Raw genomic sequence first — 57,671 nt, forward strand, 5'->3', positions numbered from 1 at the left:
AGAAATACGCGAAACGGGGTTGTTCTATCTTTAAATTTAATTACGCAACAAAGCCCTCTTACTACGCTTCCTCTCCCTTCTCTCATCCATGGGATTAATACCGTTCACTAACGATGCTCTTGCTTCCGCTGCTAATTTCCGGGCTTCTTTGAGGGGGACGGAGGGGTACTTTCCTAGCGCCATCTCTTGGTACTTCGATGAGTACCTAAAACGAAAGCGCCAGAGTTTTGAACCGTTCTTTTTTATAAATAAAAACAATCCATTACCATCAGATCTCTTTACCTGAGACTGACCTTCAGGACACGATAAGCTATCTATTTCCTTTACTGTTAGTGGCATTCACAGCTCCCATGAGGGGTATTAAATGAGGGGTATTACCAAAATATACCACCAAATTTGAGAGTTAGGAAACATACGATACCCCGCATTACCCTCACGATTTTCATAGAACCAGCTATACACCCTTGGACTTTACTAGACGATAAATATTAAAAAAGCCCGTAAACACTGGGCTTACGAGCTCTTAATGGACTTTACTGGATTAAGTCAGGTCGTTTACATCATACCGCCCATGCCACCCATACCGCCCATGCCACCCATATCAGGCATTGCAGGAGCTGAATCTTGAGGCTTGTCTGTCACCATCGCTTCTGTTGTGATCATAAGACCAGCAACTGATGCTGCGAATTGTAATGCAGAACGAGTTACCTTAGTTGGATCTAGGATACCCATTGCAATCATGTCGCCGTATTCGCCAGTTGCCGCGTTGTAACCGTAGTTACCTTCGCCAGCACGAACATTGTTAGCAACCACTGATTCTTCATCGCCTGCGTTCTTAGTGATTTGACGGATAGGCGCTTCCATCGCACGTAGTGCAACACGGATACCTACGTTTTGCTCCTCGTTGTCACCTTCAAGGTTAGCCACTTTAGATGCAGCGCGGATAAGTGCAACACCACCACCAGCCACCACACCTTCTTCAACTGCAGCGCGAGTTGCGTGAAGTGCATCTTCTACGCGGTCTTTCTTCTCTTTCATCTCAACTTCAGTCGCAGCGCCAACTTTGATTACTGCAACACCGCCAGCTAGCTTAGCTACACGCTCTTGTAGTTTCTCTTTGTCGTAGTCTGACGTTGCGTCTTCGATCTGTTGACGGATTTGAGAAACGCGACCTTGGATCATCGACTCTTCACCCGCACCATCGATGATGGTTGAGTTTTCTTTAGTGATAGTAATACGCTTAGCTTGACCTAGATCTTCTAGCGTTACTTTCTCAAGGTCTAGACCGATCTCTTCAGAGATAACCGTACCGCCTGTTAGGATAGCGATATCTTGAAGCATAGCTTTACGACGGTCACCGAAACCAGGTGCTTTAACCGCAGCCACTTTCACGATGCCACGCATGTTGTTCACAACGAGAGTTGCTAGCGCTTCGCCTTCTACATCTTCAGCGATGATAAGAAGTGGACGAGATGCCTTAGCAACTGCTTCTAGAGTCGGAAGAAGTTCACGGATGTTCGAAACTTTCTTGTCGATTAGAAGAATGAATGGGCTTTCAAGATCAACAGAACCGGCTTCTTGGTTGTTGATGAAGTAAGGAGATAGGTAACCGCGGTCGAACTGCATACCTTCAACTACGTCTAGCTCGTCTTGCAGAGCCTGACCTTCTTCAACCGTGATAACGCCATCACGACCTACTTTTTCCATCGCTTCAGCAATGATATTACCTACTGTCGAATCAGAGTTCGCAGAGATAGTACCTACTTGAGCGATAGCTTTCGTGTCTGAACAAGGAACAGAAAGGTTCTTCAGCTCTTCAACAGCTGCGATAACCGCTTTGTCGATGCCGCGCTTAAGATCCATTGGGTTCATGCCAGCAGCAACCGCTTTTAGGCCTTCAGCGATAATAGACTGAGCCAACACTGTAGCTGTAGTTGTTCCGTCGCCCGCCGCGTCATTCGCTTGCGAAGCCACTTCTTTAACCATTTGTGCGCCCATGTTTTGGAACTTGTCTTCAAGTTCGACTTCACGTGCAACAGAAACACCATCTTTAGTGATCGTTGGTGCGCCAAATGATTTGTCTAGAACAACGTTACGACCTTTAGGACCTAGCGTTACTTTTACTGCGTCAGCCAGAACGTTTACACCTTCTAGCATTTTAATACGTGCGTCGTTACCAAATTTAACGTCTTTAGCAGCCATCTTAATTTCCTTTAAAATTCTTTATTCAGTCAGTTCAGTTTTATGGGTCGGATTACTCAACGATCGCCATGATGTCGTTTTCAGACATAATCAGAACTTCTTTGCCGTCGATTTTTTCAGTTTTAGTGCCGTAGCCTTCAGAGAAGATAACGGTATCGCCAACTTTAACGTCCAATGGTTGTACTGAACCATTTTCTAGAATGCGACCTTTGCCAACAGCTAGAATTGTACCGCGCGTTGATTTTTCAGCAGCAGAACCAGTTAGAACGATGCCACCAGCAGATTTAGATTCAACTTCTTGGCGCTCAACGATAACTCGGTCGTGTAGAGGACGGATATTCATCGGTCGTATCTCCTGATAATTTCCATTTAATATGATAGTTGCCACGATTGGCATGGGTTAATCAGTATGTTGGGGCGATGTGGAAGAACCCAAGGGGGGAGATGGACTTTTTTGTGAGGAAACTCAAACAACAATAAATAAGAAAAAAAATGGCTAGTGAAAAACACTAGCCATTTAAAATTTAATCTTCTTTTCCAAACGCAAAGCGTATTAGAACAATCGCAACCCCAAGCATACCACCTAACAAAGTACCAAGTACAACGATTAGAGCTCGCTTCGGCTTATCTTGAGTGGTTGGTTGTTCGACATTACTTAAATAGCGAAATGCTTGAAAATCAACGGTTCGATCGATTTTAATACTATCGAACATGTCTAACTGAGCCGTTATTTGTTGAAGGCGAGGCTCCAAAACAGTGAGATTTTTTACAGACTCCAAAATTTTGATTTTTTCTTGCAAAGCTTTTGAACCAAGTTCAATTGCATAAAAATCTCTTGCATTACCACTTAAAAGAGGGGTATCTACACCGGCTGCTTTGGCAATTTTCAAAGCAGACTGCGCGCGCTCGATTTCCGCGAGCAACCTGTTTTTAGCCTTACCTTCAAGAACCGTTTTTTGCTGGATCAACTCGTTACGCTCACCGAAAACGAGAGCTTCAAGATGCTCAAATGCATCCTCACGAACTTGAAGCTCAGTAAAAGAAATATAAGATCTTAATAAATCAAAACTACTTTCTTTGGTCATGGATTGGAAAGTCAGAACATATGGTGAATTTTTGTCCTTCTTATCTATCTGTGACGCAGAGATCTTTTCGAACCATGCAATGTACAACTTACGGGTAGCATCTTCAGTTATTTCAGAAGCACTCGAAAAGTGATTGTCTTTAATATCTTGAAATTCGGAGCTTTCATTTAAGAAAGCTTGCTTATTATTACTTGAATTAAATAGATCAACAAACCGTTGAAATATGACCTGAGAATCAACTAAAGAATCGAGCTCTTCACTACCTCTAGCTAAGCCATTTGATTGATAAATAGAGAAAATAGGTTGGAATTGTTTCACTTGTTGCTGATACATAACTCTGTCTTGAAGTTCAGCTTTTGTAATCTCGGCTTCAGAAGACCACCATTCTTGAGCCAGTAAAGCAAAACCAATAGCACTAGACGTAAATAAAGCCGTAACCAAAATAATTAAGAGCTTACCATCCCACAAAGCTTTAAAAATCTGTCTGAGGTCGATCTCATCATTTGGAATGTACATCGGCGGATTTTGTTGGGTATACGACTGTGGTTGTGTGTGCTGCTTCACTGTAAATCTCTCAAAATATCGAAATTGATAACGGCAGAATCCTATCACACCGTATACCGTTAGTAATGTGTGAATTGTAAACTTTATGAAAGCGATCTTCAGACTATTCACAATTCACTGTACTCTACTCATATTCTAGTTCAAACGGCGTTTTACATGCAAGATAAGCACGGGCTTTTAACGGCCCCAATAGCAGACACATTGCGCACCATGACCATACCGACCATTTTCGGTATGGTGGCGATCTTGATGTTTAACCTTGTCGATACCTTCTTTATCTCATTGCTCGGCACACAAGCACTCGCAGCGGTGAGCTTTACCTTCCCTGTCACCTTCGCCATAAACTGCATTACCATGGGTATAGGCATTGGCTTGTCGACATGTATTGGAAGATTACTTGGCCAAGGCTGCGCACAAAATGCAGCTCGTTTTACCTGCCACGGTTTATTGCTTGCTGTGCTGCTTGTTGGTTTTGCATCAACACTAGGGCTTTTCACGCTAGAGCCTATGTTTACTCTGTTAGGTGCTGAACCTGAGTTACTGCCACTGATATCCGAATACATGTCGGTCTGGTATTTAGCGATACCGCTGCTTGTTATTCCGATGGCAGGCAACAGTGCCATACGAGCAAGTGGCGATACAAAAACACCCGCCAAGATCATGATGCTAGCCGGCCTTATTAACGGTATTCTCGACCCACTGCTGATCTTCGGTTACGGGCCTTTCCCTGAGCTAGGGATTCAAGGCGCAGCCATTGCCAGCGGATTCAGTTGGTTTGGTGCGTTGTGTGGCTCACTGTATGTATTAACCATAAGAGAAAAGCTGCTTGCTCCGCCCAAACTAAAAAACCTCATCGATGACTGGAAACAGATCTTAACCATCGGCACACCCGCCGCTCTTTCCAATGCCCTGAATCCAATTTCTGGCGCCATTATCATGATGATGTTAGCCAAACAAGGAACCGAAGCTATAGCTGCTTATGGTGCTGCCCAGCGTATCGAGTCAATTTTGATCATCGTACTAATGTCTTTAACCTCCGCCCTCACGCCTTTTATGGCGCAAAACTTTGGCGCTAAAAACCCACAGCGTAGTTTCCAGGCTCTGTTCTTAAGCATGCGTTTTGCTGTGCTATTTCAAGGCTTGGTTTTCTTAATGATGGTGCCGTTAAGCATCCCTTTGGCCGCTCTATTCTCTCAAGAAGAATCCGTGCGAGGCATTTTGTGGCATTACCTGTTAGTTGTCCCGTTTAGCTATGGGTTCCAAGGTATTGTGATGATGCTGATTAGTGCGATGAATGCTATGCATCAACCGCTAAAAGCCTTTCAATGGAGCTTCATGCGCTTGTTTGTATTCACCCTGCCTTTCGCTTGGGTAGGAAGCAAAATTGATGGTGTCGAAGGACTGTTTATAGGCTTAGCTTTAGGGAACATTGTCGGCGGTGTTTCAGGGTATTGCTTTGCGCTTCGTGTTAGAAATAAAACAGATGCGCGGAATAAAGGTTCAAAAATCTAAAAGGCAGATACAAAAAAACGACCACACTCACGTGCAGTCGTCCTAGTATTCGATGAAACGTTATTACTTAACTAAAACATCACCTGACATTTCTGCCGGAATCTCCACACCAGCGAGAGAAAGCATCGTTGGTGCTAGGTCAGAAAGCTTACCGCCTTCTTTGAATTCAACGTCTTTGCTACCTACGTAGATAAGTGGAACTGGTAGGTTAGTGTGCGCAGTGTGGATGCCGCCCGTTTCTGGGTTTACCATCATTTCCGCGTTACCGTGGTCAGCAGTGATAAGAAGTTGACCATCGGCTTCTTTGATTGCTTCAACCACTTTACCAAGACATTCGTCTAGTGACTCTACGGCTTTAACCGCTGCATCGTAAACGCCCGTATGGCCAACCATGTCACAGTTAGGGAAGTTACAAACGATAGCGTCGTATTTACCGCCTTTGATTGCAGCAACTAACTTTTCAGTTAGCTCTGGTGCGCTCATTTCTGGTTGTAGGTCGTACGTTGCGACTTTTGGAGAAGCAACAAGCTGACGCTCTTCGCCTTCGAACTCGTCTTCTTTACCGCCGTTGAAGAAGAACGTCACGTGCGCGTATTTCTCTGTTTCAGAGATACGTAGCTGCGTTTTGCCTTCTTTCGATAGCCATTCGCCGTAGGTGTTCTCTAGAGAAGCCGGTGGGAATGCACATAGAAGTGGGATATCTGCTGCGTATTGAGTCAGCATCACGAAGTCGATCGCTGGGAATACGTTACGCTCAAAACCATCGAAATCAGCAACGAATGTGCGAGTGATTTGACGAGCACGATCAGCACGGTAGTTCATGAAGATAACCGCATCGCCATCTACGATAGCAGCTGATTCTTCGCCTTCCGCTTTAAGTTCAGTTGCTTTAACGAACTCATCGTTTTCGTCACGAGCATAAGCCGCTTCTAGGCCGGCAACCGCTGTGTCGAATGTGAACTCTGCTTTTGCTTCAGTTAGAAGATCGTATGCAGTTTGAACGCGATCCCAGTTGTTATCACGGTCCATTGCATAATAACGACCAACCAAAGAAGCCACGCGACCTTTACCTAGTTTCGCGAACAAGTCTTGGAAACGTTGCAAAGAGTTTTCTGCACTACGTGGTGGCGTATCACGGCCGTCTAGGAATGCGTGTAGGTAGATTTTCTCTGCACCACGCTCTGCAGCCATTTCAACGGCTGCATAAATGTGGTCTTCATGAGAGTGAACACCACCAGGAGACATAAGTCCCATGATGTGTACTGCTTTCTCGGCTTTCACTGCTTTATCGATAGCATTGACTAACACTTCAGTTTGAGCGAACTCACCATCTGAAATTGACTTAGTGATACGAGTAAGATCTTGGTATACCACACGACCTGCACCGATGTTGGTGTGACCCACTTCAGAGTTACCCATTTGGCCATCAGGTAGGCCTACATCTAAGCCAGAAGCTGAGATTAGCGTGTTAGGTTGGTTAGCAATAAGACCGTCTAATACAGGTGTATTAGCGTTCGCGATAGCGTTGTCTTGGTTGTCTTCACGGTAACCGTAACCGTCAAGGATCACTAGAGCCATTGGCTTCTTAGCTGACATAGGACTGACCTCGTTCAATTCAAAATAAATCGGTATAAAAACAAATTAACGTAATTTTACTACAGTTTACAGTCAAAACTGTAGCGGAAGATCAAGAAAGACACTTATCTATGTTAATAGACAACACATAATCAGGTCCCAAGCAAAGGACAGGCTTATACACATAGTTCATACATTGCTTCAGGATGCTTTTATATATAAGCCAAATATATTAGACTGCTGGTCAAACATACAACATATTCAGGCGAAATCGTGCTAATCCCACTCCTTGATCTATTTTTTCTATTTTTCTTTTCTCTTGCGACACTTTTCACCCTGCGTAAGTTTGCTAAAAAAGTAGGTTTAGTCGATAAACCCAATGCTCGTAAACTTCATAATGGTGCCATCCCCTTAATAGGCGGTATTTCTATATGTATCTCCTTACTCTACTTCCTGCTTAACAACCCTGGGGTTCTACCAAATACCGAACTTTATGCTGCATGTGTTGTCATACTTGTTGGTGTCGGCGCTCTAGATGATAAGTTCGACTTAAGCTTCAAGTTACGCTTCGCTATTCAAGCAGCTCTATCTGTCGCTATGATGGTCGTAGGGGGAATAGAACTAAATACGATTGGGGATATCTTAGGCTCAGGAGAAGTAGTAACGTTAGGCTGGTTTGGCTATTTGGTTACAATTCTGGCTGTTGTTGGTGCGATTAACGCCTTCAATATGGTCGATGGGATAGATGGGCTTTTAGGAGGGCTATCTATTGTAACGTTTGGTGGCTTAGGTGTAATGCTAAATTATGATGGACAACATAATTTAGCGTACATCTGCCTAGTTTTAGTAGTGATAATTACACCATACATTCTACTTAATCTAGGTGCTTTCGGAAAAAAAAGAAAAGTGTTTATGGGCGATGCCGGCAGCATGCTAATTGGGTTTACAGTTATTTGGTTACTATTACTTTCGAGTCAAAATGGAACTAAGCCACCGTTACGTCCGGTAACAGCACTTTGGTTAATCGCAGTACCATTAATGGATATGGCTGCAATAATGATTCGAAGAGTAAGAAGAGGTAGCTCTCCTTTTAAACCTGACCGAGAGCATTTGCATCATATATTCCAAAGATTGGGCCTATCATCAACACAAACACTTATAGTTATTTGTTTAATAGCAGCTCTATATGCTGGAATTGGAATATACGCAGAGATGGTGAACATTCCAGAATATATAATGCTGTATGCTTTCTTATTATGCTTTGTTATCTACTTAACCTTATTAAGCAACATTTGGAAGATCACTTCATATATTAGAAGGCTTTTCAATGTGGATTAGCTTTGATTGTATAGATTACCAATCAGGGCAAGACTATAAAGCTCCTTGCTCTGAAAGGACTTGCGAAAGGTAGCTATTGCTACGGTTCGTTTTTGCTTTATTTTGGTTCATCGCGGATTAGCGGGAACTCAAAACAAAACGGTAGTAACTGATATGGTTAGTCGCCAAAAAAAAATCATACACAAACTGCCGTTTCCATAGCGAATCATACTTTCCTATCTTCATTCTAGGAAGGCTTTCAAATAGTAAAGTCTCACCTGTAGTGGCATAGTTAATTTGGCCACCTGATTAAAGGTGTTAAAATGCACCTCGTACACAACAGGTAACGTGCTCAAAATGGAACATGAGTCATGCGGTAAGCCTTCTAATGAGTTATTCCACAGCGATCAAGGCTGTCATTGTACGAGTACGCAAGTACCGCCAAACGCTCTGGCAATATCAGATTAAACAGAGTCTATCTCGACGAGGAAATTGCTGGGATAACAGTCCAATGGAACACTTCTTTAGAAGCCTAAAAACTGAGTGGGTACCAGCTTCTGGCTTCAATAGTTTATCGGAGGCTTGGAAGAGCATTGTTGCTATATCATTAGGTATTACAGCCAAATCAGACCGCATCAGTACAAAGATGACCGAACACCGAATGAATCGGAGTGGCTGTACTGGGAAACTTATAAAGCGGTGGCCAATTTTAGTTGACCACTACAAGGCAAAACGGTGTGTGTTGAATCTATATAAAATAACTAGGCGACCTTAATCTGAACCAAATAGATCACGAGTGTACACTTTGTCTTTGACTGTTGCTAACTCTTGAGTCATTCGATTTGAGACAATAATATCGCAGCTTAAAATAAACTGCTCGAAATCGTTAAGTACTAATGAACGGAAAAACTCTTTTTCTTTAAGCTCCGGTTCAAACACCACCACTTCAATACCTTTCGCTTTCAAGCGTTTCATAATGCCTTGAATACTGGAAGCTCGGAAGTTATCAGAACCAGATTTCATTACTAAACGATAAATACCTACACGCTTTGGATTACGCTTAATAATAGAATTAGCGATAAAATCTTTACGGGTAGTATTAGAGTCGACAATCGCACCAATAATATTATTCGGTACATCAGAATAGTTAGCACGAAGTTGCTTGGTATCTTTTGGTAAGCAGTAGCCACCATAACCAAACGAAGGATTATTATAATGCGAGCCAATGCGAGGGTCTAAACACACCCCATCAATGATTTGGCGAGTATTTAAACCGTGTGATTCCGCGTAAGTGTCTAGCTCGTTAAAATAGGCGACGCGAAGCGCCAAATAAGTATTAGAAAACAATTTTACCGCTTCAGCTTCTGTCGAATCAGTGTAGAGAGTTTCAACGTCTTTTTTTAACGCCCCTTCTAATAGCAAGTTCGCAAAAACTTCACCTCGCTCAGAACGTTCACCAACTACAATACGTGATGGATGCAAGTTGTCGTACAACGCTTTTCCTTCACGTAAAAACTCTGGCGAAAATAATAAGTTTTCGCACGCGAGTTTTTGTTTAATCCTCATAGTATACCCTACTGGCACGGTAGATTTAATCACCATCACCGCGTTGGGATTAATCGCCATGACATCTTTAATAACCGCTTCGACCGAAGAGGTATTGAAGTAATTTGTTTCAACATCATAATCAGTAGGAGTAGCAATAATGACATAGTCCGCATTGGAATAAGCTAATTTCTTATCAAGAGTGGCGGTAAAATCTAGCTCTTTGTTGCTAAGAAAGTGGGTTATTTCATTATCTACAATGGGAGACTGTTTGTTATTTAGCATTTTGACCTTTTCAGCAATGATATCAACGGCCACGACTTGATGGTTCTGAGCTAATAACATAGCGTTAGATAGGCCAACATAGCCTGTTCCTGCAATTGCAATTTTCATATTACCTAACCAAATATTTATGTTCTAATTGTAAGCCCTAGCAACTCGCCCTTCACCTCGATAAGTATACTTCTGTGCAGAGTAGGGAATAAAGACTGACTCTCCAGGAGAGATACTTATTGATCTATCTTGGGACTCTACAACGATATTAGCATCAATACAGAATAAAATTTCCGCACTACGCACATATTGCTCTTGCTTCGCATTCGTTGCATGAAGGATATCAAAGCCAAAATCGTCAACAGGAATTGGGTATTGATGCTTGCCGTCTTTCAAAATTGGCAACATCTTAAGTTTTTCAAGTTTGAGTGGTGTAAACACTACATTATCGATCAACTCTAGAATATCAATATGCTTCGGTGTTAACCCTGCTCGAAGCACATTATCTGAACTTGCCATTATTTCAAGAGCTGTGCCTTGAACATAAGCGTGAGGAGTTCCGGAAAACAAGAACATAGCTTCCCCCGGTTCAAGTTCGACAATATTCAGAATAAATGGAGCCAATAAACCAATGTCACGTTCATAATATTTCTTGAACTCTTGACTATATTTGATTGCCTCGCGAGCCATACTAGACAAAACAGTTTTTTCATAAGCCGCTTCTAGTTGGGAAAGCACCTTATACTTTCGAGCCTCACTAAGAATCATAATCGAACTAAAGAACTCCCTTAGAGCTTTGTTGTTCGACTCTCGTTCGAGAATTGCGACCTCTCGCACAAGCTCATCAAGACAAAGTTCATTAAATAAAAGAACAATATGTTCGATTGGCCGGAAACCATTCATAGCCTTGTAGTGCGTTAAAGCATAAACAAATTCAGGCTTATGATTTGAATCTTTATAATTCCGAATAGAGTCCGTGAGAGCGATTCCTTCCGCATTCTCTCGAGCAAAACCCATTTCTGATTTATATTTGTTTGGGTGGACTTGAATAGACAGAGGTGTTTGAGCAGATAATACTTTAAACAAATAAGGCAATTCACCAAAGCGATTGGCCGTGTAACTACCTAAAAATCTATCTCTATTTTGAGCAATAGCATCAGACAGAAGTTGGCCAGTGTCATCAATGCGTGAGCAACCTCCAGAGTGCGTCCCCATCCATATTTCAGCTTGAGGTTCGTTATTAGGGTTTTCAATACCGAATAACTTTCTGATGGAAGTTTTGCTTCCCCAAGCGTAGTTTTGAACCTGATTCTTCAACTTAAACATAGCTTATATACTCAGCTCTCGAAATTTACTAATTGCAGCTAGGATATTATCAACCAACAATTTAGCTGTTTCGAAATCACTCGTTTCTGCATAACAGCGAAGCTCAGGTGCATTACCCGATGGCCTTAAATGAACAATAGTCGAATCTGAAAGTGACATACGCAGGCCATCAGTGTTGTCAATGTTAGAAACACTCACATTTTTAACACCTATACGCGAAAGCAACTCATCGGGGTTTTCTCGACCTTGTGCTAAGATTGCTAAACTTTTTTCTATCGCGAAGTCTTGAATACGATCGCTATGGTTAAATCGTTCAGGTAAAGCCATAACAAGTTCTTTAATACTTTTATTTTCCTGCTTAGCTAATAAAAGCAACATAAGTGCAGGTAAGACTGCATCTCGAGTTGGTAAAGATTTCAATAGCTTACCGTTCACTTCAACATCGCTCCCTAGTAAATAGCCACCATTAGCCTCAAAACCGGCGATGCTCTTGTATTGCTTAGCTAAGCGTTCTAATTCTGCGATCACATATGGAGAGCCAATTTTTGTCAACGATACACAGCTGAACTCCGAAGACTGAGAAATAATTGTGTTACAGCTAACAGGTATTGCCAACGCTTCAATTAGAAGAGCCTTTGAGCAAAGCAAACCTAAAATATCACCACGTAGCCACTCACCCTCTTCATCGGCAACTAATGGTCTATCACCATCGCCATCGGTCGAAAATATGAAATCCAAGTTATGCTCTTTCGACCAAGCTCTTGCTTTATCTTTGTCGGATTCAGCTACAGCTTCTGTGTCAATTGGTACGAACTCGTTTGTGCGCTCTAGTGAAAAAACCTCTGCACCCAGCGATTCAAATAAGCCTTGATAAATGTCTCGGCCTGCACTGGAATGCTCATAGATCCCAATTCTTTTCCCAACCAATAAGCTATTACCGAAAAGGCTTGTATAGCGTTCGACATAAAATTCACTCGCTTTATTATTCACAATTAACTCTGGAATAATAGTCAGTGGTGAAAAATCAACACTCGCGCTTAAAATTGCTTGTTCGTCAGTTTTTGTGATTTCACCATCAGGACGATAAAATTTAATGCCATTGCGATCAAAAGGAATATGGCTACCGGTGATCATAATACTAGGGATAGCATCTTGCTTAGCTGAAAATGCTAAAGCTGGTGTGGGAATTACACCATAAAAAATGGCAGTGAGTCCCATAGACTCAATTGCAGCAATAGTAGCCTGGGCCATTCTTGGACTACTTGGTCTATTGTCTATAGCAACAGCAACAGATTCGAATCTAAAATCTTTACTCGTATGGCAGATAAATGCACGCGTGAAAGCCTCACAAACTTGTGGTGTAAATTGCTCTACCAAACCTCGTGCACCACTTGTACCAAAATGGATGTTAGAGTTAGAAATTACTTCCAATGAATTTAGCACTATTTGCATCCTTTAACCTTATCAAAAAACAAGTCGTACAGAAATATAGGGGCTGAAATAAACGTACGTCGCCATAATCGTTTAGGTTCTCCTACTAAACGAACTAACCACTCTAGATGAAGGTTTAGCCAAAACTGATTCGGACGTTTAATCGTTCCCGAATAAAAATCAAATACAGCACCTATACCAGATATAATATGTCCATCTAAACTAGAATAAATATCAGCTATAAGCTTTTCCTGTTTAGGTGCCGTTAAACCAACAAAAATAACATCCGGTGAAAACTTGTTGATACCATCTACAAATGTTTGTTTGTCTTCGTCAGAAAAGCATTCCTTATAAGGGGGTGATAGGCAATCAACTTTGATGTTAGGGTAATCGACAGAAACGCGCTTGGTTATTGCGTCAAGAGTCGTTTTCGTACTTCCTAAGAAGAAAACTTTCCCCCTCTTTATATCTAAAGCTCTCATTACCTCTAACAGCAAATCATGCCCGGCAATTTTTTCGATCCGTACACCATGCAATTTCCGAGCTGCGTATACAATACCACTACCATCAGGTATGAGAACATGTGATTCTAGTAAAGCCCTTCGAAACTCAGCATCATATTTAGCAACGGAATACGAGTGCGGGTTAATAGTATTAATAACTGTCAGTTTATTGGAATCAAATGCTTCACTAACTATAGAAGTTACCGGTTTAGATGCAACCTGATATCCTAATATTTTAATATTTTTCCCCATTAATGGAACCTTTAATCAATAAAAAACAAATAACATACTGATCATGTCAACTTCTCTTTGTTATCAACATAATATTTTACCATGTACAATACAATTGGAAAAATCGCACCTTCAATCTGACATAGAATCGCCAATGCCATACTCCAAATCAATAAATATCTATATTTTTTAAAATCTCTCACCCAAAACAAGATAGAAAGAAATAAAAAACAAAAACCTACAATCCCTCGTTGAAAGACCTTTATCAAAAATGAAGTGGAATCACCCTCAAAGATGGCATCAGCTCCAAATCCAAACAGTAACTTTAAAAAGCCTCCATTAAAAAACTGCTCACTAAAATTGCTCCATGTGCCACTACGAGTATTGCCTACAAAGCCCCTTGAAGGGTCGTAGTCTAATCGATATAAGAATAAATCGTAAAACAAATTATAATTGATGAGGAGAATAGAAATAACCAAAACAGCCACAATCAACCTAAATAAAATCAATCTAAATGTTAGATTCTTACAATTTATAAACCAAATAACTGAAGCCAGAAATAAAAGTACAATAAACAATGCAGACAAAGATAACAGGCCAGCAAAAACATAAATCATAATCCTAGCTGCATGATACTTTGTCTTTTTAAATAGAAGAAGCTCAATAGATATTAAGAATATTACATATAAGCCCAAAGTTCCTGGTTCCCAAAATACAGAAGAGAACCTGGAAAAAACCATCCCATTAATAGTGATATTAATCCATGCAGGAGTATACGACAATCCATATATCGAATTATACCCCATTAAGTTTGCATGATCTGACGCATGAACAATAGAACTACTACTGACTAAACCAATTATCGATAGAGCATAAAGCACTATACCTAGAAGAATAACAACAGCCAATATTGCATTATAATAACGCAGTGTTAAATAGATTGTTTTACTTTCAATGAGCAAGGCCAAAATATAAAACATTAACATAATTGTTCCTATTGGGAACAATGCTTGTGAAAATGAATCTATCGTAGTAAACCGCGTGATATTAAATAAGAAGAAGGAAATAGTAAAACAAATCACTGCGAGAATGCGGGATAACTTAGGCTTTTCTATGTTACAGAAAAGTATTTTGTATATTACAAAATAAGAACCCAAAAGAAAAAGAAACAGGTTTGCGATTAGCCCATTTCCGTCTAACGAGTAAACCATAAACTTCGAGGATAATAATAACATTAATGTTATTATAAAGGCCTCATATTTGTATTTATTCATGATATGATAAATGATTTTATTTTTCTATAAGATGATTCTTTAGAATATAAACTAGAAATTGAAAGTAGCCTGGTTCTTTTTTTTAAAATGCTATTATGATCTATCTCTGATATGGTTTGAGATATTGATGCACTATCAAAAGAAGTTGACCAACCTATACCCTGCGTTATTACAAAATCTGAGGAATCCGAATGTCCAATAGCAAGAACAGGTAATCGCGCCCCTAAATAGTCGAATAGTTTATTTGGCATTTGAGCTGTATGTGATATAGGTAAAACTCCAACATCGCAAGTAACTAGTACTTCAACAACCTCTCTTGGTTTAAGCAATCCTGAAAATGAAACTCTGTCGGTTTTCGCTAGAGTTTCATACTCCACCTGTTTACTACCGTTACCGATTATGACGAGTTCAATATTACTATTTTTATTGACCTCTAAAATAATACCACTAAGATCAAACTGAGATTCTAAATAACCTACATATACTAGTTTTATTTTACTATCAGAGCCTTGTAAGCGCTTCAGTTGATATGAATCTCCCCATCGAGTTTCATCATAACCTAAAAACCCAAAACATTGGTCTTTATTACTAAGATCATATCGGCTTATCCAATTAGAAAAGGAAGGCGAAACGTAGATATATTTGTTTTCCTCTTGATTTATGAACAATGACACTTTATATAATATATTACAATAGCTACTAAAAATTTTTCCTGTCGTTCCTTTAATGGGAAATGCATCAGGCCATATATCTCGAACATCAACAATGCAATGAACCCCCTTTATTTTTGCGATTAATTTGGTTAAAAGCAATAATTCAGGAGGAATACTAGATACAAGTATCTTATCTTCTGACTTAACATTTAATACCAGATATATAAAGAAAGAAAAAGCAGTAAACCAATGAGCAATAAGTCTTCTTACCGAGAGATTGCTAGAGTAAGGAATTGTAGGCAACACTTTAATATTATACTGACTAGCTAGAAAGAACTGTTTTTTGTCCAGTAATTTCTTTTTCCCGTGACTGAACCTTGTCGTAACTAGCGTACATTGCTTACCAAAGCTGTTAGCTAAAAAAATATTTCTTGTTCCCCGACCTTCTGCTGGTGATTCGTAAGGCGACAGTATGTGTAAATGCATCAGTTTATACCTTTAATAAGAAATCTAACACGAGAAATAAAGCCCACTTCCTTATCACACCTAATGGACCATCGGATTAATAGAAAAAATCGCCAATAGAAAGGCAAATATTTTAGTAGCTGGCCTCTAGCTTTATAGTGTCCTTCAGAAATTTTTAAACGCTGATCCATTTTAGTTGTATGAAGAACAGCCACTATTTCACTGAAAAAAAATCTTGCCTTTCTCTTTAAAAGATCCAAAACAAAAATGTTTTCTTCTGTACAAGGAAACTGAGTCCCTAAACCTACATTCTCTTGAAACTTTATGCCATTTGTTGTTATATATTCTTTTGAAACAATCAACTCTATCGAACTTACTTTCATAGCCATGATTTGTGAATTTTTGTAGCCCGTCAAATTTTTTTGGTATTCTTTATAAAAATCTGTTGGTTTTTCTAAACTGCCTATACGAACTGTCATAGCGTCTGGAGATTCTTCTTCTAAAAATTCAAGTACTTCTTCAACACCACTCATAACCAGTTCTACATCGTCATCTAAAAACCATATGTAATCCGTATTAGATTTTTCTATAGCCCGATTTCTACTTCTACTTATGCCTTTTTCTTTATAAATATGTACTTCTCCACGGTTCAAATTCGGTAGTTTATGACCTTTATTTTGTAAATTTTGCACGATAACAACAATCGAAATTTTTGGCGATAATTCTATTCTATTTAAACGTTCAATTAATGAGGGGGCAGTGTGTAGTAAAGTAGAGAATGCTAAGGTCAACATATCAAAATATCCTATTTATACCAAAACAATTTATAAAGCTTAAACATCACTTTAAACCGATTAAAAGAATATCTTATTAAAAATAATAATTTCTTTTTATTGTATGACAAAAACCTATATGCGAGAATTATTTTTAAATGTTCGCTCTTGTCAATACTAGTCAAACGGTCTTCAATATTAAGATATTTTCTAATGTTTCCTTTAGTCACATTAGGAAACAATAATAATTCAATTTCTTCTTTACCTAGAATACTGCCAATTCTTTCAAAAAATATATACTCGGATATTTTTTGGTGATAGTAAAGCTGTCGGTTTTTATTTGAAGTTGATTCTTGATTGGGGTGCGTTCGATACATTGTTCCATAGAACGATATGTTAGTTAGTTTTCCTATCTTTGAAATCTGATAAAGATAATCGTAATCTTCAGCTGACTTTAGCTCAACGTTGAACCGTATTTGGGGTGTTACTCTTTGCATAAATGTTGGGAAGCCAATTGGACTTCCGAATAAGAGCTGCTTATCTACGACATCGCTACATCGAAACTTTCTAACTTTTCTTTTTTGACTCCCGAAGACTTTGTACCAAGTCCCACAGCCTATAATTTTTGAGTTTAAATCAAGAAATCTTACCTGCTCTTTTATTTTATCATAATGATAGAGGTCATCTGAATCACACCAAGCAATATATTTCGCATCATGTGGCACGTTACGCAATAGTTCGTTTCTAGTTGCAATAACGCCTTTATTTTCTGTTCTATTGATGTATAGGATCTTTTCATTTGTTGATGCGAAGCCAGATATCAAATCATGCGTGTTATCAGTTGAACCATCGTTTATAATAATAATATCTACATTTCTATATGATTGATTTAATATAGTTCGAATTGTATCAGCAATATATTTTCCACAATTATAGGCCGGAATCAAAACAACCACTTTACAGCTCATAGATTTATCCATTCTTTTGATTTAATATAGCTAGCTCGTTGTTGTAATTCCTTTTTTTTGAACCATTCCTGAGGACAAATTACTTCTTTTTTTCTACTAAGTAATGCAGCCCAGAAGCTAAAGGTACTGTTTGCAATAATTCCTTTCTCATGTTTTGACATAAGATATAATTCCAATATGTCTAAGTATTGAAAATTCGTCTCAAATTCTGATATTTTTATCGATGAGCTTCCAAAACTGTATATGTTTTTTTTTACCCATTCGATATCGTTCGTAAATATTCGAAAATTATTACTATTAGAATGCTTCATCGCTTCAATATAGTAATCCATTGACGTAACACCATGATGTTTAATTGCATTCTCTGACATATAGTCACCACGTCGAACATGAACAAAAGTCTCAGAGTATTCATCAGTACAAAAGTCGAAATCTTTAGCTATTCTTTCTAGCGCATCTGAAAAAATTCTTTTATATTTATTTGCCAATGAATAGCTTTGGAAGTATCCCATGTAGTATTTAAATTCACTTTCGGGTAGCTCCCCCCATGTAGAGTTATTCTCTTGGTAAAAATGACCTCTAAATATTGTAGATAACAAGTTCGCTTCTTTACGCCTAACTCTATCTCTTGACAACACTCCGCCACAACGAAGACGTTCAAGATATGTACATTCGCCAAAGTCAAAATCACAATACTTAAGGAAAAAGCGAACTTTCTCGGCTTGATGTATAGATAGACCGCTGTAATCTAGCTTCACATCGACTAAGTATGTCTCTTTTAGCTGAAGGGCCATACTTAACTGAAATAGTACATTCCCTAACCCGCCATTTAAATTAACTATTTTCACTTTGACCCTTAAGATTGTAAAAAAATGAACAAACCAGACAAAGGAAGATTATAACGCACATTAATTGCGAAATATTCACCAATGTAAGACTAAAAGTAATCGATTTATATAACACAATAGCAAGAATTATAGACATCATCGAATTGACTATCAGCTGAACCTTATTTTTGTTTACCACAAGGTTATATTGAAAGACTGCATTCAGTAAGCAACGAAAATAGTCAAACATAGCACCGTAATAAAGATACAATAGACCATCAGCATAACTTTCTGATATAAACCCACTATATATATACTTACCAAAAATAAGCAAAAAAATCAAAAGTAACGTGTGAACACTTCCAATTTTTATAATATACTCGAGCCACTGCTGTTTTTTACTGTCTTTAGTCGGTGCGTTATACAAATCAGGCAAAAACACTGAAGAGAATACCTTTTCCGCAGCGTTTAAAAAACGACCACAAAAACTAAAACCCATAAAAAATAAGCCTAATTGCTCTAGGGCAATATAATTTTCCAACACAAGCCTATAACCTTGAGAGTTAAACCACTGAAAAGCTACAGCAAATGAAAGAGGAATGGAAAATTTTATCAAACCTCTAAAAGATAGCGAAAAAGAATCGACATTTATCTCTCTCTTTTCTCCATTGAATTCATTGTAGAGTAAAAAAACAATAAAAACTAAACCTTGAGCTAAGACTATACCTGCAATCCAAAATTCAAAAATTGGCTTGTAAATATTAGTAAGAAATATCGGAAGGCAAAAGTTAAATATACTAAATAGCAAAGATGCCAGTATAAATTGTTTGCGTCGCTCTATAATATTTAAGGCTGGTATCAAAGTTTGATACACTATTCCAAATCCAATAGAACATGTAAATATTAAGAAAAACAACGTGCTATCAATACTTTCAAGTGAATTTATTTTAGAGTTTAATAAAAAACAATAAGAAACCACACCTATAAGTAATGAATATGCCAACTCCCATTTTATTAGTTTGAAAAGTTTTTGGTTTTCGAAGGCATTTTTGCTATTAACTAAAAGGTAATTTTGAATAGGAGATATCAAAAACCAAGTTGCACCTTGTGTGATTGCTATAAACAGCCCCATTTTTGCGAATTCTTCAGGCGAAAGAATATCAGATGCTAATTTTATCAGAAGAAACGATAAAAAAACCTCTAGAGCTCGCGTTAATAATACTCCCAACTTCAAAATACTCATGCCTGCAATTCTATTCGCAATATTGGTTTTGTCTCTCGACTAATCATACTCGATGTCGAATCCTTCGTTTGAGCAAATTCACAGTGCATACTATTGGTGCCCACTTTCATATTCTTCAACACGAAGAATGTCATCCTCATCCAGATAACTGCCAGAACGAACCTCAATAAGATGTAGATCTACTTTACCTGGATTTTCAATTCTGTGCGATGACCCGAGAGGAATGTAAGTTGATTCGTTTTCGCTAAGTAAAAAACTCTTACCACCACAAGTTACATTAGCCGTTCCTTGAACGACAATCCAATGCTCTGCTCGGTGATAGTGGAGTTGTAATGCCGTCTTTTCACCAGGTTTAACTCGAAGGTGTTTAACATGATAGCGCTCGCCCTCTGCGATTTCGTCGTGAGATCCCCAAGGGCGATATACTTCTCTGTGTTGTTGCACTTCACGCCGGTTCATTTCTTTTAATTGGTTTACAATGCTTTTAACATTTTGAACATTATCTTTATCTGCCACCAACACCGCATCTTTAGTTTCAACTACCACCAAGTTATCGACACCAACAGTCGAAATCAGTTTGTCTTGTGAATACAAATAGCAATTTGAGGTATGTTCTGTCAAAATATCACCGATCGTCACATTACCAGCTTTATCTTTTTCGGTTACTTCCCACAAAGCGCTAAAAGAACCAACATCACTCCAACCTGCATCCATTGGAACAACTAAAGCGTCTTCAGTTTTTTCCATCACCGCATAATCAATAGAATCATCAGGACACGCTAAAAACGCCTTTTCATTTAACCGAATAAAGTCTAAATCAGGCGTTGAAGATGCGATCGCTAATTCACAAGCAGATAGAATACTTGGATGGAAGGCTTTCAATTCTTCTAAATAACGGGAAGCTTTAAAAAGGAACATACCGCTGTTCCAGTAATACTCTCCCGATTTAACATAACTTTGTGCAGTATCAAAGTCCGGCTTCTCAACAAATTGCTCGACATTAAATGCCGATTCAGTGAAGCCAGTTCCTTTTTTTATATACCCATATCCTGTTTCAGGCTTAGTCGGCACAATACCAAAGGTAATCAATTTACCGAGATTTGCTGCTGGCATTGCTCGCTCTACCGATTGAACAAATGCATTTTCATCTTTAATTACATGATCAGCAGCTAAAACTAGTAAGAGTGGATCATCTCCACTTTTAGTTGCTTGCAGCGCAGCTAGCGCAATAGCTGGAGCAGTATTGCGACCAACAGGTTCAAGAACGATCCCACCGTGCTCAAATTCACGCTGACGTAACTGCTCTGCAACAATAAAGCGATGCTCTTCATTGCAAATAAAAATAGGCTTGCCATGCTCAAGTTGCTCTAATCGAGCAACTGTCTCTTGGAGCATAGTTTTATCACTCGCAAGGCTAATGAACTGTTTGGGGTATAGGCTACGAGACAATGGCCACAAACGACTGCCTGAACCGCCAGCCATAATAATAGGTAATAACATACAACTACCTTAATGAAGTATTTTTGAAATAAGCTTTAGTATTTTCGTGCACCATGTCAGATGACAACAGTTCATCTACTGTCCACCATCGATACTCGCTGTGTTGCTCCATGGGGAGTAACTTAATTGCAACATCCAATGTAAACTGATAACCGAGAACTACATAATGAGTCGAAAAATCAGCACCTGAAAAATTGTCATCGTAATGATGCTCATATGCACCAATGAATGAAGCTGAATCAATTGAAATAGCTTCGCCAAGTTCAGCTTGAGTAAGGCGTCTAAAGGAATTTTCGAAATTTTCGTCTTTGCATATACGCCCACCAGGCACAAACCAATATCCTTGCGCAGGTCGATTATTTCGATAACCTAGCAATATATTGCCTTCCTCGTTAAAAACAACAAAGTCCATAGAGACTAGAGGCGTAGATGCAACGACTGTTTTAAATGTATCAATAGGAAGTCGTTGCTTCATAATATGAGTGCTATTTTCGGAACTGATTTTGATTTTCAGTGAACCACTGATAGGTTTTTTTTAAACCATCTTCCAAGCTTAGAGAATAGGTCCAGCCTAAACTTTCAAGACGAGAGACATCCATCAACTTTCTAGGAGTACCATCTGGCTTAGTTTTATCAAAAACAATTTGGCCCTCGAAACCTACAACGTTGGCCATGACTTCCGCCATTTCGCGAATAGTACAATCCACGCCAGTCCCAACATTTATATGAGAGAGCATTGATTGAGTATTAGACTGATAAATATCACTGTCTAACTCCATAACATATATACTAGCTGCTGCCATATCATCGACATACAAAAATTCGCGCATTGGCGTACCCGACCCCCACACAACAACTTCATCATCACAATTCAATTTAGCTTCATGGAAGCGACGCATCAGTGCGGGAATAACGTGTGAGTTCTCAGGATGGAAATTATCGTTCTCACCATAAAGATTTGTAGGCATAACACTGCGATAGTTACGACCATATTGACGATTATAAGATTCACATAACTTAATGCCTGCGATCTTTGCAATTGCGTAGGGCTCGTTGGTTTCTTCTAACGTTCCAGTTAACAGTGCATTTTCTGTAATTGGTTGTTCTGCTAATTTAGGGTAAATGCAAGAAGACCCTAAAAACAATAGCCTTTCTACATCATTTTGGTGAGCTGCATGAATGATGTTTGCCTCGATCATTAGGTTTTCGTAAATAAACTCAGCTGGGTAGGTGTTATTAGCATGAATCCCACCTACTTTTGCCGCAGCAAGATAAACCTCATCGATCTTTTGCATTTCAAAAAATTCATTCACAGCCAACTGATTTGTTAGGTCTAATTCATCAGAAGTGTACAATACCAGCTCAATATCATTACGTTCCCTAAGCTGGCGTACGATTGCTGAACCTACCATGCCACGATGACCTGCAACAAAAACACGTTTCATATATTAAGCCTTAATTTTTTTAGCCTTTGTAAAGGTCGTTGTGTTTTCTAATGAAATTGACACATCAAAACCATGTTGCTTTAGAAGAGCATGTTGCTTGGCTTTTTCCACATCTGCCTGAACCATCTCCACGCACATTTCTTCTACAGTGATCTCCGGAGTCCAGCCCAATTTTAGTTTAGCTTTGGTAGGATCACCAAGCAACGTTTCGACTTCTGCTGGGCGGAAAAATTTAGGATTGACTTGAACAATAATATCACCAACAGAAACAGCAGGTGCTTTTACAGCGTCCACAGCTACTACAGTAGCAATCTCGCTCACGCCTTCGCCTGAAAACTCAAGATCGATACCTGCTTCCTTAGCAGACATACGTACAAAATCACGTACGGAAATTTGTTTACCTGTCGCGATAACGAAGTCATCGGCAACATCTTGTTGAAGCATCATCCATTGCATACGAACATAATCTTTCGCATGACCCCAATCGCGCAGTGCATCCATATTTCCAAGCTCTAGATGTGACTCCAAACCTTGTGAAATATTAGCAATAGAACGAGTAATCTTGCGCGTAACGAAGGTCTCGCCACGGCGTGGGGATTCATGGTTAAACAAAATCCCGTTGCATGCGTACATCCCATAAGATTCGCGATAGTTTACTGTAATCCAGTATGCGTACATTTTAGCTACAGCATAAGGAGAACGTGGATAGAATGGTGTAGTTTCTTTTTGAGGAATTTCGCGAACTTCGCCATAGAGTTCTGACGTAGAAGCTTGGTAAAAACGTGTTTTCTTTTCCAATCCATTTATGCGAATAGCTTCTAAAAGGCGAATAGTACCCATTGCATCAACATCTGCAGCATATTCAGGAGACTCAAAAGAAACCGCAACATGAGACATTGCACCCAAGTTGTAGATTTCGTCTGGCTGAATTTCCTTAACCAAACGGATTAAATTCGATGTATCAGTCAGGTCACCATAATGGAGATGGATACCCTCACTGTTATTTACCGCTGAATCTATCCGCTCTGTATTAAATGATGAAGCACGTCTGATCAGTCCATGAACCTCGTAACCTTTTTCTAACAGCAACTCAGCTAAATAAGAACCATCTTGCCCCGTAATTCCAGTTATTAATGCAGTTTTCATACGACGAAACCCTAATTGTATTTCAATACACATCTCAGTTTATGTAGGTCCTGAGACACTTTTATTCCTAAACGAGACAGCGTATTACACGCCCTCCCCCCTCTTACAAACTAATTTTTTACTTACTTTTAACAAGAGCACCAATACACCACAAATTACACAAATTTCTAGTCACCTTGAATTGCTAATACTCACATTTGAGCACGCTACCGCCCTTAGGTTTGGCTCCTATAAGCAAGATTCATCATCAGTGAGAACTTTTCACCTTCGTGTAGGTAGATCCACTAAGTCAATAATAACAACTCAGGTGTATATTGTCGACTTGATATCCCTCCCAAAAAAACTAGCTCTTGACTTTTCGAACACTTATTCCTATTACTTCGTTACTGCTCTTTAGCATCTGATCCCATCTATTTTTTATCGCTAGAATACGCATAGTTGTAGTAACCGTATCCATAAGAGCTTGATGCTTTCTTCTCCATAGCGTTGAAGATAACGCCTTTCACTTCTATACCCGATTGTTCGAAACGGTTTCGAGCGACATCAATTTCTTTAATGGTATTTAGGCCAAAACGAGCCACCATTAAGGTAGTTCCAGCAAAAGCCCCGACAATGCTTGGGTCAGTCACCGCAAGTATTGGTGGTGTATCGACAATAACCAAGTCATACTCTTTTGAAGCCCACTCCATTAATTCTGCAAAGCGTGGGTGCATCAACAACTCAGATGGGTTGGGCGGCACCTGACCGCGAGTAATCACATCTAAATTAGCTACTGCCGCTGTTTTAGTAAACTGGGAGAACTCCTGTTTGCTACTTAACAGATCCGAAAGACCGTTGTCCCACTTAAAACCAAAACTTTGTTGTAAGTAACCTTTACGCATATCTGCATCAATCAACAGCACCTTTTGGCCTGTTTTTGCTGCAACCGCGGCAAAATTGGTTGAGATAAATGACTTTCCGATACCCGGTGCAGGACCTGAAATCATTAGAATGTTATTCTTTGCTTCTAGCATCGCAAAATGCAAACTAGTACGCAGGCCACGTAGTGCCTCGATGGACAGATCGGCAGGGTTAGATTCGGCGAGTAGTGCTTGAGTTCCCTTAGTTTTCTGTTTCTTCAACTTAAAACGATTGGTTAACTCTACTTGTAAATCTGATTTGGGTACGGCTGCATATACAGGAAGGCCAATTTGTTCAATTTGGTCTGGACTTTCAACACCGCGATGGAACGCTGCTTTCACTAGTACTAACGCAACACTTAGCATCCCACCCAGTAGCGTTGCTAATACAACAATCAGCGACTTCTTAGGTTTGACAGCGTGAGCATACGCTTGAGCGTCATCTAAGATACGAACGTTACCGACCGTACCAGCTTTAATAATGCTTAGCTCTTGAACCTTATTTAAAAGCTGGATGTAAATTTGTTGGTTTACTTCAACATCACGTGTCATACGCAGTACTTCACGTTGTGTTTTGGGTAGTTTTTGCACTTGCTTGTTTAGACGCTCTTTCTCGCCAAATAACGTCTTACGCTTATCAAGCAGGGCTTTGTATGCGGGGTGATCTTTAGTAAATCGCTGGCTTATTTCACTCTCTTTAAACGTCAGTTCATTCAACTGTGCTTCAAGCTCTACCATTACCTTCAAGGTTGATTGTGCCTCTAACCCCAAATCAATTGATTCATTCTTTTGGCGGTAATTGTTTAGTACGTCTTCATAGTCGGTTAACTCAGACTTAATGCCCGGCAGGTGACTTTCTAAGAACGATAAGCTCTTCTCTGCTTCAGCTGAATTACGTTTTACATTTTGCAAGAAGTAGATCTGGATAATATGATTAAGGATTTCAGAAATCTGCTGTTTATTTTCACCTTCAAAGCTCAACTTCAAAATACCAGTTTGCTTACCTTGCTCAGACAGAGACAAAGAAGACTTCAACCATCCGATCGCTTCTAATCGGCTACGCTTGCCAATTGAAAATTCAAAACCGGTATGTGACTCGAAACCTGCCACAAATAAGCTGTAGTCTTCAGCGGTTGCCAGCTCCCCCACTCTACCTTGCAAAATAATGCGCCCATCGTCACGTACCAATTGGTAAGTTCCTTGCTCGGCATCGAGGATTTGAATCGTGTGCGCGTAACTGCTCGCATAGGTTGGTAACGTAAAACGGCTAACCGCAATATGGTTGGTGTCACCTGTTAGACGAGCAAAGCCCTTGCCGACGATTGGTACATACTTCGGTGAGGTTACAGTAGTTAGGTTAAACTTATCGACCGTTTCACCCAAAATCATTCGAGATTGAATGATCTCCACTTCTGTAGTCGCAGAAGATTCCTGAGAGAACAGCTCACCCATATCACCAACCATCGATGAGATACCACCAGAGCTCTTCTCTTCAATTTGAATCAGAGCATCAGCTTTATATATCGGTGTAGAAAGCAGAGCAAACGCAATACCAAACACAGCAAAAGCGAATGTGGTCAGCATAATTAGCCATTTAGCGTCCAGTAAAGTGCCAAGCAGTTTTCCTAAATCTATCTCATCAGAGTTATCTGTTGGTGATTGCTGAGATGGTTGTGTTGTCATCAGATTACTACTTCCTAAGTTATTGCTATTTAAGAGACGTAAAATACGCTACGCATACTTCTCTCTTATATGATTCTGTTGGTGACTTAGCCACGCCGACGTTTAGAGCATGACATTTAAAAAGCTGTATATTTAAACCTACAGTTTTTTCGCCCAAGCATGCGCTGCTTCGTTAATCAGCTGATACGCGTGTTCAAACGCTTCACGGCTTTGACGATAAGGGTCAGGAATATCTTTTTGGCCAATCCATTGGCCAAACAACATGGTTTTACCGCGAGCCTCTGGTGAGATTTGAGTGAGCGCTTCTAAGTGGCCCTTCTCCATCACCAATATTAAATCATATTGAGCACAAAGTTGTGGCGTAACTTGTTGAGACTGATGGCTTTCAACATCCACCTCATTTTCTGCGGCAATTGCAATCGCAGTCTTGTCTGCTGGTTTACCGATTAAACGACTTTTTTCAGCAGCAATGCCGGCAGAGGCTACTTCTTTATTAGGCAACAACTTTTGAAGTACACGCTCTCCAGTCGGGGAGCGACAAATGTTACCCACGCAGACCACTAAAATTTTATTAAACATAACTGATTTCTAACTGTAATGAGCTTAATAAGCTACACATGCTTATAAACTAAATGAGCTTCTAAACATAAAAATCAGGCCACATATGAAATGTGACCTGATGACGACTCTATCCAAACCTAAGGCCAATTACGGATACGTAATACACCTTCAGACAAATTATTAATTCCGTTAATGGTTGGTAGTAACTGCCCGACAACACGGTTCCAGCGACTGATTGGTGCTGCCGTTACATAAACAATATCGTAAGGTTTTAAATCAAACTCGGTACCAATCACCAGTGCTGAGGCATCTTCTATATTGAGTTGGTAAATATCGGCCATGCGCTCTGATTTATCATCAGAAGTTCGAATCACAAACACACCCGTTGCATCGGCTGTAAGTTCATTTATGCCACCAACATTACTGAGGGCTTCAGTCAAGCTCATACCCACTCGATCAATCTTTAATAGTTTCGGTTCTTTAACCTCCCCCATCACGAAGACTTTCTGCTTGTCATTTCGAGGCACGTGAACAATATCACCCGCTTGCAGTAAACGGTTTTGTGTGAGGTCACCTCGCTGCATCAAGCCGTACAAAGACAGGCTTTCTTCAATGCCGTTACGCGTCAATGAAACATTTCGCCAATCAGCATTTTCGGATAACCCACCAGAACGGTTCACGGCATCCAATAACGTCAATGGGATATTGGTAATCGCTTGCTGCCCTGGTTTAGACACCTCACCTGTAATGTAGGTTTTCTTAGAACGGAATGCCGCCACGTTAACATCAACCTGTGGGCTTTCTATGTATTTCGCCAAACGTGCTGCTATGTCAGAACGAATTTCGCGAACGGTTTTTCCTGACACTTCTACTGTTCCAATATATGGATAGAAAATTGTTCCGTCAGCATGAACCCAGTTACCCGCTTCGGTACTACTACGGTAAGAACCCGCTGGAATCGTTAATTCAGGATGATCCCAAATGGTGATATTCAAAATATCACCGACACCCACTTGATATTCATATTTTGCGATATCAATATCAAGCTGAGGGTTGGCTTGTGAAACCGACAGAGTGTTTGTTTGGTAACTCGATACAGATTGAGCCGTCAGTGGATAAAGGTTAACCACATCAGAAATATCAGACTTATGCTGTTGCTCTGAAGGCTGAATCACATTCTTGTTGCCTGTCGAAAGGTGAGAGCCTGGAGTTGCACACCCTGCTAATAATGCAGGAATGAGCCCGACTAAGAGTAGATTTTTATTAATCTTCATGTTGACCAATTCATAGAAACGAAAAGTGGGCGATATCCCAAAAGATATCCGATAAAAAGAGAATTTAGCTATTGTTGCTCTCACACTATGTTATAAGCATTAAAGTAAAAGGGTTGATAGCTGATTGACTCATCGCACTTGAACTCAGGCTCAGGAACGCTACCGCCCCTTGATATTCCGCAAAATCACACTGCGTGTGTTAATTTTCCCCTAAAAATAAAATAGAAATTAGAACAGGGGTTTGTAGAGCTTTCCGCAAGGGTGCTGACTTTCATATGCTTACTTTTCTGCTCGTGCATTATCCATTATTCGTAATTATTATCAACCTCATTAACTGGGTTTAAAGTAAAACTATAGAGCCGAGTTCACATAAGATTAAGTATCAAAAAAAAACACCTAACTCCTCGAATGTCGAGGGTTAGGACGTACTCTGTCTCTTCACCCTATAATTCCCCTTTCACTCTATTTATTTCACACTACTTGGCCTTTGGAACCAAGGTGAGCGAGCATCGGTTTGATCGAACAATTTATATTGCTTGTTCAGTACTTGCCCGCCGTCTCGAGTGATAGGTAACCAGGTAAAGCCAGCACGACTTGAGCTTGGTTTCACGGTGACTAAATCAAATGGAATCGACACATAGAATCCTTTTGTGTAGCTGCCTTCACCGTACTCCTCGGTTGTCATGTCGGTTAAACTAACAAACGCACCAGCGATCACGCCACTCTTGAACTGCTTAGAGAAATCGACCCGAGTACCAATATCACCGGCAAGAAATTTACCGACACCAACTTTAAGTAAAGTACCGTTCAAGAAGTCCCATTGTGGTGTGTAGTAACCGGTGATAAACCCTGTAGTACCTTTATCGATGACTTTGTACGTTCGGGTTTTATCGTCGGGATTTACCTGGTTCTCATGCTCAAACGTACCGAACCAACTTTCGGGATCTCGCTGGCTGATTACGGTCATGTCTGCGCCAATTGCCCAGTTTCTGTTGAATGGTCGATAAAGAATTTCACCGCCCACGCCCGCAAACATGCTCTCAAGGTAACCACCGTAAGCTTGGGTGTAGATACCGCTGCCGTAATCTTCAAACCACGTCAGTTGTAAACGATCCAAGCGAACCGGATCGTCAACGTAAGAACGGAACAAGGTTCTTACTCTTGGCGTTTGGTCAGTGCCGTCTGATGGGATTTCGTAATTAAACTTGTCGTAGTTATCAATTAAGTTAACGTAAAGCGAGCCCGACAATTCAACATTGTTTAACGCCCAGAAAGAAGCATTGGTGTATAAGCCCAAACTGTACAAGTAGAAGTTTTCAGCCGAACCGAACGATTGAGCTAGGTTTGGTGAAATCGACACATCGAATCGCTCACGCCCATCATGATAGATAACGGATTTCTTGCGTTCTAGTTCGTGAGTGTTTGTTGCGTCACTGGTTTGAGCATTAAGGTAACGATTGTTCGCCGCCGCTTTGAATGCTTGTGCATCTACCGTTGTCTCGGTGAGTTCCGCCGATTTATCGTTTTCGATAATTTTATAGGTATCGATGTAACTCGGTACCGCATTTGCGATAACGGTCGCACCGCGTTCAAGGGCGATATCTCTGTCTCGGTATTTAACCTGAGTACCCTTTACCACAATACTATTATCGTCGACCAAGATTTGCGCTTGTTCATAGCCTGCGACGGTTTCAAGCTCTTTAGCAAGGGCCGCCATATCAATATCGTCAACCGTCTCGACACCACTTGGGCGCAATTCTGCTGTTTCGGTATCTCGCCACACCGAATACATTTCATTGAAGTTGGTAGAGAGGTCGAAACCAAGGGTTAAAGTATCACCTCGCTCGTAGCTCACTTTAGCCGCTCCCCAATCAGTGAAACGGTACACAGCACCGACGTTCCATGGCGTGTGTTGTGTCATGTCGACACCACCGCGCACAACCGGGAAGTCTTGAGAGTAATCATTGCCATCGTATTCAAGTTTCAAGGTTAGCGGCTTATGAGGGGTTTGGTATTCAAAGCCACCATAAATTGCTGCATCGCCTTTGAACCAACGTTCAAAATCGACACTGCCCCCATTGCCTTTAAAATCAGACGGGCGAGCACAATACTTATCACTGGCTTTACACAGTGGGTTGGTAAAGTTACCACTGGTACCCATGTAGCCCCAAGCCATGCCAACAGTAAAATCAATCGGACCCAAACGTTTGGTTGCCGCGAAAAATTCGCCATCAAATAAGCCAGTACCACCAAAGTCACGAACACCCACCGACACTTCCGGTAAGTAGTACCCTTCTTCGATTAGACGCAGCTTAAAGTCGATGCCTTTATCGGTATATTTAGTACAGCCACTGAATGAGTTTTGAGAGCAATCTTGATCCGCGCCTCCGCTATAAAGCAGATCCTGCACTTGTGTATAACGAATGGTGGTTTCTAGCCAAGGCATCACCTGCAGACTCACGTTATAAAAATGGTATTCATTATTAAACGAAGCACTAAAGTTGAACTCACCTTCTGGTGCCATTCGGCCTGTTGGCATTTGCATTAAGCCAACACCACCAAAGTTCATTTGCGACGTTCTATATTCGGTATCGTCGAATGATGATTTATCAGCTCGAATCGAAGACGAATCAATGGCAGTCTCTGCGTTAACCGACACACTACCAGTCATTAATAAAGCGCAGGTAACCGATGTGCACACTGCTGATAGAGGGAATGATTTCTGTTTCAGCATTACAGGCCAACCTTATGACGTAGCAAATCGACAATATCTTGGTTCAACGTTGAGTATTCCGATGGCAAAGAGTAAAACGCCATAAATACGATAGCACCTGGCGCTAAATAAACCGGCTGTTCGTTCCAGTACGCATATTGAATGGTTTGCACCATGCCATCTGGCTGAATAACATACGCCACGCTTTTATCTGCTGACTCACCAATAAAATCACTCGGTAATGCATAGAGATAATCGTTCAGCGTTCCATGTTCAATCAAATTCAATCTTACAGAATCTTTCATTACACCCATCACCTGAATGGACGTTGATCGTTGCGGTAAGTACAGGGAAAATACTTGAGTTTGACTGTTCGGCGCTTTTGTTATGGCAGCAGATGACTTGTTAGTATTAGAATTTGAAACAAGCAGTGGGTTCTTATCTGATTGAGATATAACGGCATTGCGGTCTAACTCAATAAAAACTCGATTGAGATATTGGAAAGAAGCTAATTGTTGCTTTACCAGTTTTGCTTCTGGTTCTTCTACTGCAAAAGCTTCAAGCTGGTTAAATACATTGCGCTTTTTGGCTTCGATAGCTTCAGTATTGGCTTTATCAAACAGTTGAGCTGAAAGGGGAAAGTAACCAATACTGCCGTTAGCATTTTCGTTAGAGCTAGCGTTCGCGTCGTCTAACACCTGAAGTAGTCGAACGTCAGCTTTATACTCAAGCGTTACACCTTGCAGGGGAAGCTCAACCGTTGTCTTAACCGAAGGCGTAACAACGTTAGATGCCGCAGAAGCGTAGCTAACAGTGCACAGAGAGAACAGCGCGCTCAAAGCTAACAAGTTTCTCATCATTAACAGAACTCTCACTACTGGCAACCGACGTCCCGTCATTTTTGATACATGACTAATATAATTCATCATTTTCGTTCATTACCCTGTTCGTTAATTGCTTTGATAATGCTTAAGGACGGTTAACTCAAGCCTTGTCATATCAGGGCCTAAATACTGTATGGTTTTGACCACTTTGCCTTTGCTGTCGACCCAATACTCGTTGGTGATCTCTTGCTCTAACATTGGGAAGTTAATTTTTTCTTGGAACTTCTTGGTACTGATAGACACCAACGGTGTTTCGACCGTTTCATTCCCCGCATACGTTCGGGTGATATTTGCTTTATAGCCGAATCGATAGTTAGGTTGCCAGTCGTACACCGCTTGCCACTTTTGAGCGCCGGGGTTAGCTGACAAATCAAACACAGAAGACGAGTCTGGCGACGAGCTGTTTGCAGACGAGAATGCACTCAACGGTTGGAATGCTAAACCAGAAAGGTTTTCGTAAGGAAGCAATAGCGTTTGTACAATACGTCCATTTTCAGTGACGATCATAGCTTTATCAGAAGACATCCATTTTAACTGCTCTGCGCCCGTTTGAGGGTTTTCACCGACGTACGCTAAAACCATGAAGATTTTGCCTTGGTCATTCACTTCCGCATAAATACTGGAATAAGGTAAGGTTTGAATGTATTCCTTTGATAACTCAACATCGGTTCTGCCAAAAAAGGCTTCATCAAAAGTGGAGTTAACGTCTTGAAACTGCTGAGAACAACCCGCAAGAAAAAGACCAAGAGATATGATTAGAAGTTTAAGCATGACGAGTTCTGCTTCCTAGCAATCTGGTTGCTGATATCCAATATGAAAATCTGATATAAAAAAACCACTTTATGCTTTCACACAAAATGGTTTTAGACACCAACTCAAAAATTATCGAGTTGTTGTTGTAGTCGTTGCACCGCTTTCGTTAGAAGCAACGGCTACTGCTGCTGCCGCTGCTACTGCTGCTGTCGTTACTGCAACAGTTGTAGCTGTACCTGCTGCAACTGCAGATGCGCCTGCACCGGCTGCCGCACCACTAGTACCAGCACCAGCGCCCGCTGCTGCAGTTTCTGTTGCTGCAAAAGCACCACCTGAGAAGCTAACTGCTAATGCAGCTGCTAGAGCCATCTTTTTCATAATGATTTCCAATAATATAAACGTTTATAATAGAGACTAATTACATAGACCCTACCAGTCACTCAGCTTAAGTAACTGTTTGTACATCATAATTAATAACTTCAATCAAGTAAATGGATAAATCATAAGCAATTAGTATATATCCCCCATTAATACATTAACTCACACACAACAATATGCTTCCTCTGTATTCTCCCCCCCTTTATAGCTATACTCCTACCCTATAATTTTTCGCCCAATAACGAATAAGAGTTCAAGATATGCAAGAGTTAGTTCCATTTGTTCAAGAGAATATGATTTTAGCCATCGTATGGATCGGCTTGGTTGTTGCCATCATTGCGAACGTTATCAAGACATCAAACGCAGCTTACAAAGAGATCACGGCAGCACAAACCACACACATGATTAACCGTGAAAACGGTGTTGTGGTTGATATTCGAACTAAAGATGAGTTCAAAAAGGGCCATATTACTGACGCAGTTCACATTTTGCCGTCAGATATCAAAGCAAATAGCTTTGGTAGCCTTGAAAGCCACAAAGCAGACCCAATCATCGTAGTATGTAAGACAGGTCAAACAGCTCAAGAAAGCGCTAACCTACTGGTTAAAGCTGGTTTCGTAAACGTAAGCGTGCTGAAAAGCGGCTTAGTGGCTTGGAGCGAAGCTAACCTACCTTTGGTGAAAGGTAAAAAGTAGTTAAAGGTAAGCTGACCTAACTAAACGAATATGACTTTAAGGTTTTGTTCAACAGAGATGGCGAACGAAACCTAATTATAAATTTTTAAGGACAAGAAAATGGCTGAAGCAGCACAACAAGACGCACAACAGAACTTCGCAATCCAACGTATCTTCCTAAAAGACGTATCTTTCGAAGCGCCAAACTCTCCAGACATGTTTCAAAAAGAGTGGAACCCAGATGTAAAACTGGACCTAGACACTCAAAGCCGTGAGCTTGGCGAAGGCGTGTACGAAGTAATTCTACGTCTAACGGTTACCGTTAAGAACGCAGAAGACACAGCATTCCTTTGTGAAGTTCAGCAAGGCGGTATCTTCTCTGCAAGCGAAATGGAAGCTGGTCAACTGGCTCATTGCCTAGGTGCATTCTGCCCGAACATCCTATTCCCGTACGCTCGTGAATCAATTTCTAGCCTAGTAGTTAAAGGTACGTTCCCACAACTGAACCTAGCACCAGTAAACTTTGATGCTTTGTTCATGAACTACCTACAGAACCAAGCACAGCAAGCTGAAGGCGAACAGGCTTAAGTCTCAAAGTAGAACTTAACTCTAACGATTCAAGCGCTAGTTAGCTTTTAAATGCACATCGCAACTTCTGCGATGTGCATTTTTTCTTTACACTGTACTAAGATTGAAAGCTCTGCTTATTTTAGTGGAAAGCTTTTTCAGAACTCTTCGATTTCCCTCATTATTTTTAGGTGGAAGCATGACAGAAACAACTCACCCGACAATCTCGACAAACGCTTACGGCAAAGAGATCGCCATGACAGTAATTGGCGCAGGTTCTTACGGAACATCTTTAGCTATCTCTCTAGCGCGTAACGGTGCAAACGTTGTTCTGTGGGGGCATGATCCTGTTCACATGGCTCGCCTCGAATCCGAGCGCGCAAATAATGAATTTCTACCAAATATAGACTTCCCAGAAAGCCTAATCATCGAGTCAGACCTTGAGAAGGCAGTAACAGCAAGTCGTGATCTTCTTGTTGTCGTTCCTAGCCATGTGTTTGGTATCGTTTTAAATAGCCTTAAGCCTCACTTAACAGAGCATTCGCGCATCTGCTGGGCAACCAAAGGCTTAGAGCCCGAGACAGGTCGCCTGCTAAAAGATGTCGCTCACGATGTGCTTGGTGATGGGTACTCGTTAGCAGTTCTATCAGGACCTACCTTCGCCAAAGAGCTAGCGATGGGTATGCCAACGGCAATCTCTGTGGCTTCCCCTGATGCAGAATTCCTTGAGCAACTTCAAGAAAAAATTCACTGTGGCAAAACGTTCCGTGTGTACGCAAATTCAGATTTTATTGGCATGCAACTTGGCGGTGCAGTGAAAAATGTCATCGCCATTGGTGCTGGCATGTCGGATGGTATTGGTTTTGGTGCCAATGCACGTACTGCACTTATCACTCGCGGTCTAGCTGAGATGAGTCGACTTGGCGCCGCTCTTGGTGCGCAACCAGAAACCTTCATGGGCATGGCTGGATTGGGTGACCTAGTGCTGACCTGTACCGATAATCAATCTCGTAACCGTCGTTTTGGTTTAGCTTTGGGTGCAGGTAAAGATGTAGATACCGCACAAGAAGAAATTGGCCAAGTGGTAGAAGGTTATCGCAACACCAAAGAAGTTTGGTTACTATCAGAACGTATGGGCGTTGAAATGCCTATTGTTGAACAGATTTATCAAGTGTTGTATCAAGGGAAAGATGCTCACTTAGCAGCACAAGATCTGCTTGCTCGAGACAAAAAGTCAGAAAGATAGAAACGCAGTAAAGAGGTTCGAGTTATCGAGATGCGATGCGGGTGATTAAGATGCGAATAGCATCAAGTAAATTATCCAAAGAAACTTCTCCAACTCGTTCGTTCCTCACCCTTGGAGTGACGTTAATATAATGTTCGTCATTCCAAGGGTGAGGAAGGAAGTATCTGGAATCTCACTTACGCTAATTGGCTTTTCTAAGCTCTTCGTATTTCTCATCTCGCTACGCGTATCTGGTTTAAAGGAATGGATGGATGAAAAAATGAAACACTGTGAACAACAAAAAGTTTGGCAATGCATTGTGAAAGAAGCTCGACAGCAGTCTGAGCAAGAGCCTATGCTTGCGAGTTTTTATCATGCCACGATCATCAACCATGAAAGTTTAGGCGCAGCCCTTAGCTACATCCTAGCCAACAAGTTAAAGACAGCTTCAATGCCAGCAATGGCAGTCCGTGAAGTGGTTGAACAAGCATTTAAGCAGGATCAATCGATTATTGATGCTGCTGCTTGTGATATTTGCGCAACGGTAAATCGAGATCCAGCGGTCGAGATGTACTCAATGCCTCTGCTGTACCTTAAAGGCTACCATGCGCTTCAAGGTTACCGAGTAGCTAACTGGTTGTGGAAACAAGGGCGTATCGCACTTGCTACTTACCTACAAAACCAAATTTCAGTCGCTTGCCAAGTTGACATTCACCCTGCCGCACTTATCGGTAAAGCAATCATGCTCGATCACGCCACTGGTATCGTGATTGGTGAAACTGCTGTCGTCGAAAATGATGTATCGATCCTTCAAGACGTTACCCTTGGTGGTACTGGTAAAGAAGGCGGCGACCGTCACCCCAAAATCCGCGAAGGCGTAATGATTGGGGCCGGTGCTAAAATACTCGGCAACATTGAAGTAGGTGAAGGCGCGAAGATTGGGTCTTGCTCTGTTGTACTACAAGCTGTACCTCCGCATACAACGGTCGCTGGTGTTCCGGCAAAAGTTGTCGGCAAACCAAAAACAGACAAACCATCTTTAGATATGGACCAAGGGTTTAATGGACGCTCGCAGAACTTCATCCATGGTGATGGAATATAAGAGCTGATTGTAGATTCGATAAATCGATATACGAAAAACTTAAGAGCAGATGCCAAGAACTAATAAGAGCAACATGACGACAATGATGAAACCTTTCCAAGTAATTAGCGCTGTTCTTTTGATATCTGCCAGCCTTTGCGCTGTGGTTTTCTCAGCACCGTCACTTGCCGCATCGAAAGGGGAGCTGAAAGGTGTGTCGAGTGAGATATCTCGTCAACAAAAAACACTATCCTCACAGCAAAAGAAGCTCGACAATTTACAAGCAAACCTTAAGCAACAAGAGCTCTCTATCTCCTTGCTTGAAAAAGCAATTCAAACAAGTAAAAAACAACTCAAAACCGCCAACACCAATGTTGCTAGCTTAGATAATAAGATTAAAGCGCTGACAGCACAGAAAAAAGTCCATACCGATAAGTTAGAGCAGCTGATTCAGACTTACTACATGACCAGCAGAGCCAAAGCCTCTTCTCACATCTTAAATACTGGCGTTGAAGAAGACCGCATCAGTCACTATTACCAACACCTTGCCAAAGCGCGATCTGCCACAATCAAAACGATCGAACAAACTCAACTTGAGTTAGAAGAAAGCCATAGGCAACGCCAACTTGAGCAAGAACAGATAGCGACCCTGTTAAGACAACAAACCACCAAACGCGATACGTTAGCCAAAACTCAAACACAGCGTAAGAAAACCGTCGGCAGTATTAAGAAAAACATCTCTGGCGACAAAAATTACTTAGCCGAACTTCAACGTAATGAAACTCGCCTAAAGGCCGAAATAGCGAAAGCAGAAAAAGCCGCTCGAGAGAGACGCAATGCTGTCCCTATGGATGGCTTAGCCAAACGTAAAGGCAAGCTACCTTGGCCAATCAAAGATAAAGTTCTGCATAACTACGGCTCACGCCAAACTGGCCAAGTAAATTGGAAAGGTATGGTGATCAAAGCGAAATACGGTCAGCAGGTAAAATCTGTTTACTCGGGAACGGTCGTGTTTGCCGAGTACTTGCGTGGTTATGGTTTAGTGGTACTGCTGGACCACGGTAAAGGCGACATGACGCTCTATGGCTTTAACCAAGCGCTTTTAAAGAAAGAAGGTGACAAGGTGAAAGCGGGTGAGGCTATTGCGCTTGCAGGTGACACTGGCGGACAAACCCGCCCATCGCTGTACTTTGAAATTCGTAGAAACAGCCAAGCTCAAAATCCAAAAAGATGGTTAATTAGGTAAAAACAGATACGAGATATAAGTAACCGAGATGCGAAGAGCAAGCCCAAAGAGCTGAAAATCTCTGAATTCACATTTATCAAACTCAGTCATTCCAGAATTGAGGGACGAAATATCTGGAATCTCTATCTCACATTGCCGTGAGTCACCTTTCGAACCCTGACATAAAAAGATTCCCTATCACGCTCGTTCCTCGCTGTAGGGAATGACGTCACGGTTTATATCCCACCACTCGAATCCCACTTACCGCTTACCCGCATCTTCGCTTTTATTTGCTGTTCAGCGCTCTTACACCATCTTCTAACAGTGTCAGTTGCTCAAAGCCTTGAGTCGTTGCAATCGGTTTAACGGTTGCGATCATCTGCAGCATTCCTTGATGCACAACTTGTTCAGTAATTTGAGCTTTTGGCGACATCGCGGACTGATACGCCAACCAACCTGATGCGATCAAGTGAAGAGATGTGACCATCGACTTCATTTCTGCATCTGTTGCTTTTAGCAAATTCAACTCAACAAATGCTCTCATAATATCCACAAGATTCGTTTGCAGCTTTTCTTGAACGGCCATGTAATCAAGGTGCAGCTTTTCATCACGTGACAATATTTCAGGCAAATTTGCATAGAAGAATCGATACTTCCACATCAGCGTGAAGATGGAATCTAAGTAGCTTTTTAGTAGCGTCAGGCTTTCTTGCTGCCCTTGAATCGGAGTAAATCTTTCAAGTAACTCTGTCGAGTAGAGAGTAAAGATATCACGTACAATTTCTTGTTTGTTGCGGAAGTGGTAATAGAGGTTTCCGGGGCTGATTTCGATGTGTTCAGCAATATGATTGGTCGTAATACTACGCTCGCCGTGCTCATTAAAAAGCTCTAGAGCTGCGTAAACAATCTTGTCACGTGTTTTCATTAGCATTAGTATCCCTATCCGTTTAGTGGTTCAGTATATCGCCACTAAACAGATAGATCGACCTGTTCACATCTGGTCGAATTAGCTGTAGCTATATGACAGACAGTTTATTTACTGTATTTCTTTACCATATTTACAACATTTACAACATCATGCCTTGTTATACCCATATGCATTGGCAATGAAATGATTTCATTACTCGCTTTCAAAGCTTTTGGGCAACGACCAGATTTTTCATACATTTTGTACTCTGAATTATCTGTATAATGTACACCTGGATAGATATCATTTTCATTTAGCTTAACGAGTAACTCATCTCGATTTGAAACTCGAATTTGAAGTAAATGCGTTGATGATTCACACCCTTGAGCAATCGGAACTATTTTCACATTCTCACATTCAGATAACTCTTCACGATACCACTTAGCTAACTGTCGGCGATAAGAATTATCATTATCTAAGTACTTAAGTGCAACTAAAGCCATGCCGGCCATAATTGAATTACCGTGATATTTGAAGCCTAAATCTTCAACATCATATTTCCACTTATAAGCACCTTGTGCTGCTGTACGCGCGTAAGTATCTTTATTAATACCCAACCAAGTTAGTTTACGTGCTAACGCATCATATTCTGGGTTCTGGAAACAAATCATTCCAGAGTCAGCTGTAGGCATATTTTTTACAGCTTGATAACTAAACACGGTGACATCAGCATTATAACCTACGTGCTTTCCATCAAACCTTGACCCGGCCATGTGCGCCGCATCTAATACTAGAGCCAACCCACGCTCTTTACACAGCTTTGCCACCGCTTCAAGTTGACCTGTATTTCCGCCAAGCCCCACAAAAACAACAGCTTTAGTCTTATCCGTTATCTTTTCTTCAATACTCTGAGGGTCTAAGCATAAGTACTCATCAACATCAGCAAAAATAGGCTCTAGACCAGCGTACTTAATAGCGTGGTTAGTAGAGACAAATGTTAAAGATGCAGATATAACTTCATCGCCATCACTCCAATTATGCGCACGCTTCAAAACTTCAAATGCGAGGTGAAGGCCCGCTGTAGCTGAACTCAAAAAGTGAGCATGAGGTAGACTGGTATACTTTTTCCATTCATCCTCAATTTCAACAGTTTTAAAGCCCATTCCTGTCCAGCCTTTTTCTAGGCACTCTCTTACATGCTCTAGACACTCATCAACACGAAACTTTGGAACAAATAATTGCGTTGTCATCTTATAAAACCTTATTTTTAGAAATGCTCTGCATCTTTAAGTAGCAGCCCATTCTTGTCTTTATCTGAAACGATCAAACTTTCTTCATCTAATTGCCAATCAATCTTTAATTCTGGGTCATTCCAGGCAATAGAACGCTCACTTTGTGGGGAGTAATAATCGGTTGTTTTATACAAAAACTCGACTTCATCTGTCAACGTCAGAAAACCATGAGCGAAGCCCTCGGGGATCCATAATTGCTTCTTATTTTCCTGACTCAGCTCAAACGATTGCCATTGTTTATAGGTTGGAGAGTCAGCTCGTAGATCGACCACGACATCTAAAACTTTTCCACGGACAACTCGAACAAGTTTGCCTTGCGGGTGCTGTATTTGATAATGCAGACCTCGAAGCACAGCCCTGCCTGATTTAGAGTGGTTATCTTGAACAAATTTAACGCTTCGGCCAATTAATTTTTCAAAGTTTGAATGATTAAAGCTTTCCATAAAAAAGCCTCTCTCATCTTCAAAAACTTTAGGTTCAATTATCAAAATATCTTTTAATTTTGTCTTAGTTGCTTTCACTGCTCACTAGCCTCTCTAGGTACTGTCCATACTCATTTTTCATCATTGGTTTAGCAAGCATTAACATTTGCTCATCAGTTAACCAACCATTACGCCAAGCTATCTCTTCTAAACAAGCAACCTTTAGCCCTTGTACATTTTCAATAGTTTGAACAAAAGATGAAGCCTCATGAAGACTTTCATGTGTACCAGTGTCTAACCAGGCAAAACCACGTCCTAATAGCTCCACATTCAACGAGCCATCATTTAGATACATTTCATTGAGAGTGGTAATTTCTAACTCACCTCGAAGAGACGGCTTCACTTGTTTTGCCATTTCTACAACTCGATTATCGTAGAAATACAAACCAGTTACCGCATAGTTAGATTTTGGTATTTCAGGCTTTTCTTCAATCGAAACGGCTTTCATTTTTGCGTCAAATTCAACGACGCCAAAACGCTCAGGGTCTTTGACTTGATAACCAAAAACAGTAGCACCAGACTCTTTTGAAGCGGCATTTTGTAGCGTTCGAGAAAAAGACTGTCCATAAAAGATATTATCTCCCAACACCAAACAAACACTATCATCACCAATAAACTCTTCACCAATGATAAAAGCTTGCGCTAAACCATCCGGACTTGGTTGAATTGCATATTCAAGGTTGATGCCAAAATCTGAGCCATCACCAAGTAGGCGTTGGAAACCAGCGTTATCTTCAGGTGTCGTAATAATCAAAATATCTTTGATACCAGCAAGCATTAACGTCGAAATTGGGTAAAAAACCATCGGCTTATCGTAAATGGGCAAAAGCTGTTTTGATACGCCGCGGGTGAGTGGATATAAACGCGTGCCTGAGCCTCCAGCAAGAACAATCCCTTTCATTACTTATCAACCTTACCACTTACAACTAAATCTGAAGAAACACCTAAGCGCTCACCAGCGTAAGAGCCATCTAATACGCGTGACCACCATTGTTTATTCTCTAAGTACCACTCAACTGTTTTACGAATACCTGATTCGAAAGTTTCTTCTGGCTTCCAACCCAATTCACGTTCAACCTTTGACGCATCGATTGCATAACGTACATCATGCCCAGGTCTATCAGTGACATAAGTAATTAAGTCAAGGTAGTTACTCACACCTTCTGGCTTATTTGGCACCAACTCTTCAAGTAATGAGCAGATCGTTTTTACAACATCAATGTTTGCTTTTTCGTTATGACCACCAATGTTGTAGGTTTCACCTACCTCACCTTCAGTAACCACCTTATACAACGCTCGTGCATGATCTTCGACAAACAACCAATCACGGATTTGCATACCATTGCCATAAACAGGCAAAGGCTTCCCATCAAGGGCATTCAAGATCATCAATGGAATTAGTTTTTCAGGAAAATGGTAAGGCCCGTAGTTATTTGAGCAATTAGTGACGACGGTTGGTAAACCATAAGTGCGTAGCCAAGCTCGGACGAGGTGATCAGAAGAAGCTTTCGATGCGGAGTATGGGCTTGATGGTTCATACGACGTTGTCTCGGTAAACAAGTCATCCGTACCTTCTAAATCGCCATAGACTTCGTCAGTGGAGATATGGTGGAAACGAAATTCTGCTTTTGCATCCCCTTCAAGTCTATTCCAATATTCGCGTGTCGCTTCTAGCAAGGTATATGTACCAACAATATTAGTTTCGATAAATGCAGCAGGGCCATCAATCGAACGGTCAACATGAGATTCAGCAGCCAAGTGCATTACTGCATCAGGCTTATACTGTTCAAAAATACGGTCTAGCTCAGTACGATTACAAATATCCACCGCTTCAAATACATAGCGTTCGTGCTCTCCCACATCAACAAGAGACTCTAAGTTACCCGCATAAGTCAACTTATCAACATTCACGACGCTGCTAGATGTATTATTTATAATGTGACGAATGACTGCTGAACCGATGAAGCCAGCGCCGCCTGTAACTAATATCTTCATAAGATTTCTAAAACCCTAAAATTCAAAGGAAAAGTTCTTCTAATTTTGCAAATCTATTTATTACTGTTCGAAGGATAGTTCGATACGTTAATACCAACTCAAATGCTCAAAAACTAAAATAGTTCAAAATCAATTACGGCCAAACAACGCTCATGTCGCGCGCAAGCCGGCCTTCAAACAAAAGTCGAAGGCGTAGAATCTTTCATACTAAGACCGATAAGATCGCATTTTTAGTAGGTAATAATGACTAGATTAACACAATCATATCACACTAGAATTAAAGAATTATTCCGCTAGCTCGCTTCGTTTGTTCCTTGCTATACTCGTGTGAGTTTGTATTCAAAAAAGTAGGAAGAAATATGATTATCGTAACTGGTGGTGCAGGCATGATTGGCAGCAATATTGTTAAGGCGCTCAATGAAGCTGGCCACAACGATATTCTAGTTGTCGACAACTTAAAAGATGGCAAAAAATTTAAGAACCTGGTTGACCTAGATATCACAGATTACATGGATCGTGATGACTTTCTAACTCAAGTTATGGCTGGTGATGATTTCGGTCATATTGAGGCTGTTTTCCATGAAGGTGCATGTTCTGCGACCACCGAGTGGGATGGCAAATACATGATGCTCAACAACTATGAATACTCTAAAGAGTTGCTGCATTACTGTATCGAGCGCGAGATTCCGTTCTTGTATGCTTCTTCTGCTGCCACTTATGGTGAAACCGATACCTTTATTGAAGAGCCGCAGTACGAAGGCGCGCTAAACGTATACGGCTATTCAAAACAGCAATTTGATAACTATGTGCGTCGCTTAACTGCAGATGCAACCGCACACAACGAAACGCTTTCTCAAATCACTGGGTTTCGATACTTCAATGTCTACGGTCCACGTGAACAGCACAAAGGCAGCATGGCTTCTGTCGCTTTCCACCTAAACAATCAAATGAACGCTGGTGAAAACCCGAAATTATTCGCAGGAAGCGAAACCTTCAAGCGTGATTTTGTGTATGTTGGTGATGTTGCGGCCGTAAACCTGTGGTTCTTAAAAAATGGCGTATCAGGTATATTCAACCTAGGTACAGGTAATGCCGAATCATTTGAAGAAGTCGCAAAAGCGGTGATTAAACATCACGGTAAGGGAGAGATTGAAACTATCCCATTCCCTGAGCATTTGAAAGGTGCTTACCAAGAGTTTACTCAAGCTGATTTAACTAAGTTGCGTAATGCCGGTTGCGATGTTCAATTTAAATCGGTTGCTGAAGGCGTCAGCGAGTACATGCAGTCAGTTAATCGCTAGATTACACTCTCCCGAAAACAAGCTAACGGTATACTGTTAGCTTGTTCAATATATATCGCCAGTTAAAGGTTTACAGTGACAACTCAACGCGACGACTACGATCCTAAAGCATACAACCCCAAATTCATCAGTGCGTTTTTATCACCAAAACACTGGGGAACTTGGCTCGGGCTATGCCTATGTCTACCCATTTCTTTGCTGCCAAACTCGATTCGAGTAGCCATAGCAAAATTCGTGGCGACAAAAATGGCGAAGAAGCAACGTGGCTCAGTACAAAAGGCACGTATAAACCTCGCGCTTTGTTTTCCAGAAAAGTCTGTTCAAGAGCGTGAAACCATTCTAACCAATTGCCTAACAACTGCTGGCGCCTTTTTACTTGGTTTTCCTGCCATATCATTACGCAGTAAACGTTGGCTTGAAAAACACTCAGAAATCATTGGATTAGAACACTTACAACAGCTACAAAAAGACAATCAAAGTGCTATTTTGCTCGTACCTCACTCTTGGTGCATCGACATTCCGGCTATCCTTTTAGCTTCAAGAGGCTTACCCGTTTCTGCGATGGCAAATAGCCAGAAAAACCCTCTGACCGATTGGCTCATGCACAAGCAAAGAGTTCAGTATGGCGGACGAGTTTATGATCGCAGTGGAGGCATTAAGCCATTTATCAAATCAGTCAAAGATGGCTACTTGGGATATTACCTGCCAGATCAAGACCATGGCCCAGAGCAAAGTGTATTCTCAGATTTCTTTGCGACTGAAAAAGCAACCTTGCCCGGACTTGGAAAACTAGCAAAAGTAAGCCGAGCGAAGATCGTTCCAACCTTTGCCAGCTATAATATTGAGACGGGTAAATACGAAATTGAAATCAAAGCACCCATTGAGTTATCCGGCGATGAACATCAAGACGCTAGGGCAATGAATGAAGTCGTTGAAGGTTTTGTTAATCCGAAACCTGAGCAGTACATGTGGATTTTAAAGTTGTTAAAAACACGTAGGAATGGACAAGACCCATATGTGGGTTATTAACACATATCTTCTAATTTATTAAAGATTATCCGCCTTCTTAGAAGGCGGATTTATTCGTCTCATTATTTTTGACTAAATAATAGGTTATGATAAAAACCATCAACTGTGTAATCTTCAAGCTTAATCAAAACTGATTCATCAAAGTCACCAGAGATAAATTCCTCAATATGATTTGCGAGTTCATTTAGAGAGTCAAATATAAGGAAATTATCTTTTGAGTATAAAGGGTGATTATAAAGACTCGTATTATTCGTGATAACTTTCTTTCTGGCGTATAACGCTTCTTTAACCCTCATAGTATCAGACGTCTGTCCATCAAGAACAATTTCCAGTACACATTTGGTATTGAGCATCACGGTTAGGTATTCAACATAGGAATAAGAAGGTTTTTTGTCAAACACAATAAAGTTGCACTTAAAATCACCCAATGCCTCTTCTATTTTTTGAACCTTTTCTTTCCTTCCTTTATCCACCCCCACAAAAGACACATCGTAATCAGAGGATTTTGCTATCTCATCAATAATTTTTAGTTGAGGCATCGGAGAATAAGCATGCTTAAAGTTGTATTTTTTTGCATCACCCTCATCAAACGTATATATTTCAAAATCATCTAAAAGATGGTTCAAGCTCCCATCTGTAATATTCCTAAAAAGAATAATCTTCCTCCCACTAACCTTTGATATTGACTTAATGTCTCTCAAAGAGTCGGTTGTGAATATGACATCAAAGCCATTTAGCGCCTTTATTTTTCGTCTTATGATCGCTCCATAAGCCTCATGATAGTGTTTTTTACTGTAGAAAAATAAAAAGGAAATTAATTTCACTAACCACTTGCTTAAGAAAATATGATGCTTTTCATAATCAGACGATAGCACATCAATTTCTAGTTTTTCATACTGTTGCTTGTAGCCTACAAAAACCAGTTTTGGCTTCAATTTATCGTTCATAAGGCAACCTTTTAAAAGACTCGACAATACTTCCTAATGCACTATTGGCTTTATTACCTTCAACTACCTTCTCGTAATAACTAACATACGCTGCAGCCATGACATTGGCATTGAATTGATCTCTCGCGTATTCATTACAACGAGCTGAATCATAGGTGTCAGAATTTAAGATCCCTTCTACGAGATCTTGTTCACAGCTCGATAAAAGACCTACCTCACTAGAAACTAATTCCGGCAGTGAGCCATAAGGTGTACCAAACACTGGGCAACCAAAATACAAACTCTCTGTAATCGCTAAGCCAAACGGTTCATGCCAAGTCACGGGGAATATCAGACCTTTTGACTGAGTCATGATCTGAGATTTCGTTGTATCGTCCACCATCCCTAAAAAACGAACATGACGATCTAACGTTAACCTGAAACCCATTTTTAGGTTCAATCGATGGCCGCCCAACACATCAAGCTGCTGGCCAGCTTTCTTGGTAATATCAATGGCACCTTGAACATTTTTAACTCGCCACGCCGCTTTCCCAAGAAAATGGAAACGTTCTCGTTGCAAGTTAAAGTTAGGCTTTTGGTAGTTATCCCAATTCAAGCCATTGTAAACATAAGCTTGTGCACCATGATTTTTTGCATGCTGAGATGAAACAAAGACGGTATTAGGGTCAATAGGGCCGTCTGAATTACCATGCTGCGTTAAAATGTAGGGATAAGAGATAGGCTCTAGATCAGAGTGGAAATGTACAACATCAATATCATTTGGAAGCTGACTTTGCAGTGGTACATTCGGTTGATACTCGATGACTCTCGCCCAATCACACTTTGTGCCTTTGCCAGCGAGCAGCGTCACTCGGTGCCCGGCAAGATGCAAAGCATAAACTAGGTCCCAAATGACTCGTTCGGTTCCACCATAATTCACCACAGGTAACGTAGCTCTTGTATACATTAAAATATTCATAATCACTTAATTTTTAAAAGCTTTTACTTTAGCGACAACAGCTTGATGAACACACCCTGGAACAAATTGCTCTATTTCTCCACCATGAATAGCGACTTCACGAACCAATGTTGATGATAAAAAAGCAAACTCTTCTGAAGGTGTCAAAAACAGGCTCTCTAGTTCTGGTTTTAATCGACGATACATTGTCGTCAAACCAAACTCATACTCAAAGTCCATTGTTGTTCTTAAGCCACGCACCAAAATTGAGGCATTTTGCTCGGTCGCAAAATCAACCAGCAAGCTGCTAAAACCCTCGACGGAGACATTAGGTAATTCATGGCAAGTTTCTCGCAATAAGGCCACACGCTCATCTAAGCTAAATAAGGTGGCTTTACTTGGGCTCTCTGCGACACCAATGACAAGCTTTTCAAACATACATGCAGCACGTTTAATTAAGTCATAGTGGCCGTTAGTCACTGGATCAAAAGTACCTGGGTATATTGCTATTTTCATGACATTCCTTTATTTACTGGATGTTTTCTTGTTTTTCAATCGGCCTAATACACGGTCTAGCTGCTCAATCACCGATTCTGTTGAAATAAGAGCCATAAGATCTTTTCCTTTTACTCGGGTTCCCCATGGAAGCTCGTCAACCGCTTTACCGTGTTGCTCTTCAGCAATCTGTTCATAGACAGAAACCACACTGTCTAAACTATGATAAGGCCCTGTTCGCATTGGGTTACTGTGCGCATACAAACCAATCACGGGGACACCTTGAGTCGTCGCAATGTGTGCAGGCCCTGAATCAGGAGCGATCACAACACTGGATTTACCAATCACTGCGGTAAGCTGCTTTAACGAAGTTGAGCCTACTAAGTTAATACAAGGTGATGTCATGTGCTGAGAGATATTGTCAGTTAAATTGCGCTCTCTATCCGTTGGAGCACCACAAAAAACCACTTTAAAGCCTAACTGATAAGCGTGATCGGCGACAGCGGCATAGCGCTCAACTAACCAGTTTCTCTCATCTTTACTCGCGGCAGGGCTAATAACAATATACGGCTCATGCGCAAGCTCCATCGATAGTCTTTGATCTTCATCAGACAAAGCAAGATCCCATGTCGGCACCTGTTTGGAACACCCCAAAAAGTAAGCAAATTCAGAGAAATTATCTAACACATGAGATGCGTCCGTTTTTGGCAGCTTGCGATTGGTAAAGAGCCACTGCCCCTCTTTGGCACGTGTCCAACTAAAGCCAAGTTTTACTTTTGCCTTTATCCCTATCGTTAACAGGCTGGCTCTTAGTGCAACTTGCATATGCAGTAAATAATCAAACCGAGTTTGTCGTAAGGATCGCCAGACTTCTTTCATTCCTTTTAAGCCGCGTTTTTTATCAAAGACCACCACTTGAATTCCCGGTATATCACCAAGCAATTGAGCTTCGATTTTACCCATCACCCAGGTGATCTGGCATTCGGGGTAGGTAGCTTGAATAAGTTGCACCACAGAAAGGGCATGACAAACATCACCAATGGCAGATAAGCGCAGAATACAAATAGATTTGGGAGCAGAAAGAAGATTATTCATTGATCGATTCCAATGGCATCATTTCTAGAACAGCAGAAACAACGTTATCTGGCTTGATATCTTGAAGGCATGGCGAGTAAACCTCATCGCTAATCTGACATTTGTTTTTGTAACAAGGGACGCAGTGACGTTCAGATTGCACAAGTCGAATATTAGCGACCCTTTGGGAGCTAACACCATTACGGTATAAATTGTTTGCTGCATCAATAGGCTCTTCATATGGCCAAGGTGACCACATACTTGCTGGTGCTACGCTAATGATGGAAACAATGGGAATAGAGTAACCGGATGCGAGATGCCCCGGACCACTATCAGGTCCAACAAAACCATCACTGTGTTTTATTAATACCGAAGTTTGAGCTAAGGATAATTCACCTAAAACACTGACCAGTTGGTCCGACTTAGGGACTTGGCTCATGATTTGTTCAACAATGGTCTCATCGCGTTCTAATTTAGCGCCAGATAAGACAATGTTATAGCCTGAAGATATCAGGCGATTGATGACTTCAACCCAATACGAAACTGGCCACTGCTTAATCTCATTAGAGGATGGCGCATGCACAACAATGTAGTTGGGTGGCAATCTATTTTGAACCGAAGAAGGTAATGACTCTTCAGGTGAAACCAACCGAGCCGTGCAATTAACACCAATAATATCCAGCATACGAGCAACACGACTCATTTTATGCTCAAATCGGTGCTGTTCTTTAATGTAATGAGTATAAATTAACTTTTTAACCCAAGCGCCAGAAAGCGATTCATCAATGGCACCGAGCCTTTGCTTGCCAAAAACAAAGCTATAGATGGCCGTCCTATCATTGAGCATTTCATTGACGACTAAATCATACCTGCCATGCGTTTTTAAAATCCGAAAATAATCCTTAAGTGAGGCTCTCGGCGGAATTTCAACCAAAGAATCAACATCAGGGTTGGTACCAAAAACCATCCCTCCTCTCGCATTCACTAAAACATCAATTGTGGCTGTCGGAAACGCTTTTCTCAGACTATGGGTAAAAGCGGAGATCAACAAACTGTCACCAATGCAATGGGTGGCAACAACTAACATTTTTTGGTAACTACATGAATCGTTCATTAATCTGTTCGGCGTTTGATATACTGTTTTACCAAGTATGCCATAAACTCCCCAATACGAGACAGTGATTCATGTTTACAACAAAGCAAATCGATAAAACAACGTACTGGTATGATTCTGAGTTACTCACCGAAGACGTTGAATTGGCTTTTTCTGTGGATTATTGGAAGGCAAATCAAGCCATATTAGGTCACGCTCAAGGTAGAGGAACAACATGGTTTGTTAAGGGCGAAAAAAGCGATTTTGCTCTTCGACATTATCACCGTGGCGGATTGTTTGGAAAGCTCGTCCGAGACAGCTATCTATTTTCTGGATTAGAAAATTCGCGCGCATACCAAGAATTGATGTTACTTGAGCTTTTGGCTAAACATAATGTCAATGTCCCAAAGCCCGTTGCCGCAAAGGTGTTGCGAGAAGGACTTGTTTACAAAGCAGATATATTAATCGAAAAGATTTCCGACGCCGAAGATTTAGTAGAGATATTGTCGAACCAAAAACTATCCAAAACTGATTTATACGATATTGGTCGTCAAATTAGAAAAATGCACGATGCAGGAGTTAATCATACCGACCTCAATATTCATAACATTCTCATTGATAAAGCAGGTAAAGTTTGGATTATCGATTTTGATAAATGCTTAACACAGACAGGCAGCAACTGGAAAGAGAGTAATTTAAAGCGACTCGAGCGCTCATTCGAAAAAGAAGTTCGCTTAGGAAAAATTGATGCTAATTACTTTGATTTTTCACAAATTGAACAAGGGTACACAAACTGAGTACCCTTGAACGGCCTGTGATTTATTCTTCTTTCAAACCAAAGAACTTACGAATTTTCTTTTTCTTTTTATAGATATGCCCTCGAATCACTTCAGCAAGAGGACGTTTGAAGGACACATCTTTAGCTAAGCGTATTTGCTCTTCAAACGGCTTATCTCCATGCGCTTCGAAGAACTGTTCCAACACCGTTCTTGCCCAGTCTTTTCGTCCACTCGTTGAATAGTGATTGAGCCAAGCTTTCGCTGGTTCTATCTTCACCTGTGTAGAGAGCGCTTCAGATAACGCAAACTGTTCTAAAGTATGTGCCTCACAGCCCTCTTGACGTAACGCTTGGATCAACACATCGGCCTCATCAAAAGCCGACACGTGCTTCCCTGAAATGCCAATGACTGCCGACGCCCACATAACTGAGTCTGGATTAGTGCGATAAACACTGCCATCCATGAGTTTTATATCTCTATCTCGGATATGTGCATACTCATTGGTGCTTGGTAAGGTATTGATATTCACTTCTGAGCAAAACAGTAACGCGTTTTTATCCGATATAGAGTCGAAATAAACGTTTGTTGGCACGTTAAAGTACGTATCTGTATCTAAAAAAAGCAGTTTATCTTCAGGGCTCAACTCTAAATTATCACAAAGATATTTTAAGCCGCGGTTCTTGATTCTGAAGTGATAAGTATTGTCTAGACTCCATTCAGCCTTTTGAGCTGGCGATATCGGAAACACTTTAATTGGCATATTAGCGAAGTGCTCAGGCTCTTCTGCTAGAACAGAAATTTCAGGCCTAGTTCCATTTGCCTCAACCCAATTGGCTAAAAAAGACAAAATGCAAAATCTTGCGCCTTGATAGTAAGTTCTATCATTGCCATAAATGACAAATGTTAAGTGTTTTTTAGCCAATTCTGATTTCATAATTTAGTACTTCGTAATATTTTTAAAAAGTGCTTTGTGCTTGCTGCTGACATGGCTTCGAACATGAGTTCGGTATCCCTCTTTAAACCAACTTCTAACCGTCGCATAAAGTCCTGAGGTTCTACCACTCAACTCACTATCAAATGCACCGGTTTTACTGCCCTGACGAACCAAAGGTGGGTGTGTCCAAAAAATATTGTACTCTAATGTCGTTCGCTCATTACCAATATAACCATCAATAGGTGCGTCAGTTATATTGCTTTCCATATGCTCTACCATTGCACGAGCAAAACTAAGATCATAAAGCAAACCACCAGTAAGCTTGTTCGTTTTACACAAGTACAGATGTTGATTTGGAACTCTTACTGATGCAGGTACTAAGCTCGATGCCTCTTCAATATTTACAAGATACTTTTCTTCACCACGAAGTTCATTTTGGAAAGCTTCTAGTTGCTCAATAAAATCGCTATTTAAAAAAGCATCATCTTCTAGCACTAATACTTGTGGAATTTGTTCTTCTACGACTTTTTTCATCACTAAGTAGTGCTTATAAAAGCAAGATTTCTCGGGAAGCCTCAGTGAGTCGTCAAAAAAACCATTTCTAACGTCATCAGATAGATCATCGATATCACCAGCTAACATATATTCGTAATCAGTGATGCCCACTTCTGGCAGGTGCTTATCTATATGTTTTCTACGTTCTTCGTAGCCTTTGCTTACATGAATAACAAAAGTTTTGATCATGGTGATGTCTCAATATTGGTTGACTGATTGTTGGTGGCTGAATGATGTATCAATTGGAGTGTTTGTTGTAACGCACCTTGATTCTGTTGAACTATACCATAGCCTATTCGCCCTTTTTCAATTAACTCTTTAGGCTTGGATAATGCACTGATCATTTGTAAAGCAAGCTCATTCTCATCGGCTACAACAGACAATGCGCTTGACTCGATCAATTGATTCGCTAGATCGGAAAAATTGAAGTAGCTCGGCCCTGTTAAGCAGTATTTTTGAAGCAGCGCCGGTTCGATGAAGTTATGCCCTCCTACTTTCTTTCCAAGTAGGCTTCCTCCCATAAAAACAAGATCACTCGCAGAAAGCATAACCATAAGCTCTCCCATCGTATCTCCTAGGTAGACATCAACATCAAGCGGTACGTCGTCAACAACTTCGGTTCGACGCACTAAAAGTAAATCTTGGTTTTTGGCCAATTCAGCAACCGAATCAAACCGTTCAGGATGACGAGGCACTATCACTAACAGCAATTCTGGCAGTTGGATTTTGGCTTGTTGGTAAGCTCTAAAAATTTGTTCATCTTCGCCCGCATGAGTGCTCGCGGCGACAACAATCTGCCTACCCTGTCCCAAAATATCTTTAAGATTCTCGCCTTGTGCGATTATATTATTATCAATCGACACATCGTACTTAATTGAGCCTGTGACAATGACTTTTTCGCTCGGCGCACCTAGCAACTCAAATCGAGATTTATCATCAGAGTGTACCGTCAACATTAAGCTTAACTTAGAGATTGTCGGATAAATTAACGAACTCATTTTTTGATAATTACTGACTGATTTTTCTGATAATCGTCCATTAACTAATATCATCGGAATATCATTTTTAGCAACGGTGTTAATGGTGTTTGGCCATAATTCCGTTTCAATAATGAGCATGTTATCTGGCTGAATGCGGTTGATAAAACCTTGAACACACCAACCAAAATCAATAGGCATATAGCGGTGGCTAATCGAACCACTCATCTTTTCTACCTGCTCAGCGCCTGTACTCGTTGTTGTAGTGATCAGTATTCTTTTATCTGGGTTTTGTATCGCCAGTTGTTCAACTAACTTTTTACTCGCCAGCACTTCCCCTACTGAAACGGCATGAATCCAAATCACACCCGACTGTCTATTCTTAATCGGCGGTGTAAATCCGAAATGCTCTTTCCAGCGATGACCAAAAGGCGGTTTGTTTGCTTTGGAGCGATATAAGCCCCAAAGCAGAATAGGGCTAACAAAGAAAAGTAGCGCGGTATAGGCCCAACGAACGACGATGCTCATATAACGACCTTATTTATATTTTGCCTTGGGAAATAACATCAAACTGCTCAATAGCACTAATTACTCTACTCGGCATTAACTCAGTTAGGCACTTTAGATGCTGCTTGGGACAAGTTCGTTCAAAGCAAGGTCGGCACTCAATATCAGTATTGATGATTGCCAGTTTGTTGGTTAGCGGAGGCGTATATTTAGGTGAGCTAGAGCCATAGACAGCCACGACATTACAGCCAACCGCCGCGGCCACATGCATCAACCCAGAATCATTGCTAACGACAGTACGACAAGCCCCGATCAAGTCTACGGCCTGAATTAAGCTCGTATCTCCAGCTAAATTGAAGCAATGCTGCTGCATATTAACAGGGACTTGTTCGATTATCTTTTGGGTTACTTCTCGATCTTTAGCTGAGCCAAACAACCACACTTGGTAACCTTGCTTTATCATCGCTGTCGCTGCTGTTGCAAAGTGATTATCAGGCCAACGTTTCGCCGGGCCAAACTCAGCACCAGGACATAAACCAAGGACCGGTCTTTGATTATTTAAACCAAATTGCTCCATAGCTGATTGTTGGCTGGAATCGACAACTTGTAGACTTGGAAAAGGTAATTGTGACAATTCACCCAAACAGCCACTACCCGTCATTTCAGCTTTAGAGTGCGCCAACGCTACATATCGCTCTAACATGTATTGAAATGCTTTTTTATTGGTTCTAACGTCATTAAGCAAACCAAAACGCATTTCACCTTTCCAACCGACTCGTTCAGGGACGCGTGCAAACAAGGGAATTAAAGCGGATTTCGCAGAGTTGGGTAATACGTACGCTTTGTCGTACTGCACTTCCCTCAATAATTTACCGATTCTATAACGAGACTTCAGATCAAACTGACCATGTCCTAATGGCATTTCAAGAGCTTGATTGACTTGTGGCATTCTTTCCAAAATAGGCTTACACCATGCTGGCGCTAAAACATCAATTTTTGCGTCAGGGTACTGCTTCTGCAACTCAATATATAAGCCTTGAGACATGACCATGTCTCCAACCCATGATGGGCCAATAATCAGAATTTTCATTTGTCTTGCTCGTTCATAGCGTGTTCGTTAATCGCTTGGCCAGATAGTCTAAAATATTCTTCAAGTGTTTTAATACAAACCAACTTTTCTAATTGTTCATCTTGAAAAGGAGCAAGATATTCATGCGCATTTTTGATTATCTGCTCAGACTCTTTAGGGTTGTCTAAATAGTATTGCATTTTTTGCTCAAAATCCGACCAATCATCCTTCACCTCTACATAGTGTATGCCGGGTTGCAGAGTGCCTTCCATAAACCACGTTTCAAACTTCATTTTTGGAGTAATGACAAGCGAGTTTGAAGACATTGCCCATTTCAAGTTCGATGCAACATCGTTCCCTTCAAGGCAAATAATGAATTTGTACTGAAGCTGCTCTTCGACTGTCATAAATGGCTGTTGCCATTCTGGATGTTGTTCTGAAGCGTTCGATTGGCCAGCATTCATCAGTGGATGACCATACAAGGTTTCCATAAAACGAATTCTATGCGGTTGAGTTACAGCACCGCGAAATACTGCCATATTTTGTTTATCGGTAAAGCTCAAGTTATCGTTTAGGAACCGAAAATGACGACGCTTATCTAACTTGAAGAGTACAGAATTACTATTATTCCCATGGATAGGTCGAGCTTTAAACAATGTGGGAACAGGTTCTATATGCGTTTCATCACCAAAGTAGTAACTGAAACGAAAGTTCTTAGGAAAATAATGAAGGAACTCTTTAAGATCAAAGTAATAAGACGTGTAGCCTTTTCGAGTGTAATTCTGTATTTCACAGTTTAAACTCGCCTTATCAAAGCTATTGAGTCCTTTGACGTAATAATTGACTCTGCTTTTGATATAATCAGCTTGATCAAAATATGACTTTTCCAGCTTTTCAAACTGTTTTGAAAAGTACAAACGAGGTGCGACAGAGAGCAAGGCATGTTTTAGATAATAGAATAATTTCATCGTGCTTGCTTATATTTCGTTATCATTACTGTAATGCATTTCAACCTTAACCTTCCTACTTGCATAGTGCATGAGTGTGCCGATCACAACCAAATAGGCAACCGTGGTGTCGCCATTTCTAAACGGCGAATCGGTGACACTGGTCAAAGCATAATAAATTGCGGGTAAGCTCAATAGCCAAACACATTGCGGATGCTTTTTTATTCCAAAATAAATTGGGTAAAAAAGTAAATATAACAAAAATATAAAACCGATCACCCCTGAACGAGCCAGTTTATCAATATAGTTATTATGTAAATGTGCTTGTGAGATAAAATGATAGCCGGTCGGAGTATAACCAGTTAGGTTCTCTTCTGCATACTCACGTGTGAATTCTCCATGACCTAACACGGGGTGACTAGCAAAGAGCTCCAAACCTGCTTGGTACATTTGTAGCCTTAAACCAATCGAAGTATCTCGATTGCCATGGTTCATTTGATAAAATTCGGCCTCCGTTTCTTGATATCGTTTGATAAGTGCATCCTTAGCCAATAACGCTGAACCGAAGAGCACTAAAAAGGATATAACGATAATTTTAAAACTGCCCTTTTTTTGAACGAGAACACTAACCGCCACCAAAAGGTAACAACAAGCGAGAGCTAAGATCCCCCCCCTTGACTGGGTTAACAATACCGATAAGCCAGAGATGATGGCACTGACGGTAAGTAAACCGCTTCGTTTTCCTTTAAATGTCGTCAACAGTGCGCCAATGGAAAGCACAGAAACGAGGCCTTGGTGTATAGCTAATGGAATCGGGTTCACCGGCCAATGACCTCGCGGGGTAGGTTCGATAATAGAATACCAACAAGATAATACCCAACAAGCCAAAGCTGCTGAAAATAATAAATATTGAACCCAACGAATATCTACTATATGCGACTGAGGAAGCACGATCAGCAAAACAAGTGCCAATAATAAACCTCTTAATTCTTGAGAACTTGCCCCATAAGTTATGTAGCTAACAATGGTGAACATCAAAGCGAGCCACACGCCCCATAACCACATATTAGTTTTCAGATTTTCTTTAACCTGAGAAAAGCCCTTTACCGCTAACTGGGCGATAGCTGCAACCAAAACCAAAGCGACCAAAGGTTTGTTGCCCTGAGGCATCCAAATAATACCAATAGCTAACCATAGGTAAGGAATTAGCAACAAAGCTCTAGATATAGACTCTGCCTTTAGAAATGAAGACGACATAATTCAAACTGTAAATCAAAAGAGTATCGGTAATTTTAACAGATAAAGAGCCCTAGACACAGCTTCAAGTGATCTCAACCTCTGTATTGAGACCTACACATCTATACCTGGCAACGAGAGCAATAAAACGTGTTCCTTTGCCCTATTTTAAGTTCCTGAATCAGCTCTTCACAGTTAGGACACTGTTCACCAGCTTTACCATAAACCTGTAGCTCTTGAGCGAAATAGCCCGGTTTTCCATCCGCTTGGGCAAAGTCTTTTAAGGTTGTTCCGCCCTGCCTGATCGCTGTTACGAGCACTTGTTTGATCTCTTTGGTTAACAAGATCCACTCTTGTTTTGTCACTTTGCTTGCAGGACGCAAAGGGCTAATACGTGAAGAAAATAGCGCTTCATTGGCGTAGATATTTCCGACACCGACCACGACTTTGTTGTCCATAATGAACTGTTTGACGGCAACCTTACGCTTTTCTGCTTTCTCAGCAATGTAATCTGCGTTGAAGTCGTCAGTTAGTGGCTCAGGGCCAGAACCCAGTAATACAGTATGTAACTCATCAGGCGCCGACCATAACCACGCACCAAAGCGACGCGGATCGTTATAACGCAGAACCTTGCCATTGGTGAGCTTAAGATCCACGTGATCGTGCTTTGCTGCTGGGAAGTCTGCATCTAACACTCGTAGTGAACCAGACATACCAAGATGTACAATAGCGGTGCCTGTATCTGTCTCAATCAATAAATACTTTGCTCGACGAGAGATCGAGCGAATCATCTGCCCTTCTAGCTTTTTAAGCTCTTGTGGGATCTCCCAACGCAGCTTTGGAGTTCGAAAGGTAAGCGTTTTAATCGTCTCGCCAACTAAATGAGGCGAGATCCCCATGCGGCTTACTTCAACTTCGGGTAATTCAGGCATAGTTAATCGTCCGATAGAGATGGTTTGTCTGATATAGATAGCTTGTCTGACTTAAATGAATCTTCTGAGCCAAAGCTTGGAAACAAGTAACTCTGTTCAATAGAAACCGCCAGCCACTGATCATTCCAGTTTTTTAGCAACCAAAACTCAGCAAGTTGATAATAGGTAATACGCTGTGGCTCTTCTTGATCTTGATACCACACCTCAATGGTGTGCGGGGTATTCAATTGTGGTGAGAGATCGGTATAGGTTTGAGAGTCAACTTCGGTGCCCACAAGTTCCTGCCATCTCTGTGACAACTCTTGTGCACTGGTAGTTTGAGGAAGCACTGTGTCTTTAAATTGATAAGCCCAATGATCGTCTTCGAGTACAATTGACCAATTAGCAAAATGCAAAGCTTGAAGCTCA

Annotated in this window: 54 protein-coding genes and 1 pseudogene (1 of these 55 running past the window's edge); 11 read left to right on the plus strand and 44 right to left on the minus strand. The window is 40.9% G+C overall.

The window, feature by feature from the left end:
- Positions 1-36: 36 nt before the first annotated feature.
- The 4 genes from AB6D07_RS01050 to AB6D07_RS01065 all read right to left on the minus strand — a co-directional run bounded on the left by AB6D07_RS01050 (position 37) and on the right by AB6D07_RS01065 (position 3,851).
- A complete protein-coding gene (locus AB6D07_RS01050) occupies positions 37-339 on the minus strand; it encodes an Arm DNA-binding domain-containing protein (protein ID WP_017103394.1) in 303 nt (100 codons plus the stop codon).
- Between the two features lie 216 nt (positions 340-555).
- Entirely contained in the window at positions 556-2,202 is a 1,647-nt protein-coding gene (gene groL / locus AB6D07_RS01055) for a chaperonin GroEL (RefSeq protein WP_017103395.1), read from the minus strand.
- A 52-nt stretch (positions 2,203-2,254) separates the two neighbouring features.
- Positions 2,255-2,545, minus strand: a complete 291-nt coding sequence (locus tag AB6D07_RS01060; protein ID WP_004733324.1) for a co-chaperone GroES — start codon at positions 2,543-2,545, stop codon at positions 2,255-2,257.
- Positions 2,546-2,726: 181 nt separating this feature from the next.
- Positions 2,727-3,851, minus strand: a complete 1,125-nt coding sequence (locus AB6D07_RS01065; protein ID WP_372091615.1) for an LPS O-antigen chain length determinant protein WzzB — start codon at positions 3,849-3,851, stop codon at positions 2,727-2,729.
- Between the two features lie 156 nt (positions 3,852-4,007).
- On the opposite strand from AB6D07_RS01065, the gene AB6D07_RS01070 reads away from it, so the two are divergent.
- Positions 4,008-5,363 carry an MATE family efflux transporter gene (locus AB6D07_RS01070; RefSeq protein ID WP_029222990.1) on the plus strand — a complete coding sequence of 452 codons (1,356 nt, stop codon included), beginning with the start codon at positions 4,008-4,010 and terminating at the stop codon, positions 5,361-5,363.
- A gap of 63 nt (positions 5,364-5,426) precedes the next feature.
- Here the strand turns inward: AB6D07_RS01070 and gpmM are convergent, their stop codons facing one another.
- Positions 5,427-6,959: a 2,3-bisphosphoglycerate-independent phosphoglycerate mutase gene (gpmM, locus tag AB6D07_RS01075; protein ID WP_017103398.1), complete on the minus strand. Its 1,533-nt coding sequence runs from the start codon at positions 6,957-6,959 to the stop codon at positions 5,427-5,429.
- 252 nt (positions 6,960-7,211) lie between these two features.
- On the opposite strand from gpmM, the gene wecA reads away from it, so the two are divergent.
- Together wecA and AB6D07_RS01085 are read left to right on the plus strand one after the other, a co-directional pair.
- Positions 7,212-8,276 (plus strand): UDP-N-acetylglucosamine--undecaprenyl-phosphate N-acetylglucosaminephosphotransferase, encoded by a 1,065-nt coding sequence (gene wecA, locus AB6D07_RS01080; RefSeq protein WP_017103399.1) that lies wholly within the window; start codon positions 7,212-7,214, stop codon positions 8,274-8,276.
- A gap of 309 nt (positions 8,277-8,585) precedes the next feature.
- Positions 8,586-8,972: pseudogene (locus tag AB6D07_RS01085) on the plus strand (integrase core domain-containing protein); the annotation flags it as partial.
- 54 nt (positions 8,973-9,026) lie between these two features.
- On the opposite strand, the gene AB6D07_RS01090 reads toward AB6D07_RS01085, so the two are convergent.
- The 21 genes from AB6D07_RS01090 to AB6D07_RS01190 form a co-directional block, all read right to left on the minus strand.
- Positions 9,027-10,193, minus strand: coding sequence for a nucleotide sugar dehydrogenase (locus tag AB6D07_RS01090; RefSeq protein WP_017103400.1), 1,167 nt, complete (start codon positions 10,191-10,193; stop codon positions 9,027-9,029).
- 24 nt (positions 10,194-10,217) lie between these two features.
- Complete coding sequence (gene manA / locus AB6D07_RS01095; RefSeq protein ID WP_017103401.1) at positions 10,218-11,399, minus strand: mannose-6-phosphate isomerase, class I; 1,182 nt, start codon at positions 11,397-11,399, stop codon at positions 10,218-10,220.
- Positions 11,400-11,402: 3 nt separating this feature from the next.
- Positions 11,403-12,851, minus strand: a complete 1,449-nt coding sequence (locus AB6D07_RS01100) for a phosphomannomutase (RefSeq protein WP_017103402.1) — start codon at positions 12,849-12,851, stop codon at positions 11,403-11,405.
- The gene (locus tag AB6D07_RS01105) at positions 12,842-13,585 is read right to left on the minus strand and encodes a WecB/TagA/CpsF family glycosyltransferase (RefSeq protein ID WP_017103403.1); all 744 of its coding nucleotides are present in this window, start codon (positions 13,583-13,585) and stop codon (positions 12,842-12,844) included. The genes AB6D07_RS01100 and AB6D07_RS01105 overlap by 10 nt, the downstream gene beginning before the upstream one ends.
- Positions 13,586-13,626: 41 nt before the next feature.
- Positions 13,627-14,550, minus strand: coding sequence for a hypothetical protein (locus AB6D07_RS01110; RefSeq protein WP_139137585.1), 924 nt, complete (start codon positions 14,548-14,550; stop codon positions 13,627-13,629).
- 284 nt (positions 14,551-14,834) lie between these two features.
- A complete protein-coding gene (locus AB6D07_RS01115; protein ID WP_017103405.1) occupies positions 14,835-15,977 on the minus strand; it encodes a glycosyltransferase in 1,143 nt (380 codons plus the stop codon).
- Complete coding sequence (locus AB6D07_RS01120; RefSeq protein ID WP_017103406.1) at positions 15,977-16,750, minus strand: glycosyltransferase family 2 protein; 774 nt, start codon at positions 16,748-16,750, stop codon at positions 15,977-15,979. The genes AB6D07_RS01115 and AB6D07_RS01120 overlap by 1 nt, the downstream gene beginning before the upstream one ends.
- An 11-nt stretch (positions 16,751-16,761) precedes the next feature.
- Positions 16,762-17,697: a glycosyltransferase family 2 protein gene (locus AB6D07_RS01125; RefSeq protein ID WP_017103407.1), complete on the minus strand. Its 936-nt coding sequence runs from the start codon at positions 17,695-17,697 to the stop codon at positions 16,762-16,764.
- The gene (locus tag AB6D07_RS01130) at positions 17,694-18,545 is read right to left on the minus strand and encodes an alpha-1,2-fucosyltransferase (protein WP_017103408.1); all 852 of its coding nucleotides are present in this window, start codon (positions 18,543-18,545) and stop codon (positions 17,694-17,696) included. The genes AB6D07_RS01125 and AB6D07_RS01130 overlap by 4 nt, the downstream gene beginning before the upstream one ends.
- Positions 18,532-19,767 (minus strand): hypothetical protein, encoded by a 1,236-nt coding sequence (locus tag AB6D07_RS01135; RefSeq protein WP_017103409.1) that lies wholly within the window; start codon positions 19,765-19,767, stop codon positions 18,532-18,534. The genes AB6D07_RS01130 and AB6D07_RS01135 overlap by 14 nt, the downstream gene beginning before the upstream one ends.
- A gap of 90 nt (positions 19,768-19,857) precedes the next feature.
- A complete protein-coding gene (locus tag AB6D07_RS01140; protein ID WP_017103410.1) occupies positions 19,858-21,267 on the minus strand; it encodes a mannose-1-phosphate guanylyltransferase/mannose-6-phosphate isomerase in 1,410 nt (469 codons plus the stop codon).
- A gap of 4 nt (positions 21,268-21,271) precedes the next feature.
- Positions 21,272-21,742 (minus strand): GDP-mannose mannosyl hydrolase, encoded by a 471-nt coding sequence (locus tag AB6D07_RS01145; protein ID WP_017103411.1) that lies wholly within the window; start codon positions 21,740-21,742, stop codon positions 21,272-21,274.
- Positions 21,743-21,752: 10 nt separating this feature from the next.
- The gene (locus tag AB6D07_RS01150) at positions 21,753-22,712 is read right to left on the minus strand and encodes a GDP-L-fucose synthase (protein ID WP_017103412.1); all 960 of its coding nucleotides are present in this window, start codon (positions 22,710-22,712) and stop codon (positions 21,753-21,755) included.
- A 3-nt stretch (positions 22,713-22,715) separates the two neighbouring features.
- Positions 22,716-23,858, minus strand: a complete 1,143-nt coding sequence (gene gmd, locus AB6D07_RS01155; RefSeq protein ID WP_029222991.1) for a GDP-mannose 4,6-dehydratase — start codon at positions 23,856-23,858, stop codon at positions 22,716-22,718.
- A gap of 410 nt (positions 23,859-24,268) precedes the next feature.
- On the minus strand, positions 24,269-26,440 hold the full coding sequence (locus AB6D07_RS01160; protein WP_372091621.1) for a polysaccharide biosynthesis tyrosine autokinase: 2,172 nt from the start codon (positions 26,438-26,440) through the stop codon (positions 24,269-24,271).
- A gap of 138 nt (positions 26,441-26,578) precedes the next feature.
- On the minus strand, positions 26,579-27,019 hold the full coding sequence (locus tag AB6D07_RS01165) for a low molecular weight protein-tyrosine-phosphatase (protein WP_017103415.1): 441 nt from the start codon (positions 27,017-27,019) through the stop codon (positions 26,579-26,581).
- A 119-nt stretch (positions 27,020-27,138) separates the two neighbouring features.
- Positions 27,139-28,275: a polysaccharide export protein gene (locus AB6D07_RS01170; protein WP_017103416.1), complete on the minus strand. Its 1,137-nt coding sequence runs from the start codon at positions 28,273-28,275 to the stop codon at positions 27,139-27,141.
- Between the two features lie 466 nt (positions 28,276-28,741).
- Positions 28,742-31,009, minus strand: a complete 2,268-nt coding sequence (locus AB6D07_RS01175) for a YjbH domain-containing protein (RefSeq protein WP_017103417.1) — start codon at positions 31,007-31,009, stop codon at positions 28,742-28,744.
- The gene (locus AB6D07_RS01180) at positions 31,009-31,917 is read right to left on the minus strand and encodes a capsule biosynthesis GfcC family protein (RefSeq protein ID WP_017103418.1); all 909 of its coding nucleotides are present in this window, start codon (positions 31,915-31,917) and stop codon (positions 31,009-31,011) included. The genes AB6D07_RS01175 and AB6D07_RS01180 overlap by 1 nt, the downstream gene beginning before the upstream one ends.
- A 21-nt stretch (positions 31,918-31,938) precedes the next feature.
- Positions 31,939-32,643 (minus strand): YjbF family lipoprotein, encoded by a 705-nt coding sequence (locus tag AB6D07_RS01185; protein WP_017103419.1) that lies wholly within the window; start codon positions 32,641-32,643, stop codon positions 31,939-31,941.
- A gap of 111 nt (positions 32,644-32,754) precedes the next feature.
- On the minus strand, positions 32,755-33,003 hold the full coding sequence (locus tag AB6D07_RS01190; protein WP_371702903.1) for a hypothetical protein: 249 nt from the start codon (positions 33,001-33,003) through the stop codon (positions 32,755-32,757).
- Positions 33,004-33,263: 260 nt separating this feature from the next.
- On the opposite strand from AB6D07_RS01190, the gene AB6D07_RS01195 reads away from it, so the two are divergent.
- From AB6D07_RS01195 to AB6D07_RS01215, 5 genes are all read left to right on the plus strand, one after another.
- On the plus strand, positions 33,264-33,698 hold the full coding sequence (locus AB6D07_RS01195) for a rhodanese-like domain-containing protein (protein WP_017102389.1): 435 nt from the start codon (positions 33,264-33,266) through the stop codon (positions 33,696-33,698).
- Between the two features lie 99 nt (positions 33,699-33,797).
- The gene (secB, locus tag AB6D07_RS01200; protein ID WP_017102390.1) at positions 33,798-34,265 is read left to right on the plus strand and encodes a protein-export chaperone SecB; all 468 of its coding nucleotides are present in this window, start codon (positions 33,798-33,800) and stop codon (positions 34,263-34,265) included.
- A 178-nt stretch (positions 34,266-34,443) separates the two neighbouring features.
- The gene (gpsA, locus tag AB6D07_RS01205; protein ID WP_032500586.1) at positions 34,444-35,490 is read left to right on the plus strand and encodes an NAD(P)H-dependent glycerol-3-phosphate dehydrogenase; all 1,047 of its coding nucleotides are present in this window, start codon (positions 34,444-34,446) and stop codon (positions 35,488-35,490) included.
- 259 nt (positions 35,491-35,749) lie between these two features.
- The gene (gene cysE, locus AB6D07_RS01210) at positions 35,750-36,571 is read left to right on the plus strand and encodes a serine O-acetyltransferase (protein ID WP_029222817.1); all 822 of its coding nucleotides are present in this window, start codon (positions 35,750-35,752) and stop codon (positions 36,569-36,571) included.
- Between the two features lie 73 nt (positions 36,572-36,644).
- The gene (locus tag AB6D07_RS01215; RefSeq protein ID WP_277814450.1) at positions 36,645-37,796 is read left to right on the plus strand and encodes a murein hydrolase activator EnvC; all 1,152 of its coding nucleotides are present in this window, start codon (positions 36,645-36,647) and stop codon (positions 37,794-37,796) included.
- 265 nt (positions 37,797-38,061) lie between these two features.
- Here the strand turns inward: AB6D07_RS01215 and AB6D07_RS01220 are convergent, their stop codons facing one another.
- The 5 genes from AB6D07_RS01220 to rfbB all read right to left on the minus strand — a co-directional run bounded on the left by AB6D07_RS01220 (position 38,062) and on the right by rfbB (position 42,451).
- Positions 38,062-38,700: a TetR/AcrR family transcriptional regulator gene (locus tag AB6D07_RS01220; RefSeq protein ID WP_029222818.1), complete on the minus strand. Its 639-nt coding sequence runs from the start codon at positions 38,698-38,700 to the stop codon at positions 38,062-38,064.
- Between the two features lie 107 nt (positions 38,701-38,807).
- Complete coding sequence (locus tag AB6D07_RS01225; protein ID WP_017102395.1) at positions 38,808-39,932, minus strand: DegT/DnrJ/EryC1/StrS aminotransferase family protein; 1,125 nt, start codon at positions 39,930-39,932, stop codon at positions 38,808-38,810.
- A gap of 17 nt (positions 39,933-39,949) precedes the next feature.
- A complete protein-coding gene (gene rfbC / locus AB6D07_RS01230; RefSeq protein WP_017100179.1) occupies positions 39,950-40,495 on the minus strand; it encodes a dTDP-4-dehydrorhamnose 3,5-epimerase in 546 nt (181 codons plus the stop codon).
- On the minus strand, positions 40,482-41,357 hold the full coding sequence (gene rfbA, locus AB6D07_RS01235; RefSeq protein ID WP_017100180.1) for a glucose-1-phosphate thymidylyltransferase RfbA: 876 nt from the start codon (positions 41,355-41,357) through the stop codon (positions 40,482-40,484). The genes rfbC and rfbA overlap by 14 nt, the downstream gene beginning before the upstream one ends.
- A complete protein-coding gene (rfbB, locus tag AB6D07_RS01240; RefSeq protein ID WP_017100181.1) occupies positions 41,357-42,451 on the minus strand; it encodes a dTDP-glucose 4,6-dehydratase in 1,095 nt (364 codons plus the stop codon). Before rfbB ends, rfbA begins: the two co-directional genes overlap by 1 nt.
- Positions 42,452-42,810: 359 nt before the next feature.
- Between rfbB and rfaD the strand changes: the two genes are divergently transcribed.
- A complete protein-coding gene (gene rfaD / locus AB6D07_RS01245; RefSeq protein ID WP_029222819.1) occupies positions 42,811-43,752 on the plus strand; it encodes an ADP-glyceromanno-heptose 6-epimerase in 942 nt (313 codons plus the stop codon).
- Positions 43,753-43,827: 75 nt separating this feature from the next.
- Entirely contained in the window at positions 43,828-44,781 is a 954-nt protein-coding gene (lpxM, locus tag AB6D07_RS01250; protein ID WP_012603053.1) for a lauroyl-Kdo(2)-lipid IV(A) myristoyltransferase, read from the plus strand.
- 62 nt (positions 44,782-44,843) lie between these two features.
- Here the strand turns inward: lpxM and AB6D07_RS01255 are convergent, their stop codons facing one another.
- The 5 genes from AB6D07_RS01255 to AB6D07_RS01275 are packed head-to-tail and all read right to left on the minus strand — an operon-like array spanning position 44,844 to position 49,348.
- A complete protein-coding gene (locus AB6D07_RS01255; protein ID WP_017102397.1) occupies positions 44,844-45,728 on the minus strand; it encodes an LPS biosynthesis protein in 885 nt (294 codons plus the stop codon).
- Entirely contained in the window at positions 45,718-46,674 is a 957-nt protein-coding gene (locus AB6D07_RS01260) for a glycosyltransferase (protein ID WP_017102398.1), read from the minus strand. The genes AB6D07_RS01255 and AB6D07_RS01260 overlap by 11 nt, the downstream gene beginning before the upstream one ends.
- An 18-nt stretch (positions 46,675-46,692) precedes the next feature.
- A complete protein-coding gene (gene coaD / locus AB6D07_RS01265) occupies positions 46,693-47,181 on the minus strand; it encodes a pantetheine-phosphate adenylyltransferase (protein ID WP_017102399.1) in 489 nt (162 codons plus the stop codon).
- Between the two features lie 9 nt (positions 47,182-47,190).
- On the minus strand, positions 47,191-48,255 hold the full coding sequence (locus tag AB6D07_RS01270; protein WP_017102400.1) for a glycosyltransferase family 9 protein: 1,065 nt from the start codon (positions 48,253-48,255) through the stop codon (positions 47,191-47,193).
- On the minus strand, positions 48,248-49,348 hold the full coding sequence (locus AB6D07_RS01275) for a glycosyltransferase family 9 protein (RefSeq protein WP_017102401.1): 1,101 nt from the start codon (positions 49,346-49,348) through the stop codon (positions 48,248-48,250). Before AB6D07_RS01275 ends, AB6D07_RS01270 begins: the two co-directional genes overlap by 8 nt.
- Before the next feature lie 71 nt (positions 49,349-49,419).
- Here AB6D07_RS01275 and AB6D07_RS01280 point away from each other — a divergent pair, with 71 nt between their 5' ends.
- Positions 49,420-50,124 carry a 3-deoxy-D-manno-octulosonic acid kinase gene (locus tag AB6D07_RS01280; RefSeq protein WP_017102402.1) on the plus strand — a complete coding sequence of 235 codons (705 nt, stop codon included), beginning with the start codon at positions 49,420-49,422 and terminating at the stop codon, positions 50,122-50,124.
- Positions 50,125-50,146: 22 nt separating this feature from the next.
- Here the strand turns inward: AB6D07_RS01280 and AB6D07_RS01285 are convergent, their stop codons facing one another.
- The 8 genes from AB6D07_RS01285 to AB6D07_RS01320 form a co-directional block, all read right to left on the minus strand.
- A complete protein-coding gene (locus AB6D07_RS01285; RefSeq protein ID WP_017100191.1) occupies positions 50,147-51,040 on the minus strand; it encodes a hypothetical protein in 894 nt (297 codons plus the stop codon).
- Positions 51,041-51,043: 3 nt separating this feature from the next.
- Entirely contained in the window at positions 51,044-51,784 is a 741-nt protein-coding gene (locus AB6D07_RS01290; protein WP_017097386.1) for a glycosyltransferase family 25 protein, read from the minus strand.
- Positions 51,781-53,100 carry a lipid IV(A) 3-deoxy-D-manno-octulosonic acid transferase gene (waaA, locus tag AB6D07_RS01295; RefSeq protein ID WP_017102403.1) on the minus strand — a complete coding sequence of 440 codons (1,320 nt, stop codon included), beginning with the start codon at positions 53,098-53,100 and terminating at the stop codon, positions 51,781-51,783. The genes AB6D07_RS01290 and waaA overlap by 4 nt, the downstream gene beginning before the upstream one ends.
- 13 nt (positions 53,101-53,113) lie before the next feature.
- On the minus strand, positions 53,114-54,169 hold the full coding sequence (waaF, locus tag AB6D07_RS01300; RefSeq protein WP_017100193.1) for a lipopolysaccharide heptosyltransferase II: 1,056 nt from the start codon (positions 54,167-54,169) through the stop codon (positions 53,114-53,116).
- Entirely contained in the window at positions 54,166-55,116 is a 951-nt protein-coding gene (locus tag AB6D07_RS01305; RefSeq protein WP_017102404.1) for a glycosyl transferase family 90, read from the minus strand. Before AB6D07_RS01305 ends, waaF begins: the two co-directional genes overlap by 4 nt.
- A 9-nt stretch (positions 55,117-55,125) precedes the next feature.
- Entirely contained in the window at positions 55,126-56,352 is a 1,227-nt protein-coding gene (locus AB6D07_RS01310) for an O-antigen ligase (protein ID WP_102579992.1), read from the minus strand.
- A gap of 101 nt (positions 56,353-56,453) precedes the next feature.
- Positions 56,454-57,263: a bifunctional DNA-formamidopyrimidine glycosylase/DNA-(apurinic or apyrimidinic site) lyase gene (gene mutM, locus AB6D07_RS01315; protein WP_017100196.1), complete on the minus strand. Its 810-nt coding sequence runs from the start codon at positions 57,261-57,263 to the stop codon at positions 56,454-56,456.
- Between the two features lie 2 nt (positions 57,264-57,265).
- Positions 57,266-57,671, minus strand: partial view of a hypothetical protein gene (locus tag AB6D07_RS01320; protein ID WP_017102406.1) — the 3' portion only. Its footprint extends 161 nt past the window's final position; the window shows 406 of its 567 coding nt (coding positions 162-567); the start codon falls outside the window, past its right edge; the stop codon is at positions 57,266-57,268.

Source organism: Vibrio sp. 10N.239.312.C11, from assembly GCF_041466065.1.
GTDB classification, from domain to species: Bacteria; Pseudomonadota; Gammaproteobacteria; order Enterobacterales; family Vibrionaceae; genus Vibrio; species Vibrio tasmaniensis_A.

What these genes read in the sequence shown, in the direction of transcription:
- waaF (WP_017100193.1), bottom strand. Translation starts at nt 54,169, where the DNA reads ATGAAAATTCTGATTATTGGCCCATCATGGGTTGGAGACATGGTCATG.
- rfaD (WP_029222819.1), top strand. Translation starts at nt 42,811, where the DNA reads ATGATTATCGTAACTGGTGGTGCAGGCATGATTGGCAGCAATATTGTT.
- AB6D07_RS01165 (WP_017103415.1), bottom strand. Translation starts at nt 27,019, where the DNA reads ATGTTTAATAAAATTTTAGTGGTCTGCGTGGGTAACATTTGTCGCTCC.
- manA (WP_017103401.1), bottom strand. Translation starts at nt 11,399, where the DNA reads ATGTTTAAGTTGAAGAATCAGGTTCAAAACTACGCTTGGGGAAGCAAA.
- AB6D07_RS01140 (WP_017103410.1), bottom strand. Translation starts at nt 21,267, where the DNA reads ATGTTATTACCTATTATTATGGCTGGCGGTTCAGGCAGTCGTTTGTGG.
- AB6D07_RS01215 (WP_277814450.1), top strand. Translation starts at nt 36,645, where the DNA reads ATGACGACAATGATGAAACCTTTCCAAGTAATTAGCGCTGTTCTTTTG.
- AB6D07_RS01120 (WP_017103406.1), bottom strand. Translation starts at nt 16,750, where the DNA reads ATGTTGACCTTAGCATTCTCTACTTTACTACACACTGCCCCCTCATTA.
- AB6D07_RS01255 (WP_017102397.1), bottom strand. Translation starts at nt 45,728, where the DNA reads ATGAACGATAAATTGAAGCCAAAACTGGTTTTTGTAGGCTACAAGCAA.
- rfbB (WP_017100181.1), bottom strand. Translation starts at nt 42,451, where the DNA reads ATGAAGATATTAGTTACAGGCGGCGCTGGCTTCATCGGTTCAGCAGTC.
- gpmM (WP_017103398.1), bottom strand. Translation starts at nt 6,959, where the DNA reads ATGTCAGCTAAGAAGCCAATGGCTCTAGTGATCCTTGACGGTTACGGT.
- coaD (WP_017102399.1), bottom strand. Translation starts at nt 47,181, where the DNA reads ATGAAAATAGCAATATACCCAGGTACTTTTGATCCAGTGACTAACGGC.
- AB6D07_RS01170 (WP_017103416.1), bottom strand. Translation starts at nt 28,275, where the DNA reads ATGAAGATTAATAAAAATCTACTCTTAGTCGGGCTCATTCCTGCATTA.
- AB6D07_RS01090 (WP_017103400.1), bottom strand. Translation starts at nt 10,193, where the DNA reads ATGAAAATTGCAATTGCAGGAACAGGCTATGTTGGCCTATCTAACGCT.
- AB6D07_RS01195 (WP_017102389.1), top strand. Translation starts at nt 33,264, where the DNA reads ATGCAAGAGTTAGTTCCATTTGTTCAAGAGAATATGATTTTAGCCATC.
- gpsA (WP_032500586.1), top strand. Translation starts at nt 34,444, where the DNA reads ATGACAGAAACAACTCACCCGACAATCTCGACAAACGCTTACGGCAAA.
- AB6D07_RS01280 (WP_017102402.1), top strand. Translation starts at nt 49,420, where the DNA reads ATGTTTACAACAAAGCAAATCGATAAAACAACGTACTGGTATGATTCT.
- AB6D07_RS01110 (WP_139137585.1), bottom strand. Translation starts at nt 14,550, where the DNA reads ATGTTAATGTTTTATATTTTGGCCTTGCTCATTGAAAGTAAAACAATC.
- AB6D07_RS01135 (WP_017103409.1), bottom strand. Translation starts at nt 19,767, where the DNA reads ATGAGTATTTTGAAGTTGGGAGTATTATTAACGCGAGCTCTAGAGGTT.
- secB (WP_017102390.1), top strand. Translation starts at nt 33,798, where the DNA reads ATGGCTGAAGCAGCACAACAAGACGCACAACAGAACTTCGCAATCCAA.
- AB6D07_RS01290 (WP_017097386.1), bottom strand. Translation starts at nt 51,784, where the DNA reads ATGATCAAAACTTTTGTTATTCATGTAAGCAAAGGCTACGAAGAACGT.
- AB6D07_RS01105 (WP_017103403.1), bottom strand. Translation starts at nt 13,585, where the DNA reads ATGGGGAAAAATATTAAAATATTAGGATATCAGGTTGCATCTAAACCG.
- waaA (WP_017102403.1), bottom strand. Translation starts at nt 53,100, where the DNA reads ATGAGCATCGTCGTTCGTTGGGCCTATACCGCGCTACTTTTCTTTGTT.
- mutM (WP_017100196.1), bottom strand. Translation starts at nt 57,263, where the DNA reads ATGCCTGAATTACCCGAAGTTGAAGTAAGCCGCATGGGGATCTCGCCT.
- AB6D07_RS01145 (WP_017103411.1), bottom strand. Translation starts at nt 21,742, where the DNA reads ATGAAGCAACGACTTCCTATTGATACATTTAAAACAGTCGTTGCATCT.
- AB6D07_RS01220 (WP_029222818.1), bottom strand. Translation starts at nt 38,700, where the DNA reads ATGAAAACACGTGACAAGATTGTTTACGCAGCTCTAGAGCTTTTTAAT.
- AB6D07_RS01305 (WP_017102404.1), bottom strand. Translation starts at nt 55,116, where the DNA reads ATGAAATTATTCTATTATCTAAAACATGCCTTGCTCTCTGTCGCACCT.
- AB6D07_RS01125 (WP_017103407.1), bottom strand. Translation starts at nt 17,697, where the DNA reads ATGAGCTGTAAAGTGGTTGTTTTGATTCCGGCCTATAATTGTGGAAAA.
- rfbA (WP_017100180.1), bottom strand. Translation starts at nt 41,357, where the DNA reads ATGAAAGGGATTGTTCTTGCTGGAGGCTCAGGCACGCGTTTATATCCA.
- AB6D07_RS01225 (WP_017102395.1), bottom strand. Translation starts at nt 39,932, where the DNA reads ATGACAACGCAATTATTTGTTCCAAAGTTTCGTGTTGATGAGTGTCTA.
- groL (WP_017103395.1), bottom strand. Translation starts at nt 2,202, where the DNA reads ATGGCTGCTAAAGACGTTAAATTTGGTAACGACGCACGTATTAAAATG.
- AB6D07_RS01270 (WP_017102400.1), bottom strand. Translation starts at nt 48,255, where the DNA reads ATGAATAATCTTCTTTCTGCTCCCAAATCTATTTGTATTCTGCGCTTA.
- AB6D07_RS01160 (WP_372091621.1), bottom strand. Translation starts at nt 26,440, where the DNA reads ATGACAACACAACCATCTCAGCAATCACCAACAGATAACTCTGATGAG.
- AB6D07_RS01185 (WP_017103419.1), bottom strand. Translation starts at nt 32,643, where the DNA reads ATGCTTAAACTTCTAATCATATCTCTTGGTCTTTTTCTTGCGGGTTGT.
- AB6D07_RS01180 (WP_017103418.1), bottom strand. Translation starts at nt 31,917, where the DNA reads ATGATGAATTATATTAGTCATGTATCAAAAATGACGGGACGTCGGTTG.
- gmd (WP_029222991.1), bottom strand. Translation starts at nt 23,858, where the DNA reads ATGAAAACTGCATTAATAACTGGAATTACGGGGCAAGATGGTTCTTAT.
- AB6D07_RS01285 (WP_017100191.1), bottom strand. Translation starts at nt 51,040, where the DNA reads ATGAAATCAGAATTGGCTAAAAAACACTTAACATTTGTCATTTATGGC.
- AB6D07_RS01050 (WP_017103394.1), bottom strand. Translation starts at nt 339, where the DNA reads ATGCCACTAACAGTAAAGGAAATAGATAGCTTATCGTGTCCTGAAGGT.
- AB6D07_RS01060 (WP_004733324.1), bottom strand. Translation starts at nt 2,545, where the DNA reads ATGAATATCCGTCCTCTACACGACCGAGTTATCGTTGAGCGCCAAGAA.
- AB6D07_RS01175 (WP_017103417.1), bottom strand. Translation starts at nt 31,009, where the DNA reads ATGCTGAAACAGAAATCATTCCCTCTATCAGCAGTGTGCACATCGGTT.
- AB6D07_RS01260 (WP_017102398.1), bottom strand. Translation starts at nt 46,674, where the DNA reads ATGTATACAAGAGCTACGTTACCTGTGGTGAATTATGGTGGAACCGAA.
- AB6D07_RS01310 (WP_102579992.1), bottom strand. Translation starts at nt 56,352, where the DNA reads ATGTCGTCTTCATTTCTAAAGGCAGAGTCTATATCTAGAGCTTTGTTG.
- AB6D07_RS01190 (WP_371702903.1), bottom strand. Translation starts at nt 33,003, where the DNA reads ATGAAAAAGATGGCTCTAGCAGCTGCATTAGCAGTTAGCTTCTCAGGT.
- AB6D07_RS01070 (WP_029222990.1), top strand. Translation starts at nt 4,008, where the DNA reads ATGCAAGATAAGCACGGGCTTTTAACGGCCCCAATAGCAGACACATTG.
- AB6D07_RS01150 (WP_017103412.1), bottom strand. Translation starts at nt 22,712, where the DNA reads ATGAAACGTGTTTTTGTTGCAGGTCATCGTGGCATGGTAGGTTCAGCA.
- cysE (WP_029222817.1), top strand. Translation starts at nt 35,750, where the DNA reads ATGAAACACTGTGAACAACAAAAAGTTTGGCAATGCATTGTGAAAGAA.
- AB6D07_RS01115 (WP_017103405.1), bottom strand. Translation starts at nt 15,977, where the DNA reads ATGCATTTACACATACTGTCGCCTTACGAATCACCAGCAGAAGGTCGG.
- AB6D07_RS01275 (WP_017102401.1), bottom strand. Translation starts at nt 49,348, where the DNA reads ATGAACGATTCATGTAGTTACCAAAAAATGTTAGTTGTTGCCACCCAT.
- AB6D07_RS01100 (WP_017103402.1), bottom strand. Translation starts at nt 12,851, where the DNA reads ATGCAAATAGTGCTAAATTCATTGGAAGTAATTTCTAACTCTAACATC.